Here is a 57671-nt window from a genome sequence, read left to right as displayed (position 1 = left end):
TTCAGCGCGGCGATCCGGCCCTCGGGCAGGGCGCGGGCCTCGTCGCGGACGATGTCCGCGTCGATGTCGTCGTCCAGGTTCTCGACGTTGATGGTCGGCGGGGCGAGCCGGTGGTGCAGGGCCAGCACGGTGGCGACGGTCTCGATGCCGCCGGCGCCGCCCAGCAGGTGGCCGGTCATCGACTTGGTGGCCGAGACGGCGATGTGGTCCAGGTCGTCGCCCAGCTCCTTGCGCAGCGCCTTCAGCTCGGCGGTGTCACCCTGCGGGGTCGAGGTGGCGTGCGCGTTGACGTGCACGATCTCGGCCTTGTCCAGGGTGTTGCGCTCGAACAGGTCGGCCAGCGCGCGGGCCACACCGGCGCCGGTCGGCTCCGGCTGGGCGATGTGGTGGGCGTCCGAGGACAGGCCCTGGCCCACGGCCTCGCAGTAGATCCGGGCGGCGCGGGCCTCGGCGTGCTCCAGCGACTCCAGCACGACCACGCCGGCGCCCTCGCCCAGCACGAAGCCGTCGCGGGCCTTGTCGTACGGGCGCGAGGCGCGCTCGGGCTCGTCGTTGTTCTTGGACATCGCCATCATGTTGGCGAACGCGGCGATCGGCAGCGGGTGGACCGCCGCCTCGGTGCCGCCGGCCACCACGACGTCGGCGCGGCCGCTGCGGATCATCTCGATCGCGTAGCCGATCGCCTCGGCGCCGGAGGCACAGGCGGAGACGGGCGTGTGCACGCCGGCGCGGGCGCCGACCTCCAGACCGACGTTGGCCGCCGGGGAGTTGGGCATCAGCATCGGGACGGTGTGCGGGGAGACCTTGCGGGCCCCCTTCTCGCGCAGCACGTCGTACTGGTCGAGCAGGGTGGTCACGCCGCCGATGCCGGAGGCGATGACGGCGCCCAGGCGCTCGGGGGCGAGCTTGGAGGACTCGTCGGTGGCCGGGGTCTCGAAACCGGCGTCGGCCCAGGCCTCGCGGGCGGCGATCAGCGCGAACTGGGCGGAGCGGTCCAGCTTGCGGGCCAGCGGGCGGGGCAGGATCTCGCCCGGCTCGACCGCGGTGCGCGCGGCGATCCGGACCGGCAGCTCCTGGGCCCACTCCTCGGTCAGGGCCGCCACTCCGGAGCGCCCGGCGACCAGGTTCTCCCAGGTGGTGGCGGCGTCGCCGCCCAGCGGCGTGAAGGCGCCGATACCCGTGACGACCACGGTACGGTTTTCAGCGGTCACTGGTTTCTCTTCTTTCACGTTGTGCGGGGTCGGCGGCGAGCCGGGGATGGGCCCGGCCGGGCGCCCGGTGGGGCGTCCCGGCCGGCGGGTCGGCCTGGCTCGGGGAGCCGGGCCGACGGGTCAGCCGTCCATGGCGTTCCTGACGCCGGACGGACTGTGCGACTCGAACGGGCCGGTCGCTCAGGCGTGGGCGAGGATGTAGTCCACCGCGTCGCCGACGGTCTTCAGGTTCTTGACCTCGTCGTCCGGGATCTTGACGTCGAAGCGCTCCTCGGCGGCCACGACGACCTCGACCATGGACAGCGAGTCGACGTCCAGGTCGTCGGTGAAGGACTTGTCGATCTGGACGTCCTCGGTCGGGATGCCGGCGATCTCGTTGACGATCTCGGCGAGACCTTCCAGGACCTCGTCCTTGGTAGCCATACTGGCTGCTCCTCTTCGGTGTTGAACGTGTCCGACCGGCGGCCGAACACACGCTTGTGGATGGTTGGGGCGAAACGCGCCTAAGGGAGCGTAACGACTGCCGCGGCGTACACGAGACCCGCCCCGAACCCGATGATCAGCGCCAGGTCGCCACTGTGGGCCTCGCCGCTCTCCAGCATGCGCTCCATCGCCAGCGGGATGGAGGCCGCGGAGGTGTTGCCGGTCTCGGCGATGTCCCGGGCGACGGGCACCGACTCCGGCAGCTTGAGGGCCTTGATCATGGCGTCGGTGATCCGCATGTTGGCCTGGTGCGGGATGAAGGCGCCGAGCTGGTCGGCGGTGACCCCGGCGGCGTCCAGCGCCTGCTGGGCCACCTTGGCCATCTCCCAGACCGCCCAGCGGAAGACCGGCTGGCCGTCCATCCGCAGGGCCGGCCACTTGGCCTCCTCGCCCGCGCCGTTGATCGCGTCGGGCTTGGCGAAGGCGGTGTCCCAGGCCTCGGTCTGGGTGATCAGGTCGGCCTGCGAGCCGTCCGAGCCCCAGACCAGCTTGCCGATGCCGGGGATGTCGGAGGGACCGACGATCGCGGCGCCGGCGCCGTCGCCGAAGATGAACGCGGTCGAACGGTCCGACCGGTCGGTCAGGTCGCTGAGCCGCTCGACGCCGATCACCAGCACGTACTCGGCGTTGCCGCCGCGGATCATGCCGTCGGCCAGGCCCAGGCCGTAGCCGAAGCCGGCGCAGGCGGCCGAGATGTCGAAGGCCGGGGCGGTTCCGCAGCCGAGCCGCTCGGCGATCTCGGTGGCGATCGCGGGGGTCTGCTTGAAGTGCGAGACCGTCGAGACGATCACGCCGCCGATCTGGTCGGGGGAGATCCCGGCCTGCGCGATGGCCTTGCCGGCGGCCTGCACCGACATCTCGGAGACGCTCTCCTCCGGGCCGGCCCAGCGGCGCTCGGTGATTCCGCTGCGGGTGCGGATCCACTCGTCCGAGGAGTCGATCCACTCCAGGACCTCGGAGTTGGGGATGACCCGGACCGGTCGGTAGCCGCCGACACCGTGGATGCGCGAGAACTGCGGGCCGGTGGAGGGACGGATCTGGGGCTTGGTCATGCCTGGTTCTCCTGCTCCTGACCGCCGTGCTCCGCGATCAGCTCGCGGGCCTTGTCCAGATCGGCGGGGGTCTTGAGGGCGAGCGTGGCCACACCCTTGAGGTTGCGCTTGAGCAGCCCGGTGAGGGTGCCCGCGGGGGACAGCTCGATCACGGCGGTCGCGCCCAGCTGCCCGAGGGTCTCCATGCAGAGGTCCCAGCGGACCGGGTTGGAGACCTGCGACACCAGGCGCGCGAGCACCTCGGCGCCCGAGTCCACGACCTCGCCGTCCTTGTTGGAGACGTAGCGGACCTGCGGATCGGCCACCGTCAGGGTCGGGGCCAGCCTGGCCAGCCGCTCGACGCCCGGGGCCATGTGTTCGGTGTGGAACGCGCCGGCCACCTTGAGGGCGATCAGCTTGGAGCCGGTCGGCGGGTCCGCCTTCAGCGCCTCCAGCTGGGCCAGCGTGCCGGCGGCGACGATCTGGCCGCCACCGTTGTTGTTGGCCGCGGTCAGGCCGTGCTCGGCCAGCTTCGCCGCGACGACCTCGGGGTCGCCGCCGAGCACGGCGGTCATGCCGGTCTCGGTGACGGCGGCGGCCTCGGCCATGGCCCGGCCGCGCTCGCGGACGAAGGCCAGCGCGTCGTGGGCGCTGAGCACCCCGGCGCCGGCGGCGGCGGTGATCTCGCCGACGCTGTGGCCCGCGACGGCGCCGACCAGCTTGCGGGCGACGTCCTCGTCCGGGAACAGTTCACGGGCGGTGACCAGGCCGGCCGCGACCAGCAGCGGCTGGGCGACGGCGGTGTCCTTGATCTCCTCGGCGGACGCCTCGGTGCCGGCGTGCACCAGGTCGAGCCCGGCGACCTCCGACCAGCCGCGCAGGCGGTCAGCGACACCGTCGAGCTCCAGCCAGGGGCTGAGGAAACCGGGGGACTGGGCACCCTGTCCAGGGGCGACGATTACGAGCACGGTTCAACCCTCTCTCGCCAGGCGCCCAGGGGCGGGTAGGCGACGGTAACGAAGAAAACCATCCGGGATTGTATGGTCCCTACATCCCGGCTCAGCCCGGCTCCCCGTCGGCGGTGAGTCGGCCGAGGGCCAGTGCGATCCGCAGAGTGAACGCCGAACGTACGTCGGAGGGGGCGTACCCCGTGACGTCGGTCACACGTCGTAGCCGGTAGCGCACCGTGTTGGGGTGGACGAAGAGCATCCGGGCCGCCCCCTCAAGTGAGGAGGCCTGTTCCAGATAGACACTCAGCGTCTCCAGCAGCGCGGAACCGGCCTCGTCCAGCGGTGTGTAGATCTCCTCCACCAGCTGGCGGCGCGCGGCCTGGTCCCCGGCGAGCGCGCGCTCGGGCAGCAGGTCATCGGCCAGCACCGGGCGGGGGGCGTCCGGCCAGGCGGCGCAGGCGCGCAGTCCGGCCGCGGCGGCGTGGGCGGAGCGGGTCGCCGACAGGAGATCCGGCACGGTCGGGCCGATCACCACCGGGCCCGGCGCGAACTGGCCGATCAGCGCCCGGGCGGCGTGCACCGGCTCCTTGTCGCCGCCGACCACGACCACCAGGCGCTTGCCCAGCACCCCGGTCAGCACGTTCAGCTTGGCGTACCGGGCGGCCCGGCGGATCGCCTCGACCACCAGCTCGCTGTCGCCGTCCGGCGCGCTGCCCATCACCACCCGCACCTGGCTGGGCTGCCCCCAGCCGAGCGCGGCGGCCCGGGAGAGCACGCCCTCGTCGGCGTCGCCGGAGAGCAGCGAGTTGACCACCAGCGCCTCCAGCCGGGCGTCCCAGGCGCCGCGCGCCTCCGCGGCCTGGGCGTACACCTGGGCGGTGGCGAAGGCGATCTCCCGGGCGTAGACCAGCACGGACTCGCGCATGTCCGCCTCGTCGCCGGGGGCGGCCACCTCCTCGATGGCCTCCTCCATCACCTCGATCGTGGTGCGGATCAGCTCCACGGTCTGGCGCAGGGTGATCGCCCGGGTCAGCTCGCGCGGGGCGGTGCCGAAGACGTCGGTGGAGATCGCCTGGGCGGCGTCGGGGTGGCGGTACCACTCGGTGAAGGCCGCGATGCCGGCCTGGGCGACCAGACCGATCCAGGAACGGTGCTCCGGAGGCATCCGCCGGTACCAGCCGAGCTGGTCGTCCATCCGCGCGATCGCGGCGCTGGCCAGCTTGCCCGAGGACTTCTCCAGCCGCTTGAGCGTCGCCGCCCGGCGCTCGGCCCGTTCGGCGACGTTTCTGCGCTCCTGCGCCGTCAGACGGGGCGCCGCCCGGCCGGGGCGGTCCCGGGCAGCGGGGCTCTTCCCGGTCGGTTCGGCTGCGGGACTGGGTTCGCTCTTGGAGTTCGCGGAAGCGGCTGGCACAAGGACAAGACTGCCTCACGCGAGTGACTGCTCGTGCACACCCCCCGGTGCAGCGGCGCGGTGGCAAGGGTCACACCCGCTACCGTGGGGGCGTGACCGACGCCTCCGACCGCCCCCGTGCCGACCTGCGCCGCACCGCCGAGCGCTACCGCTCCACCCCGGCCGAGGGCGTGGAGACCCGCCACGCGTTCTCCTTCTCCGGCCACTACGACCCGAAGAACACGCACTTCGGCGCGCTGCTCGCGTGCAACGAGGAACTCCTCGCCCCCGGGGCGGGGTTCGAGGAGCACAAGCACCGGGACACCGAGATCCTCACCTGGGTGCTGGAGGGCGCGCTGGCCCACCGGGACTCGCACGGCCACAGCGGGGTGGTCCGCCCGGGCATGGTCCAGCACCTCAGTGCGGGCTCCGGCGTCACCCACACCGAGCGCAACGTCGGCGGTGCCACCGGGCCGGTGCGCTTCGTCCAGATGTGGCTCCAGCCGGACGAGTTCGACGCGGCCCCCGCGTACGGCCTGCGCAAGGTGGAACACGCGCACGGCGGGTTGACGCTGCTGGCCTCCGGGCTGGAGCGCGACGCCGGGACGGACGCCCTGCGACTGCGCCGCGGCGACGCCGCGCTCTGGCTGGCCACCGCCGGCCCGTGGCAGCCGCTGCCGCAACTGCCCGAGGCCCCCTGGCGGTACGCCCACCTGACGGCCGGCGCGCTGGGCTACCGGACGGTCCCGGGGCCCAGGGGCGGCGGCCGCTCGATGGTCCCGGGCGACAGCGTGCGGATCACCGGCGAGGCCTTCGCCGACCCGACGGCGGGCGAGACCGGCGCCGAACTCCTGCTCTGGGAGATGCACTCGCCGGTCTCGTACGGCTAGTTCCCGGGCTCCGTCAGTTCCCGAGCTCCGCCAGGACGGCGTCGGAGAGCGGGGGCCAGGCCTCGACGGCCCAGGGGCCGAAGTCCCGGTCGGTGAGCGCGATGCAGGCCACGCCGGCCCGGGGGTCGACCCACAGGAAGGTGCCGGACTGGCCGAAGTGGCCGAAGGTCTCGGGGGAGTTGGCGGTGCCGGTCCAGTGCGGGCTCTTGCCGTCGCGGATCTCGAAGCCGAGGCCCCAGTCGTTCGGGCGTCGGTGGCCGTAGCCGGGCAGCACGCCGTTGGTGCCCGGGAAGGCGACCTCGCGGGTGGCCCGGCGGAGGGTGGAGGCGTCCAGCAGCTTCGGCGACTGGAGCTCGGCGGCGAAGCGGGTGAGGTCGGCGACGGTGGACAGGCCGCCGGCCCCGGCCGGGGACCTGTGCGCGGTGTTGAGCACGGTGTCGCTCATGCCCAGCGGCTCGAACACCGCCTCGGCGACGTACTGGTGGAACGCGATCCCGGCGGCCTCGGACAGCGCGCGGGCCAGCGCGTCGAAACCGGCGTTGGAGTAGAGCCGGCGGTTGCCGGGCTCGGCGAACACCCGGTCCTCGTCGTAGCCCAGGCCGGAGGTGTGGGCGAGCAGGTGGCGCACGGTCGAACCGGGCGGGCCGGCCGGGTCGTCCAGCTCGAACACGCCCTCCTCGATCGCGATCAGCGCCGCGTACGCGCTGAGCGGCTTGGTCACCGACGCCAGCGGGAAGAGGTGCTGCTGCGGTCCGTGCGCGCCCAGCACCGCACCGTCCGACCCCCGGACCACCGCCGCCGCGGCGTGGGGCACCGGCCAGTTCTCGATCATCCGCAAGCTCTCCATGCGTTCGACTCTAGCCGGGTTGCGGGAACGCCCGGACGGGAGGCTTGCTTGGAGTGCACTCCAACTCGATAGCGTCATCGACGTCGCACAGGACAGGGGGAAGCGATCATGGCCACACCCGCGCACGCGGCCGGTCCACGGAGCTGTTCCGAGGTCTACAACAACCCGGTCGGCGACTCGGACCCGACCGCGCGGCACACCATCAGCGAGGTCGCCGCGGCCAGCGGCCTGACCGCGCACACGCTGCGCTGGTACGAGCGGATCGGCCTGCTCGACCCGGTCGACCGCGCGGCCGGCGGCCAGCGCCGCTACTGCGACGCCGACCTGCACCGGCTGGCCTTCCTGGGGAAGCTGCGGCTGACCGGCATGTCGGTGGCCGACATGCTCAGGTACGTCGACATGGTCCGCCGCGGCGAACAGACCTACGAGGAACGGCGACAGCTGCTGGAGACGCAGCGCGAGGAGGTCCGGCAGCGGATCGCCGACCTCCGGGCCACCCTGGCCGTTCTCGACTACAAGATCGATCTCTACGCCGGGAGGACCGCCGACGACACCGGCGCCCCCGACCGACGCCGCAACCACCGAGTAGAGGAAGAGCACATCGCATGACTCACCCCGCCCTCCCCACCGCCCCCCTCGGCACCGACGGCCCGCTGGTGGGCGTCCAGGGCCTCGGCTGCATGGGCATGAGCGAGTTCTACGGCCCCACCGACTCCGGTGAGGCCCTCGCCACCCTGGACGCCGCGCTGGAGGCCGGCGTCACGCTGTTCGACACCGCCGACGCCTACGGCTTCGGCAGCAACGAGGAGTTCATCGGCCCCTTCGTCCGGGCCAACCGGGACCGGGTGGTGCTCGCCACCAAGTTCGCGCTGGTCCGCAGAGAGGACGACCCGGGCCGCCGGAGCATCAGCAACGACCCGGCGTACATCCGGTCCGCGGTCGACGCCTCGCTGCGCCGCCTCGGCGTGGACGAGATCGACCTCTACTACATGCACCGGCGCGACCCGGCCGTGCCGCTGGCCGAATCGGTGGGCACCATGGCCGAGTTGGTCAAGGCCGGCAAGGTGCGGCAGCTGGGCCTGTCCGAGGTGACCGGGGCGGAGCTGCGCGAGGCGCACGCGATCCACCCGATCGCCGCGCTCCAGTCCGAGTGGTCGGTGTTCTCCCGGGACGTCGAGCGGACGGCGGTGCCGGCCGCGGCCGAGCTGGGCGTCGCCTTCGTGCCGTACTCGCCGCTCGGGCGGGGCTTCCTGACCGGTGCGTTCCAGGCCGCCGAGCAGCTCGCGGCGGACGACTTCCGGCGCAGCCAGCCGCGGTTCACCGGGGAGAACGCGGCGGCCAACGGCGAACTGCTGGCGCCGCTGCGGGAGATCGCGGAGGCCCGCGGGGTGACCATGGCCCAGGTCGCGCTCGCCTGGGTGCACCGGCAGTCCGAGGTGCACGGGCTGACCGTGGTGCCGATCCCGGGCACCCGCAAGCGTGCCCGGCTCCTGGAGAACACCGCGGCGGCGACGCTGCGGCTCACCGAGGAGGAGCTGGCGCTGCTGGAGCCGGTCGCCGGCCGGGTGGTCGGCGACCGCTACGCCGACATGAGCTTCACCCAGAGCGGGCGGGAGTAGCGCTCTCCGGGGCCCGTGACTCCGCGGGCCCGGGACTCTGGGGCCCGTGACTCCGGGGGCCCGTGACGTCGGGCCCCCGGAGGTGAGCGGGCGGGCTCAGACCTTGCGGCCCAGCCAGGCCGCCAGCCGGGTGTGGATGTCGGCGTCCTCGGCGACCGGCTGCGGCTGGCCGAAGGGCAGGTGCCCGCCGCGGATCTCGGGCGGCAGCGCCAGCTCGGCGAAGGCCATCGCGGCGTGCGACAGGTCCTCGTTCAGCTCGAACTCGCCGTCGAGGGTCCGGGAGATGTCCCAGGCGTGGGCCGCCGCCTCCATCAGGTAGCCGCTGACCGCCGCCGCGCCGGGCACCTCGCCCCAGGGGGCGAAGGTCGGGCGGCCGAGCTTGGTGTCGTCCGCCCAGGCGGCGGCGGCCCGGGCGGACGCCCGGGACAGGGCGGCGGACCAGCCCTCGTCGGACGGGTCCTCGATGCCGACCACGATGTCCTCGGCGCGGCCGCCCTCGCCCATGTAGGCGCAGCGGTGCACGCCGCCGACCACGTGGTTCAGCAGTTCGCGCAGGGTGAACTCGGTACACGGGGTCTGCCGGTCGAGGTCTGCCGGGGTTGTCGCGGCGAACAGCCGCTCCAACTGGCCGAGGGCGAGCAGGTACTGCGGGCGGGGGTCCTGGACGGTGGCGTTCATGGGTGGTCAGCTCCCTTGTGCGGTACGGGACTTCGGTGGGATTTCGGTCTCTGAACGCAATCTCCCAGTAAAACCTGACAAGTGCCGTCAGGATTGTTGGGATTCTTGTGTCATGAAGGCCGAACGCCTGCTCTCGATCCTCCTGTTGCTCCAGACCCGCGGCCGGGTGCCCGCCACCGAGCTGGCCGAGCGGCTGGAGGTGTCCGTCCGCACCATCTACCGCGACGTGGAGTCGCTCTCGGCCGCCGGGGTGCCGGTGTTCACCGAGCGCGGCCGGCACGGCGGCATCAATCTGCTGCCCGGCTACCGCACCGACGTCACCGGGCTGACCGCGGACGAGGCCCGTGCGCTGTTCGTGCTCTCCGCCCAGGGCGCGCACAGCGACCTCGGGCTGGACGGCGCGCTCGGCTCGGCGCTGCGCAAGGTGATGGCCGCGCTGCCGGCCCCGCACCGGCCGACGGCCGAGCGGGTCAGCGAGCGGATCCTGGTCGACCCGACCCGCTGGATGAAGGGCGCGGCGCCCGCCGCCGAGAGCGGCCCGGACCTGGGCGAGTTGCAGTACGCCGTCTTCGCCGACCGGCGGCTGCGGCTGCGCTACCGGCACAGCGGGACGCCCGCGCCGACGGAGTACACCGTCGACCCGTACGGGCTGGTGAGCAAGGCCTCGGTCTGGTACCTGGTGGCCGATCTGCACGGTGAGCCGCGGCTGTTCCGGGCCGACCGGGTGCTGGCCGCCGAGACCACCGAGGAGGCGGTGCGGCGCCGGCCGGGGGTGGGGCTCGGCGAGGTGTGGGCGGTGCTGCGCGAGCAGGTGGAGCGGCTGCCCAAGGAGGTGCCGGTACGGGTGCGGGTGCGGCGCGGGCGGCTGGACATGTTCCTGCGCGTCCACGGCGGGCGGGTCACCGCGGCGCCGGCGGAGGCGGGCGCCGGGCCGACCGAGGAGTGGGTCGAGGTGGCGATGGCCTTCCCGGCCCCGGCGGCCGTCCGCTCGCTGCTGGCCTTCGGCGCGGACGCCGAGGTGCTGACCCCGTCGATCGCCCGGCGCGAGCTGGCCCGGGCGGCGGCGGAGGCGCTACGGCTCTACCAGGACTGAACGGTTCCCACCGGGATCAGGAGGTGGGAGAGGTGCGGATGACGCTCCGGTAGTCGCCGAGGGAGATCGCCGCGAAGTTGTGCAGGCTGTCGGTGCCCTCGGTGAAGTAGCCGTTGTGGCCGGCGGCGCGGGCCGAGGAGATCTGCTCGGCGCCGAAGCCGCTGCCGGTCGGGTCGGCGCCGTGGCCGAGCTTGCCGACCTCCAGGAACGGGACGTTGCTGATCCAGTCGCTGGGGTTGCGGGTGGCCCACACGTGCACGCCGGTGCCCAGTTCGCTGGTGGACTGCACGCCCATGCCGGGGCTGCCGAACACCATCATGTCGGTGATGCCCGAGGTGTCGGACGGCGAGGCGGCCGCACGCGGGATGTCCGGGGCGGCGGTGCCGCAGACCACCGAGCCGTACGAGTGGCAGAGCAGCGCCGGGGGCGCGTCCGGGCGGGTGGTCTCCCTGAGCCCGGCGAGCAGCCGCTCCAGCCGGGGGGCGGCGACGTCGGCGAGCCGGGAGGTGGCGGCGTCCGGGCCGAGGCCGGAGGGGGTGACGTAGCCGGTCCAGGCGATGACGGCGGTACGGGTGCCCGGCGCCTGGTGCCGCTCCTCGGTGTACAGGGCGCGGGCCATACCGGCCGGGGAGCGCAGCGGGTCGGCGCTCTGGTCGAAGTGGCCGAGGTCGGCGTCGGAGCCGGGGACGACGACGGAGATCCGCTCGGCGTCGGCGAGGTCGCCCCACACCTCGGAGACCAGGCCGCGGCCGCGCGGGTCGAAGGCCAGGATCTGGCGGCCGGGGGCGAGCAGGTGGTCGACGTCGTTGGCGCGGGAGACGGCCAGCGCACGGGTGTCGGCGTCCAGCTTGTGGTCGTTCGCGCGGGCCCGGGCGGCGTCGCGCTCGTTGGCCAGCGCGATGCGGTTGGCGCGGTAGCGCAGGTCCAGCGGGGCGCCGTCGTAGTTGCCGACGACCAGCGGGTAGTCCTTGATCAGCCGGTCCAACTCGGTGGGGGCGAGCGAGGCGAAGAACTCGGCGGCGGAGGCCGGGCTGGTGGTGGCGGGGTCGGGCAGGGAGCGGCCGAAGGAGTGGTCCTCGACCCAGGCGGCGCTGCCGGCCGGAGGCGTGGAGATCGCCAGCTGCTCGGAGGAGACCGCGGCCGCGGCCGCGGAGGCGCCGGCGTCGGCGAGCACGGCACAACCCGCGAACGCCCCGATCAGTACCCGCTTCCAGCGCCGACGGTTGCGCACCGCACCAACTCCCTTGGGCCCTTCACCGTTTCGCGGGCGGTGCCCGGAGGGTGCATAGAGGACTGCTGACTTCCCTGCGCAAGCCTAGGGGGTCCAGGAGGCGCGACGGGAACGCCTAAACTGTGGGATGGATCACATGAACCGCGGGTGTCGTTCCGGCGTCCTTGAGTGGCTGATCCGGAGGCCCTAGCCGGAGTTCCGGGTGTCGAATTCGCGCACCAGCCGCTTGGGCGCCGTGCGCCGCCAGGCCTCGGTGACCAGGTCGTCCAGCTCCTCCGGATCGACGAGGTCCAGCCGGACGCTCACCCAGCCGTGCCGCCCGACGTACGGGGCGAAGGAGAACACCTCGGGCTCGGCGGCCAGCAGCTCGGCCTGGTCCTCGCGGGAGGCCTTGACGGTGACGCTCCCGCCCTCGGGCGCGCCCATCGCGAAGACCCGGCCGCGGACCCGCAGCGTCTCGATGCCCCAGGTCGGTTCCTGGGCGGCCTCCGGCAGGGCCAGCGCCAGCGCGCGGAACTCGTCGAACGTCACCATGGCGGCAGGGTAGAGCAGGGCAGTGACAACGCGCCCCTGGTGCGGAACGCCCGGAGGGGGCGCGGGCCGATCGGCCCGCGCCCCCTCCGCGCAGCGTGAGCGACGGCGTGGATCACACCATGCCCAGCGCGTAGGCGGCGAAGAGCGCCGCCGCGGCCGCGGCCAGCGCCTTGCCGACCCGGGAGAAGGCCGTCCAGGGCCCGTCGAAGCGCCGGGTGAACCAGCCGATCGCCACCAGGGCGGCCCCGAACAGCGGGAGCAGCGCCAGCCGGGCGGCCACCCAGCCGAGCGAGTCCGGTGCGGTGGTCAGCCCCGGGACGGCGCCCAGGCCGGCCGCGCCGGGCACCGCCACCGCGAGCATCGCGCTCTGGTGCCAGCAGAAGATCGTCATCGCCGACAGGTTGACCGCCACCACCGGCAGCCACAGCAGCGGACGGCGGGTCAGCAGCCGCCCCAGCCGCTCCCGCAGCAGCACCGCGGCGCCGCACTGCACCGCCGCCAGGGCGAGCACCAGCAGGGACGGCGGGTGCGAGTTGGTGCGCTCGACCCCGGGCACGCCGACCATGCTGGCCGGGTAGTGGAACACCAGCAGCAGCACGGCGAACAGCGCGCCGCCGCCGAGCAGCAGCACCCGGGCGGCCGGTCGGCCGAGCCGTCCCCGCGCCCACAGCACGCCCAGCTGGTAGCCGAACAGCCAGCCCGGCAGGAGGTTCAGCAGCCCGATCCAGGAGGGCACCGCCCCGGCCCACGGCCCGTACCGCAGCAGGTCGACCACCGCGACCGCGGCCACCAGCAGGGCCGCCGACCAGCCGCCGAGCCGCCGGCCGAACGCCACGCAGAGCGGGGTGAGCGCGGTCAGCGCCAGGTAGACCGCGATGTACCAGAGCGGCTGCACGACCAGCGTCGCACCGGTGCGCAGGGTGTCCGCGGAGACGCCGAGCCGGGGCAGCAGAGGGATCAGCAGCGCCCAGACCGCCGTCACCCCGAGCACCGGGCGCAGCAGCCGGACGGTACGGGCGCGCAGCCAGCCGCCGTACGTCACGCCCTTCTCCCGGGCCCGTTCCAGCGAGCGGACCGAGGAGTGGCCGCCGACCAGGAAGAACACCCCGAGCAACTGGAGCGCCCAGCTGACCGGGGCGAAGAAGCCGAGCGAGGAGAGCGGGCTGGCGTTGTGCAGGGCACCGTCGGGGGAGAGGGTGAGGCCGCCGAGCATCCAGTGCCCGATCGGGACGGCGAGCAGGGCGAGGGCGCGCAGGCCGTCCAGGGCGCGGTCGCGGGTCTCGGGGGTCTTCGCGTCGACCTTCTCGGCGGCGCGGCGCAGGGCGCTGACGGGGTGGGCCATGGCTGGTGCTCCTTCCTGGGGCGGGCTCAGCGCCCGAGGGCGATGGCGGCGTAGGCGGCGAGCGAGGTGGTGCCGGGGGCGAAGTAGCCGGTGTGGCCGTGGGATCCGGTGGCGGGCACCGGGCGGGCGCCGAAGCCGGGGTCGGTTGGGTCGGCGCCGTGGCCGAGGCCGAGCAGCCGGACGTTCGGCACGTCGCCGATCCAGTCGGAGTCGTTGCGGGCGGTGGCCCAGAGCGGGACGCCCGGGTCGAGGTCGGCGGCCGAGTCGACGCCCAGGCCGGGTGAGCCGAGCACCACCACGCCGGAGGCCTGGGCCGGGTTCGGGTGGGCCAGGCCGCAGACCACCGATCCGTAGCTGTGGCAGAACACCGTGGCCGGGGCCTGCGGGGCGGTGCTGACGGAGAGTCCGTCGAGCAGACGGGTGAGGCGGGTGGCGCCGGCCCGGGCGAGGTCCTCGGTGGCGGCGTCCAGACCGAGGCCGACCGGGGTGGTGTAGCCGGCCCAGGCGATCACGGCGGTCCGCCCGTCGGTGGCCTGCCGCAGCGCGCGGGCCATGCCGGCCGGGGTGCCGTACGGGTCGGTGGCGCGGTCGAAGCTCTGCAGGTCGATGTCCGAGCCGGGGACGATCACGGCGGTGTGGCGGGCGGTGGCGAGATCGCCGAACACCTCGGCGACCTGGCCGCGGCCGCGCGGGTCGAAGGCGAGGATCCGGCGGTCGCCGTCCAGCAGGGTGCGGTAGCGCTCGGCGCGGGCGCGGGCGGCCTCGTGGTCCTGGGGGGTGAGCGCCGGGTCGGTGGCCCGGGCGAGTTCCCGGGTGCGCTCGGCGGCGAGGGCCAGGGCGTTGGCGTGGTAGCGGAGCCCGACCGGGGCGCCGTCCAGGTTGCCGACCACCAGCGGGTGCCGGGCGGCCAGGGCTTCCTGCGCGCCGGGCGTCAACCCGGCGAAGAAGGCGGCGACTTCGGCCGGACTCGCGGTGGCCGGGTCGGGCGGCCGCAGGCCGAGGGCGGTGTCGGCCGTCCAGGCGGTGCTGCCGGGCGGCGGTCCGGTGACGGCGGTCTGGGTGTCGGCGGTCCAGGCGCCCGCGCCGAGCACCGCCGCCAGCGCCACCGCGGTGGCGGCGATCGTTCTCCTGGTCCGGAATCTGCGCATGTCCCCGCTCTCCCTCGTCCGTTGGGCTTCCGACGGAGAGGAAGGTAGGAATGCGACGGCCCCGCGGGCGTCACACCGCGGGGCCAACTCCCGGGTGCTACCCGGGTATCAGCTACTGGCCGGGCGTCACCAGGCCGGACTCGTAGGCCAGTACCACCGCCTGAGCGCGGTCGCGCAGGTCGAGCTTGGCGAGGATGCGCCCGATGTGGGTCTTGACGGTCTGCTCGGCGAGCACCAGCTTCGTGGCGATCTCCTGGTTGGACAGGCCGCGGGCGATCAGCTCCAGCACCTCGGTCTCGCGCGGGGTCAGGCCGTTGAGCCGCACCTTGGGGTCGCGGCGCCGGGCCGGGCGGGTGCGGGCGAAGTCCTCGATCAGCCGCCGGGTCACCGAGGGGGCGAGCAGCGCCTCGCCGGCCGCGACCACCCGGACCGCGGCTATCAGGTCGGCCGGCGGGGCGTCCTTGAGCAGGAAGCCGCTGGCCCCGGCGCGCAGCGCCTCGTACACGTAGTCGTCCACGTCGAAGGTGGTCAGCATCAGCACCTTGGGCCGGTGGGCGCCGCCCCCTCCTCGTGGGCCGGTGGCTGGGTCGAGGAGGCGCCGGGCCGCCTCCAGGCCGTCCATGACGGGCATCCGGACGTCCATCAGTACCACGTCCGGGTGGGTGCGGCCGACGACCTCCAGGGCCTGGGCGCCGTCCGCCGCGTCCCCCACCACGTCGATGTCGCTCTGGGCGTTGAGCAGGGCGGCGAATCCGGCCCGCACCATGCCCTGGTCGTCGACGATGATCACGCGGATGGTCATGCGGGTGTCTCCCGGGGGGTGGGGTGGAGCGGCAGGACGGCGGCCACCTTGAAGCCGCCGTCCGGCAGCGGGCCGGTGTCCAGCCTGCCATCGACCAGCCGTACGCGTTCCCGCATTCCGACCAGGCCCTGCCCGGTGCCCTCGGCCGAGGCCTCCAGCGACTCGGTGCGCTCCGGCGGGGGCGCGTTGACCACGGTCAGCCGCAGCTCCGGGCCGTCCGCCGAGAGCGACACCCAGGTGCGCGCGCCGGGGGCGTGCCGGACGACGTTGGCCAGCGCCTCCTGCACGATCCGGTACACCGACAGGCCGATGGCCTGCGGCACCCGCTCGGCCAGCCCCTCGTCCACGGTCAGCTCGGCGGGCACCCCGGCCCGCCCCACCGTCTCGACCAGCTGGGCGAGTTGGCCCACCCCGGGCTGCGGGGCCTTCTCCCCGGCGGACTCCTCGCTGCGCAGCACCCCGAGCAGCCGCCGCATCTCGGCCAGCGACTCGCGCGCGGTGCCGGCGATCGCGGTGAACTCCTCGGCGGCGTCGGCCGGGACGTCGCCGATCCGGTACGGCGCGCTGGCGGCCTGCACGGCGATCACCGACATGTGGTGGGCGACCACGTCGTGCAACTCGCGGGCGATCCGGGCGCGTTCCTCCAGCAGGGTGCGCCGCTCGCGTTCGACCTCGCTGATGTGCTCCTGCTCGGTGAGCAGCCGGCGGGCCTCGGCGCGGTCCCGGACGGCCCAGCCGAGCAGCAGCACGGCGCCGCTGAGCGCGATCAGCAGCACGGTGGTGCCGTCGCCGGCGTGGGGCAGGCTGAGCGTGGTGGTGAGCATGGTGAGCAGGATGGTGGCGACCCAGACCGAGACGAGGGTGGCCCGGCTCTCCCGCAGCGCGAGGGCGAGCAGCAGGAACACGTACGAGATGATCATCGGCGCGGTCCACGGCCAGCTGCCCATCACCTGGTGGTGGCGGGCGGTGATGACCGCGGTGGTGACCAGGGTGGCGGCGCTGATCCACCAGGCGGCCAGCGGCCGGGTGATGGCGAGGAACAGCGGCGTGGTCTGGGCGATGGTGAGGGCGCCGGCCACCGGGAGCACCAGGCCGTAGAAGCCGACCAGGGTGGCGATCCCGGAAGGGATCAGCGAGGTCTGGAGGATCAGCGCGAGGGCGTACGGCAGCCGCCGCACCCAGGGGCGGCGGGAGTTCCCGAGCAGGGGGGTGTGGTCGTCGCTGGGGGTGGTCAGGTGGTGCCGCAGGGCGCGCAGGTGGCGGCCGGCGTACCCGCGGGCGTCGGCTGTGGTGGGTGTCTTCATCGCGGGCCAGCCTAGGAGGGCGGGCCCGGGTCGGTCGTCGGTCCGGAGCGCGAGATCGCGGGGGCTGCCGGGGTAGCGGGTGATACCCCGGTATGACGTCCGGTCCTACGCCTGGTCCTACGCCTGGTCCTGCGCCCCGTCCTGCGCGGGGTCGTGCCAGTGGCCGGCCAGGGCCGGGCCGAGGTGGTCGAAGTGGCGCTCGATCAGGGCGACCATGCCCTCCGGGCCGGCCGGCTCCTGCTCGGCGGTCCAGGACAGGTGGGCGGAGCGCAGCAGGCTGCCGAAGACGGCGGCGAGCACGGTCGGCCGCAGGTCCTGGACCGGGTCCACCCCCTCGCGCTCGGCGAGCACCTGGACGACCAGCCGTTCCTGCTCGGTGACCCGGCGCAGGTGGGCGGCGATGAGCGGGGGCGAGTCCTCGATCATCCGCAGGAGTTCGAGGGCGCTGTTGATCGAGCCGGGGCCGGAGGGCTGCGCGTTCCCGAGGTCGCGCCAGGACTTGACGATCGAGGCGCGCAGGGCCTGGAGCGGGAGCTCCTCGGCCGGGCGGTTGCGCAGGCACTCGATGAAGTAGTCCTCGGCGTCGGCCAGGACGGCGAGCGCGACCTCGTCCTTGTTGGCGAAGTAGCGGAAGAAGGTGCGCTGGGAGACGTCCACGGCGGAGGCGATCTCGTCGACGGTGGTCCGGGCGAAGCCCTGGCTGAGGAAGAGCCCGTGGGCGGCCTGGACCAGGGCGTCCCGGGTCTGCTGCTTCTTCCGCTCGCGCAGTCCGGGCGCCCGGCAGAGGTCTTCCGGGGGGCGGACGGGGCGGGGGGTGCGAGCGGCCATGGCAGGGGCCCTCCGGAGCGCTGGTGTGGCGGGTGTGAGGTCAACCATAGCGGCCTGACAAATGTCAGTGCAGGTCAGAAGTCATCGTTTGCCGAATGTCAGGGGCTGACATAATCTGCCGGAAGTGGCGCTCGTCGGCCGGGCACTCGTGGGGACGGGTGGGTCGTCGCAGCGCCACGGCCATGCCTAGATCGTCGTGACGCCCCCGGAGGGCACAGATGAGTCAGTCCGTCGTCAAGAACTCGGAGGCGGACGCGCCGCCGCCGCTGAATCCGCCGTCCGGGGGAGGGCTCAAGGGGCACCCCTGGCTGACCCTGCTGACCGTCGCCGTCGGCGTGATGATGGTCGCGCTGGACGGCACGATCGTCGCCATCGCCAACCCGGTGATCCAGGAGAAGCTGCACGCCGCGCCCTCGGAGATCCAGTGGGTCACCAGCGGTTACCTGCTGGCCCTCGCGGTCTTCCTGATCACGGCCGGCAAGATCGGCGACCGCTTCGGCCACAAGACCACCTTCCTGGTCGGCGCGGTCGGCTTCGCCGCCACCTCGGCCGCGATCGGCTTCGCCGGCAACATCCAGACCGTCATCGCCTTCCGCGTCCTCCAGGGCCTGTTCGGCGCACTGCTCCAGCCGGCCGCGCTCGGCCTGCTGCGCGGGGCCTTCCCGGCCGAGAAGCTCAACATGGCGATCGGCATCTGGGGCGGGGTGATCGGCGCCTCCACCGCGGCCGGCCCGATCGTCGGCGGCCTGCTGGTCGAGCACGTCAACTGGGAGTCGGTCTTCTTCATCAACATCCCGGTCGGCCTGATCGCGCTGGGCCTGGGCCTGTGGATCCTCAGGGACGTCCGGGCCGAGAACGCCGCCAGGTCCTTCGACCTGCCCGGCATCGCGCTGCTCTCGGTCGGCATGTTCGCGCTGGTCTTCGGCATCATCAAGGCCCCCGAGTGGGGCTGGGGCGACGCGAAGACGCTGCTGTTCCTGGGCGGCGCGGTGGTGCTGATGGTGCTCTTCGCGCTCTGGCAGGGCCGGGCGAAGGAGCCGCTGATCCCGCTCAGCCTGTTCCGCTCGGTGCCGCTGTCGGCGGGCGTGCTGCTGATGGTGCTGATGGCCTTCGCGTTCTTCGGCGCGATCTTCTTCGTGACCTTCTACCTCCAGAACGTGCACGGCATGAAGCCGGTCGACGCCGGCGTCCACCTGCTGCCGATGACCGGCATGATGATCATCGGATCGCCGCTGGCCGGTCTGGCGATCGGCAGGTTCGGCCCGCGCGTCCCGATCGTGGTGGGCATGCTGATCACCACCGCCGCGATGTTCGGCATGTCCACCCTGGACACCGGCTCCTCCACCGGCGTGATGTCGCTCTGGTTCGTCCTGATGGGCCTCGGCATCAGCCCGGTCATGGTCGGCGCTACCGAGGTCATCGTCGGCAACGCGCCGCTGGAGCTGTCCGGCGTGGCCGGCGGTCTCCAGCAGGCCGCGATGCAGGTCGGCGGCAGCCTCGGCACCGCCGTGCTGGGCGCCCTGATGGCCGCCAAGGTCGGCGACGTGCTGCCGGGCAACTGGGCCAAGGCCGGCCTGCCGCCGGTCGAGGGCCCGTCCGCCGAGGGCCTCAAGCAGGCCGCCCAGCTCGGCATCGCCCCGCCGGCCCCGCCCGGCACCCCGCAGCAGGCGGTGGACGCGATGGCCGGCGCCGTGCACCAGTCCTTCGTCAGCGGCATGTCGCTCGCCTTCGCGGTGGCCGCCGTGGTGGCCTTCGCCGCCGCCGTGCTCGGCCTGCTCACCCGCCGGGGCACCACCGACGCGGGCCCGTCCGTGCACATCTGATCGCCCCTACACCACGGCCCCGGACTCCTCGGAGTCCGGGGCCGTGGTGCTGTCCGGGCGGTGGTGCTGTCCGGGCCGTGGTGAACACGCCGCCCGAGGGTGGCGGCGCGCAACGCCGAAGGGCCGGACCCCCAGGTGGGGGCCCGGCCCTTCAGGCGTCAGCGGGTGATCAGGCGTCGCCGCCGGCGGCACCCGGGTCGGCCGCGGTCACGTCCAGCAGCTGGTACCGGTCGATCGCGTCCTTCAGCGCCGAGCGCTCGATCTTGCCCTGCTTGGCGAGCTCGGTGAGCACGCCCAGGACGACCGACTGGGCGTCGATGTGGAAGAAGCGACGGGCCGCGCCACGGGTGTCGGCGAAGCCGAAGCCGTCGGCGCCCAGCGACTGGTACTGGCCCGGAACCCAGCGGGCGATCTGGTCCGGCACCGCGCGCATCCAGTCGGACACGGCGACGACGGGGCCCTCGGCGCCCTGCAGCTTCTGGGTGACGTACGGCACGCGCTGCTGCTCCTCGGGGTGCAGCAGGTTGAACTCCTCGGCCTCCACCGCGTCGCGGCGCAGCTCGTTCCAGGAGGTCGCGGACCAGACGTCGGCCTTGACGTTCCACTCCTCGGCGAGGATGCGCTGGGCCTCCAGGGCCCACGGCACCGCCACGCCGGAGGCGAGGATCTGGGCCGGGATCTGGCCCGCCGTGCCGGCCTGGTACTTGTACAGGCCCTTGAGGATGCCCTCGACGTCCACGTTCTCGGGCTCGGCCGGCATCTTGATCGGCTCGTTGTAGACGGTGAGGTAGTAGAACACGTCCTCGCCGTGCGGGTGTTCGGCGCTGGAGCCGTACATCCGGCGCAGACCGTCCTGGACGATGTGCGCGATCTCGAAGCCGTACGCCGGGTCGTACGCGACGACGCCCGGGTTGGTCGAGGCCAGCAGGTGCGAGTGGCCGTCGGCGTGCTGCAGGCCCTCACCGGTCAGGGTGGTGCGGCCGGCGGTGGCGCCGATGACGAAGCCGCGGGCCAGCTGGTCGGCCATCTGCCAGAACTGGTCGCCGGTGCGCTGGAACCCGAACATCGAGTAGAAGACGTACACCGGGATCAGCGGCTCGCCGTGGGTGGCGTAGGACGACCCGGCGGCGATCAGCGAGGCGGTGCAGCCGGCCTCGGAGATGCCGTCGTGCAGCATCTGGCCGGTCGGCGACTCCTTGTAGGCCAGGAGCAGGTCGCGGTCGACCGACTCGTAGGTCTGGCCCAGCGGGTTGTAGATCTTCGCCGACGGGAACAGCGAGTCCATGCCGAAGGTGCGGTACTCGTCGGGCGCGATCGGCACGAAGCGGTTGCCGATGCCCTTGTCCCGCATGAGGTCCTTGAGCACCCGGACGAACGCCATGGTGGTGGCGATGGTCTGGTTGCCGGACCCCTTCTTGACCGCCTTGTACGCGTCGTCGCCGGGCAGCTCCAGCTTGCGCGGGCGCACCTTGCGGGTCGGCACGTAGCCGCCCAGCTCCTGGCGGCGGTCGTGCATGTACTGGATCTCTTCCGAGTCGCGGCCCGGGTGGTAGTAGGGCGGGTAGCCCTCGTCGAGCTGCTTGTCGGTGATCGGCAGGTGCAGCCGGTCGCGGAAGCGCTTCAGGTCCTCGACCGTCAGCTTCTTCATCTGGTGGGTGGCGTTGCGGCCCTCGAAGTTGGGGCCCAGCGTCCAGCCCTTGACCGTCTGGGCGAGGATGACGGTCGGCTGGCCCTTGTGCTCGCGGGCCGCCTTGAACGCGGCGTAGACCTTCTTGTGGTCGTGGCCGCCGCGGCCCAGGTGCTGGATCTGCTGGTCGGTCATGTTCTCGACCATCGCGCGCAGGCGCAGGTCGCTGCCGAAGAAGTGCTCGCGGATGTAGTCACCGGTCTCGGTGGCGTACGTCTGGAACTGGCCGTCCGGCGTGGTGTTCATCTTGTTCACCAGGACGCCGTCGCGGTCCTGCGCGAGCAGCGGGTCCCAGCTGCGGTCCCAGATGAGCTTGATCACGTTCCAGCCGGCACCCCGGAACTGGGACTCCAGCTCCTGGATGATCTTGCCGTTGCCGCGGACCGGGCCGTCCAGGCGCTGCAGGTTGCAGTTGACCACGAAGGTCAGGTTGTCCAGGCCCTCACGGGCGGCCAGGGACAGCTGGCCCAGCGACTCGGGCTCGTCCATCTCGCCGTCGCCGAGGAAGGCGTAGACCTGCGAGTCGGAGGTGTCCTTGATGCCGCGGTGCTCCAGGTAGCGGTTCATCCGGGCCTGGTAGATCGCGCCGAGCGGGCCGAGGCCCATCGAGACGGTCGGGAACTCCCAGAAGTCCGGCATCAGCCGCGGGTGCGGGTAGCTGGACAGGCCGTACGGCGCCTTCGACTTCTCCTGGCGGAAGGCGTCGAGCTGCTGCTCGCTGAGCCGGTCCAGGAGGAAGGCGCGGGCGTAGATGCCGGGGGAGGCGTGGCCCTGGAAGAAGACCTGGTCGCCGGACTCGCCCTCGGCGTCCTTGCCGCGGAAGAAGTAGTTGAAGCCGACGTCGTACAGCGACGCGGAGGAGGCGAAGGTGGCGATGTGGCCACCGACGCCGATGCCCGGGCGCTGCGCCCGGGAGACCATGACGGCCGCGTTCCAGCGGGTCGCGTTGAGGATCTTGCGCTCGATCTCCTCGTTGCCGGGGAAGAACGGCTCGTCCTTGGTCGCGATGGTGTTGACGTAGTCCGTGCTGCGCATCTCGGGCACGGCGACACGCTTCTCGCGGGCGCGCTCGATCAGCCGCAGCATCAGGTAACGGGCACGCTCACGCCCCCGCTCGTCGATGGCCGCATCGAGCGACTCCAGCCATTCCGCGGTCTCCTCGGGATCGAAGTCCGGGACCTGACTCGGAAGGCCGCCAATGATGATCGGGTTGCGATCGGATCCGGAAGCCACGCTGTTCCTTCACTGTCGGTCGAAACTGAGGTGTGTCGCGCCGCCTCCATCGTGCTACCGCGCTCGGAGATCCGTCATCTCTACCGATCGGTAACCGTTCCGCCTGGTGGGCGGGACGGTCTGGCGGTGTGCGGTTTGGGCGTCTTCGCCCGCCTCGCACACCCCCGGGTGTTACGAAAAGAGGTGGTCCGACCTGGTGTCCCGTCCGCCCGATGGCGGGCGGCCGGGGTGAGGGCCAACAGGAGACTCTACGCCCGCGCACGCGCGGACCCGAAAGCCGTTCGCATCTCGGGCATGCGTACGTCCTGTGGGCCGGGACCACCCGAAGCATCCTTGTCCCACGCAGAGAAGGGCAAATCGGTGTGATTCCCGACACGCCGACCGGCGTGTCCCGGTGCGACACGTCAACCTTTGGAGGGGATCGGCGGTCGGGTACTTGCGCGAACCGCCGCGCCCGTGTGGACTACGGCCACAGCCTCGGCATGGACGCCGAGCCGAATACTGGAGGTTATTCCCGTGAGCGCGACCGCGGACCCCGCGGACAAGTCCAACCCGGCGACCCGTCTCGGCTTCGAAGAGGGCCAGATCGTCCAGGAGCTGGGGTACGACGACGACACTGACCAGGATCTCCGCGAGGGCATCGAGGAGATCACCGGGACGGATCTCGTCGACGAGGACTACGACGACGTCGCCGACGCCGTCCTGCTGTGGCACCGCGACGACGACGGGGATCTCACCGACTCCCTCGTCGATGCCCTGGAGTACCTGGCCGAGGGCGGTCTCATCTGGCTGCTGACGCCCAAGACCGGCCGGGACGGCCACATCGAGGCCTCCGACATCGCGGACGCGGCCAAGACCGCCGGCCTCTCGCAGACCAGCTCGATCGCGATCGCCAAGGACTGGGCGGCCACCCGCCTCGCCACCAAGTCCACGGCCAAGGGCGGCGGCAAGCGCTGAACGGGTTGTAGCACCCGCGCCGGGCCCCGCCGGAGGATCTCCTCCGGCGGGGCCCGGCGCTTTGCGCGGGCCCGTCCGGCGCGGGCTCCGGGCCCGTTCGGCGCGGGCTCCGGGCCCGTCCGGCGCGGGCTCCGGGCCCGTTCGGCGCAGGATCCGGGGCCGTCCGACACCTGTTCGCCGAGGGCGAAAGGGGTGGGCCACCCGGCTGACCGGTTCATCCGTCCGGCCGAACGCCCGTAAACGGATGCGAGGATGTGGCCTGCCGTGCCCGCCGCGCGGCCCGCCCGCGTCAGAAAGGTCCCGCCCATGGCCATCGAGGTCGGCACCCCGGCTCCGGACTTCGAGCTCAACGACCAGCACGGGGAGGCCGTCAGGCTCTCCGACTTCCGCGGCGAGAAGCACGTCGTCCTGGTCTTCTACCCGTTCGCCTTCACCGGGGTGTGCACCGGCGAGCTGGGCGCGATCCAGCGGGAGCTGGCCGGGCTGCAGAACGACGGCGTCCAGGTGCTCGGCGTCTCCTGCGACTCGCAGTTCGGCCAGCGGGTCTTCGCCGACCGGGAGGGCCTGGAGTTCCCGCTGCTCGCCGACTTCTGGCCGCACGGCGAGGTGACCCGCGCCTACGGCGTGCTGGACGAGGAGAGGGGCTGCCCGCTGCGCGGCACCTTCGTGATCGACCGGGCCGGCACGGTGCGCTGGAGCGTCGTCAACGGCCTCCCGGACGCCCGGGACGAGCAGGAGTACCTGAAGGTCCTGGCGGCCCTCTGACACCCCGGCCCCGCCCCGTTCAGCGGTGTGTACGGGAACCGGGCACTACGCTCGGCCCGTTGGCGGAGTGGGGCGTACGTCCGATTTCGGCGGTCGGCGCCCCGAACCGCACCACCGCGGGGGCACCAGGCGTGCCTCCCGATTCTTGGAGGACAAGTGGGAGTCAGCCTCAGCAAGGGCGGCAACGTCTCGCTCACCAAGGAGGCCCCGGGGCTCCAGGCCGTCGTCGTCGGTCTGGGCTGGGACGTCCGGACCACCACCGGGACGGACTTCGACCTGGACGCCAGCGCCCTGCTCTGCAACGACCAGGGCAAGGTCGCCTCGGACGGCAACTTCGTGTTCTTCAACAACCTGAAGAGCCCGGACGGCTCGGTCGAGCACACCGGTGACAACCGCACGGGTGAGGGCGAGGGCGACGACGAGGCGATCAAGGTCAACCTGGCGGGCGTTCCCGGCGACGTGCAGAAGATCGTCTTCCCGGTGTCGATCTACGACGCCGAGAGCCGCGGCCAGAACTTCGGCCAGGTCCGCAACGCGTTCATCCGCGTGGTGAACCAGGCCGACAACGCGGAGCTGGCCCGCTACGACCTGTCCGAGGACGCCTCCACCGAGACCGCGATGGTCTTCGGCGAGCTGTACCGCAACGGCGGCGAGTGGAAGTTCCGCGCCATCGGCCAGGGCTACGCCTCCGGCCTGCGCGGCATCGCCCAGGACTTCGGCGTCAACGTCTGAGTCCGCGGTACCCAGGGCCTTCCGGCGGACGCCGGAGCCCGCACCGGCGCACGCCGGTCCCCCGGGGCGGCCCCGGACCTTCGTGGTCCGGGGCCGCCCCGGCTTCGTCGGGGTCCGGTGCGCTGCGAGGATGTGAGTTCAGGAAGTTCAGCCGGCCAAAGCGGGCCGGCCGGGGCCGCGGGGGACTACACCTTGAAGGCGCCCCGGGAGAAGCAAGGGAGGAAGAACACCATGGTGGTCACGCTCGCCAAGGGCGGGAACGTCTCGCTCACCAAGGCCGCGCCGAACCTGACGCAGGTCCAGATCGGCCTCGGCTGGTCCGCCCGTTCGACCACGGGCGCCCCGTTCGACCTCGATGCGAGTGCCCTGATCTGCGGTGGCGGGCGAGTGCTCGGCGACGAGTACTTCGTCTTCTACAACAACCTGAAGAGCCCCGAGGGTTCGGTGGAGCACCAGGGCGACAACCTCACCGGGGGCGACGAGGCGGGTGACGACGAGCTGGTCCTGGTCAACCTGGAGCTGGTCCCGGCCCAGGCGGACAAGGTGGTCTTCGCGGTCTCGATCTACGACGCGGAGCCCCGGCTGCAGAACTTCGGCCAGGTGCGCAACGCGTACATCCGGGTCGTCAACTCCGTCGACGGCGAGGAGATCGCGCGCTACGACCTGTCCGAGGACGCGTCCAGCGAGACCGCGATGATCTTCGGCGAGCTGTACCGGTACGCGGGCGAGTGGAAGTTCCGCGCGGTGGGCCAGGGCTACGCCTCCGGCCTGCGCGGCATCGCCCTCGACTTCGGCGTCAACGTACAGTAAGGGCGTAAATCGGACTTATCGCACCCGACCAACGATCATGAGAACAGAGGGCAGTGCGGGGGTGACCTGACCGGGCCGGGCCCGGTCGGGTGCCTCGGGACAAGGCCGACCCCGGCACGGCCAGAACCCGAAAGGTAGCCAACTCCCGTGTTCCTCCGCACATTCGGCTGGTCGTTCGCGATCACCGCCATCGGCCTGATCGCGGCCGGACTGCTCTGGGGGGCCCAAGGCTTCGGCATCGTGCTGATCCTCTCCATCCTGGAGATCTCCCTGTCCTTCGACAACGCGGTGGTCAACGCCACCGTGCTGAAGCGGATGAACCCGTACTGGCAGAGGATCTTTCTGACGGTCGGTGTGCTGATCGCCGTCTTCGGGATGCGGCTGGTCTTCCCGCTCCTGGTCGTCGGCCTGACCGCGAAGCTCAACCCGGCGACGGTCGTCGACCTCGCGCTGCACTCCGACAAGACCCACGACGGCCTCACCTACGGCCAGTACCTGGAGGCGGCCAACCCGGCCATCGCGGCCTTCGGCGGCGTCTTCCTGCTGATGATCTTCCTCGACTTCGTGTTCGACGAGAAGGAGCACAACTGGCTGGGCTGGCTGGAGCGCCCGCTGGAGAAGGTGGGCAGGCTGGACGCCCTCTCCAGCGTCGTCGCCCTCGTCGCGCTGGTGGTGGCCTCCCGCTTCTTCGCCGCCGAGCACGCGGAGACCGTGCTGCTCGCGGGCGTCCTCGGCCTGATCACCTACCTCGCCGTCGGCGGCCTCTCCTCGATCTTCGAGTCGGGCCTGGAGGAGGAGGCCGAGCGCGAGGAGGAGGCGGAGAAGTCCGGCAAGTCGATCGTCCAGGTCGCCGGCAAGGCCGCGTTCTTCCTCTTCCTCTACCTGGAGGTCCTGGACGCCTCGTTCTCCTTCGACGGCGTGGTCGGCGCCTTCGCCATCTCCAACGACATCTTCCAGATCACCCTGGGCCTCGGCATCGGCGCGATGTACATCCGCTCGCTGACCGTCTTCCTGGTCCGCAAGGGCACCCTGGACGACTACGTCTACCTGGAGCACGGCGCGCACTACGCGATCGGGGCGCTGGCGGTGATCCTGCTGGTCGGGATCAAGTACCACATCCCGGAGATCGTCACCGGTCTGATCGGCGTCGCCTTCATCGGGCTGGCGCTCGGCTCGTCCGTCCTGCGCAACCGGCGGGAGGCCGCGGCGGAGGAGCGGGAGCTGGTCGGCAGCAGGTAGCCGGGCACGTACGCGGAACGGCCGCCCCCGGGGTTCCGGGGGCGGCCGTTCGTCTGTTCGGGCTCTGCCCTTGTTGCCCTTGTTGCCCTTGTCCGGGCTCTGCCTCTGTTCGGGCGCCGTCCTTCGGTCCCTGCCCGGTCCCTGTCCGGGGCGGGGATCAGCCGAGCTGCTGCTCGATCGCGCGCAGCTTGCGCTCCAGCGAGTCCAGCTTCGGCATCGACAGGGTGTCGTCGTCGGCCGTCAGGTCGATGGTCGAGCTGCGGCGGGCCGAGGAGGAGCCGGTGGACGAGGAGGAGAAGGACGAACCGACGGCGGCACGCGGGCGGCGCGTGGCGTCCAGGGCGGACGGCTCCAGCGGCAGCGAGTCGGAGAAGAGGTCCGAGGCGGTGGAGGAGGTGCGGTCGCTCTCGGCGGCTAGGGCAGGCTCCGTAGCGGTCGGGCCGTCTCCGGCAGCCGTGAGCGCGGGCACCTGGCGCCCGCCGCGGGCCCGGGCGAGCATGCCGCTCTGACGGGAGATGGCCTTCATCTCGGCCCGCTCGCGGCGGTCGGCGCTGCGGGCGCGCACCTTGGCGTCCTGCTTCGCCTGACGCTCCTCGCGCACCTCCTCGACGGCCTCGTCCAGGCTGCGGACGTTCTCCAGCAGCATCAGCGACCAGGCCGCGTAGGTCTCGCGCGGGGCGCGCAGCCAGCGGACGATGCGGATCTGCGGCAGCGGGCGCGGGACGAGGCCCTGCTCGCGCAGGGCGGCCTTGCGGGTCTGCTTCAGCGCGCGGTCGAACAGGATCGCCGCCGAGATCGACATGCCGGAGAAGAACTGCGGGGCGCCGGCGTGGCCCAGGCCGCGCGGGGCGTGCACCCAGTTGAACCAGGCCGAGGCGATCGCGAACACCCAGACCAGGAGACGGGAGCCGAGCGCGGCGTCACCGTGGCTGGCCTCGCGGACGGCGAGCACCGAGCAGAACATCGCGGCGCCGTCCAGGCCGAACGGGACGAGGTACTCCCAGCCGTTGGACAGGCCCAGGTTCTCGATGCCGAAGCCCACCAGGCCGTGGAAGGACAGGGCGGCCGCGACGCCGGCGCAGCAGAACAGCAGCGTGTACGAGGAGATGCCGTAGATCATCTCCTTGCGGCGGCGGCGCTCCTCGCTGCGCTCCCAGGAGTCGCCGGACTCGTCCTTCTTCGAGCTCTTGAAACGTAGCGTCGCCATCAGGATGGCGACGAACAGCAGGGCTACGCCGCCGACGACGGTCCAGACCAGCTGTATGGAGGTCAGGTTCATTGCGGGTCGGGCCTCGGGTTTCCGCAGGGGACGGGTTCACGGTGCGACACAGGCGGTCAGGTCCCGCCGTGCGGGCACTGCCTGACGGTTCGTTCGTCGCCGCACGGCATGCCCGCAGCGCCCGCGCAGGGGCGGGCGGGACACCTGTGCGGCTAGACGATATCGCGTCCGAAGGGGCGGCATGTTACGGGAGGGCGGCTTCTCAGGGCCAATCGACCCTCCGGACCGTGTTCCGGTTCGCGTTGCGGCCCGCGTTGCGGTTCGCGCTCCGGTTCGCTTTCAGGGTGCGCGTGAGCGGCCCGTCGGGGGTAGGGAAGTGGGAGTTCGGGTATCCGTCGGCCGGGCCGATGCCCGATCATGGACCGGCGGATCGTCAGATCGCCCGACGGAGGCAGGGGGAGAGGACTCGATGGTCTCGATCTGGGAGTACCTGCGCGGGGAGAAGAGCTACACCTTCGACAACCCCGGCGCTCAGCACAAGGTCACGCTCACCAAGTCGGCGCCGCAGCACGCGATCACCGGCTCGGCGGCCACGACCGGCTACCTCTACGTCAACCTGCACTGGACCATGCGCTCGGGCGCCACCCGGCCCAGCACCCGGGACACCGTCCGGCGCTTCTTCAGCACGCGGATCCTGAGCCCGCAGGAGCCGGACTCGCCGCAGAACAGCGAGCCGATGAACGTCGACCTCGACCTGGCCTGCATGTACGAACTCTCCGACGGCAGCCGGGGGGTGGTGCAGCCGCTCGGAAACCTCTTCGGCGACCTGCGCGAGGCGCCGTACATCAAGCTCAGCGGCGACGACCAGTACGGGGCGCCGTCCGGCGAGACGATGTACGTGAACCTGGAGAAGAAGGACAAGTTCAAACGGCTGCTGATCTTCGTCTACATCTACGACGGCACCCCGGCCTTCGAACAGACCCACGCGGTGGTGACGATCGTGCCGCAGACCGGGCCGCGGATCGAGATCAAGCTGGACGAGCGGGCCCGGGCAGCGCGCTCCTGCGCGGTGGTGCTGATCGAGAACGCGGGGGACAACCAGCTGACGGTGCGCCGCGAGGTGCGGTACGTCAACGGGTTCCAGGCGGACATCGACCGGCTGTACGGGTTCGGGATGCAGTGGCAGCGGGGGTACAAGAACCAGCAGGGCGACTGACCCGGGGCGGCTCCGCAGGCCTCGCCGGCTTCGTTGGCCTCGCCGGACCCGCCGGACCCGCCGGACCCGCCGGACCCGCTGGCCTCGCCGGCCCCGCAGGCTTCCAGGGGCGGCGGGGCGCGCGGGCGGTCAGTGGGGCTGGAACTGCGGGCCCTGCGGGGGCAGGGCGAACTCCTCGGCGGCCGGCGCCGGGGGCTGCGGGGGGACGGGCGGCTGCTGGCCGGTGCCGGGCTGCGGGTAGCCGTAGCCGGTCGAGGGCTGCTGCTGGGGGTAGCCGTAACCGGTGCCCGGCTGGGGTTGGGGTTGGGGCTGGGGCTGCTGGTACGGCTGGTTGGGCTGCGGGTGGTCGTAGCCGGTCGAGGGCTGCTGCTGCGGGTAGCCGTAACCGCTGTCGGGCCGGGGCTGCTGCTGGGGGTAGCCGTAGCCGGTGCCCGGCTGCTGGGCCGGGGGCGCGGTCGGGGCCGGCGGGACGTTCGGGGGCATGGTGGGCGGGGCCACCGGCGGGGGCGGGGTCGGCGGTGCGGTGGGCGGCGGCGTCGAGGGGCCGCTCGCGGCGGCGGCCGGTGCCGGCGCCGGCGGCTGGGACAGCGGGGCGGTCGGGGGCTGGGCCGGTGCCGGTGGCTGGGTCGGCGGGACGGCCGGGGCCAGGGTGAAGGTGCCGGGCTCGGGCGCGACCGGGTGCGGGGTGGCGCGGGGGTCGACCGTGCCGGCGGGGGCGGCGGCGGACGCGGACGCCGGGTCAGACGGCTGCGCCTCGGGGGCGTCCGCCTCGTCGTCGACGGTGATGCCGAAGTCGGTGGCCAGGCCGATCAGCCCGGAGGTGTAACCCTGGCCGATCGCCCGGAACTTCCAGGCGCCGTCGCGCCGGTAGAGCTCGCCCGCGACCAGGGCGGTGACGTTCTCGGCGTCGGCGATCGCGAACTCGGCGACCGGGGGCACGCCTTCACCGGTCGTGGCGTCGAACAGCAGTAGCAGCAGCCCCGGGACGGCGCGGAACGGGCCGCCCTCGGAGGAGCCGGCCAGCACCACCCGGTCCACCTCGGCGGGCAGCTTGGCGAGTTCGACCTCGACGGTGTCGATGATCTCGGCGCCGCCGGAGGTCTGCTGCTTGGGCAGGTGGCGCACCAGGCCGGAGGGGTGGCGCGGCTGGTTGTAGAAGACGAAGTCGGCGTCCGAACGGACCTTGCCGTTGGCGCCGAGCAGCAGCGCGGACGCGTCCACGTCCGGCGCACCGGGCGTGGCGCTCCAGCGCAGCACGGCGCGGACCGCCGCGGCCGGCAGTGCGATGTTGGCGCCCTTGGCCATCACGTGCGTCATAGCCGACCATCCTGCCCGTTCGCCACCCCTTCGGACAACGTGACCGGGACGTTCGGGGCCGCGCCGGACTTTGCCAAGAATTGCGCCGGATCGGGGTTTGCCGTCGCGGCCACCGCGACCGGCCCGGCGGGGCGTGGTGGTGAGGCGGTGTTCCGGGGGGCGTTCCGGAGGTGTTCCGGGATGTTCCGGGAGTTCAGTGCCCCGGGGCCGGGAACGGCCGGAATCCGTCCGTACGATGGGCGTTCGAAAGGCCCCCGGGGGCTCGGCGGAGGGAGTCCGCCGATGGTGCGTCCAGGAGAAACCGCGGGCCGGAGGCCGTCCACCCCCGAGGAGAGCACCTTGCGCCATTTCGGCCACCTCCCCGACGACGTCCGCGCCCGGCTCTTCCTGGAGCAGCCGCGGACGTTCACCGCGCGGAGCGAGCCCGCGGTGCTCGCCACCGCGCTCGGCGGTACCCTCTACAGCCCCGCCACCAGGCCCGCACTGGCCGCCGACATCCGCAAACAGGCCGGTCGGGGCGTGGTCTCGATGGTGCTCTGCCTGGAGGACGCGATCGCCGACCACGAGGTGGACGCGGGCGAGCGGAACCTGGTCGAGCAGTTGGCTGACCTGGGCAACGATTTCACCGACTGTACACAGGATCACCCGCTTCTCTTCATCAGAGTCCGCAGCGCCTCCCAGATCCTTGACCTGGCCGAGCGGCTGGGCCCGGCCGGAGCGCTGCTCAGCGGCTTCGTCCTGCCCAAGTTCACCCCGGAGAGCGGCGGCGCCTACCTGGCCGCACTCACCGCCGCCGAGGCCGCGACCGGGCGGCGGCTGTTCGCCATGCCCGTCCTGGAATCGCCCGAACTCGCCCACCTGGAGACCAGACGTGAGCAGCTCTTCGGTATCGCCGAACTGCTCGACGGGCACCGCGAGCGGGTGCTCGCCGTCCGGCTCGGGGTCACCGACCTGTGCTCCGCGTACGGGCTGCGGCGCTCGCCCGACCTCACCGCGTACGACGTGGCGCTGGTCGCGGCGGTGATCGGGGACGTGGTCAACGTGCTCGGCCGGGCGGACGGCACCGGGTACACCGTCACCGGGCCGGTCTGGGAGTACTTCCCGGTGCAGGAGCGGATGTTCAAGCCGCAGCTGCGCCGCACCCCGTTCGCCGCGACCGCCGGGACGGCCCGGGCCTCCGGCGAGGAGGTCCGCCGCCGGATCATCGAACACGACCTGGACGGGCTGATCCGCGAGGTCGAACTCGACCGGGCCAACGGGCTGCTGGGCAAGACCTGCATCCACCCCAGCCACGTACCCGCCGTGCACGCCCTCTCGGTGGTCACGCACGAGGAGTACTGCGACGCCCGCGACATCCTCCGGCAGGAGCAGGACGGCGGCGGGGTACTGCGCTCGGCGTACACCAACAAGATGAACGAGGCCCGGCCGCACCGCGCCTGGGCGGAGCGGGTGCTGCTGCGGGCGGAGGTGTTCGGCGTGGCCCGGGAGGACGTGAGCTTCGCCGAGCTGCTGTCGGCCTGCCTGTGCGGCTGAGAACCGGGCTGTGCGGCCGAGCACGCCGAGAGCGCTGAGAGCCGAGCTGTGCGGCTGAGAACCGAGCACGTGATCCGACGAGCACCATCGAAGGCGGGACCAGTAGTGACGACAGCGACAGCCGCAGCCGCAGCACGACAGACGTGGACCGGGCGCTGGGTCGCCGACCGGGCCGGGATAGCACTGACCGGGTCGGAGCGCCTGCCCGAACTCGTCGGCCTGGCGCTGCGCTCCGGCAACCCCCGGCGTGCCCACCTGCTGGTCTCCAGCGTGCTCGGCAAGCACGTCCCGCAGCGGCCCGCCGTGGTGCACGGCGCCGGGCTCGAACTCGGCCGCCGGGTGAGGGAACTGCTCGGCGACGGGGCGGCCGCGCGGGCCGTCGTGCTCGGCTACGCGGAGACGGCCACCGGCCTCGGCCACAGCGTCGCCGACGGCCTCGACGCCCCGTACCTGCACTCCACCCGCCGGCCCGTCCCCGGGGTGACCCCGCTCGGCGGCTTCGAGGAGGAACACTCGCACGCCACCTCCCACCTGCTGCTCCCCGCAGACCCCGAACTCCTCGCCGGGGACGGGCCGTTGGTGCTGGTGGACGACGAACTCTCGACCGGCCGCACCGTCCTCAACACCATCCGCGACCTGCACGCCCGCCACCCGCGCGGCCACTACGTGGTCGTCGCCCTCGTCGACCTGCGGGCACCCGCCGACCGGCACCGGCTCGCCGAGGCCGCCGCCGGACTCGGCGTCCGGCTGGACGTGGTGGCCACCGCGAGCGGCGCCGTCGAACTGCCCGGGGACGTCGTCGAGCGGGCCGAGCGGCTGATCGCCTCGGCGCCACCGGCCGCGCTCCCCCCGGAGGGAGCGCCCGCGCCGCTGGTCCGGGTCGAGCTGGACTGGCCCGCCGGGCTGCCGGACGGCGGTCGGCACGGGTTCACCGCCCGCGACCGCGCCCGGCTCGACGTCGTACTGCCCTCCCTGGCCGGGCAGTTGGCCGAGGCGCTGTGCGGGACGGCGGCGCGGATTCCGGAGCGGGTGCCGGAGCGGGCGTCGGAGTCGCTGCCGGAACGGGTGCTGGTGCTCGGCTGCGAGGAACTGATGTACGCGCCGCTCCGCCTGGCCGGGGCGCTCGCCGAGCGGCTCGGCGACGGTCGGGTGCACTACTCCACCACCACCCGCTCGCCCGTCCTCGCCGTGGACGACCCCGGCTACGCCATCCGCACCCGGCTGGCCTTCCCCGCCCACGACGACCCGCGGGACGACGGCTCGCGCGAGCGCTACGCCTACAACGTCGCGCCCGGCGCCGACCCTGCCCGGCGCTTCGACGCCGTGGTGCTGGTGGTGGACGACGTCGCCGACACCCCGGCCCTGCACCGGGGCGAGCACGCGCTGCTGAACCAGCTGCGGCGGGTCACCGACCGGGTGGTGCTCGCGGTGCTGCCCTCCCACCGGCCGGTGCCGACCGCCCGTCGACCGGTGCCGCCCGTCCGTCGACCGGCGCTGCCCGCCCCGCTGTACGGCCCGGCGTTCTCCTCGTACCGGCCCGAGGAGGTGGCCTGGCTGCTCAAGGACCTCTCCGGGGTCCGGCTCGAAGCCCCCACCGAGGAGCGCGAGGAGGCCGTCCAGAACGGCGGCGCGCACTACGCCGAGTCGCTGCCGGTCGAGTACCAGCCCAGCCCCGATTACCAGGAGCTGTTCCACCAGGCACTGCGCGGCTCCGCCGACCGGATCGCGCTCGCCGTCGGCACCGTCGCCGAGACGCTGCTGCGCGAGCGCGGCCCCGGGCTGGTGCTCGCCTCGCTGGCCCGGGCCGGGACGCCGGTCGGCATCCTGGTCCGCCGCTGGCTGGCCTTCGCCCACGGCCTGGACGTCCCGCACTACGCGGTGTCGATCGTCCGCGGCCGGGGCATCGACCCGGTCGCCCTGCGCTACCTGGAGGCCCACCACCGGGCCGCCGACGTGGTGTTCGTGGACGGCTGGACCGGCAAGGGCGCGATCACCCGCGAACTCGCCGACGCCCTGGCCGGCACCGGCTTCGACCCGGACCTCGCGGTGCTCGCCGACCCGGGCCGCTGCGTGCGCACGTACGGCACCCGGGACGACTTCCTGATCCCGTCCGCCTGCCTCAACTCCACGGTGTCCGGGCTGGTTTCGCGCACCGTGCTGCGGGCCGGGCTGATCGGGCCCGGGGACTTCCACGGCGCCAAGTACTACGCGGAACTCGCCGGCGGCGACGTGTCGGCGGCCTTCCTGGACACCGTGGCCGAGCACTTCGCCCCGGTCCGCGCCCTCGCCGTTGAGGCCGCCGACCGGCTGGCCGCCGACCCGGACCGGGCGCCCGACTGGGCCGGTCGGGCCGCCGTCGAACGGATCAGCGCCGAGTACGGGATCGACAACGTCAACCTGGTGAAGCCCGGCGTCGGCGAGACCACCCGGGTGCTGCTGCGCCGCGTCCCCTGGCGGGTGCTGGCCCGACGCGGTGCCGGTGCCGACCTCGACCACGTCCGGCTGCTCGCGGCCCAGCGCGGCGTCCCGGTGGAGGAGGTGGACGGGCTGCCGTACACCTGCGTGGGCCTGATCCACCCCCGCTACAGCCGGGGCGCGACCGGGGCCAGCGGCCGGGCCGTGCCGGCGGGGGAGTCCTGATGGCGGGCGTGCCGGTGGCGGGGGCGTCGGTGGAGGGGGCGTCGGTGGCGGGGGAGCTCGGGCCGGATGTGCTGGTGGCCAGTGACCTCGACCGCACGCTCATCTACTCCGAGCGGGCACTGGCCCTGGACGGCCCCGACCCGCTCGCGCCGAGGCTGCTCTGCGTCGAGGTGCTGGACGGGCGGCCGCTGTCCTTCCTCACCGAGCGGGCCGCCGGCCTGCTCGCCGAACTCGCCCGCCGGGCCCGCTTCGTCCCCGCCACCACCCGGACCGTCGAGCAGTACCGGCGGGTCAACCTGCCCGGCCCGACACCCGGTCACGCGATCTGCGCGAACGGCGGGCAACTGCTGGTGGACGGCGTGCCGGACCACGACTGGCGCCGCGAGATCACCGCGCGGCTCGCGGCCGGCTCGGCGCCGCTGGCGGAGGTCGTCCGGCAGCTCGCGCTGTGCGCCGACCCGGAGTGGACGCGCAAGCGGCGCGTCGCCGACGAGTCGTTCGCCTACCTGGTGGTCGAGCGCGACCGGCTGCCGGGCGGCTGGCTGGCGGAGCTGACCGGCTGGTGCGCCGAGCGCGGCTGGCGGGTCTCGCTCCAGGGCCGCAAGGTGTACGCCGTGCCGGAGCCGCTCAGCAAGAGCGCCGCGCTCGCCGAAGTCGTCCGGCGCAGCGGTGCGACGACGGTACTGGCGGCGGGCGACTCGCTGCTGGACGCCGACCTGCTGCTCGCGGCGGACGCCGCCTGGCGGCCGGGGCACGGCGAACTGGCCGACAGCGGGTGGACGGCCCCCGGCGTCACCGCCCTGGCGGAGACGGGGGTGGCGGCGGGGGAGGAGATCGTCCGTCGGTTCCTGGCGGCTGCCGGCTAGCCGCAGCAGTCGCCGGTCAGCCGCAGCAGCCGCCGCCGCAGCAACCGCCGCCTCCGGCCTGCTGCGGGGCTCCGGATCCGGCTCCGGCGGTGCCGGTGACGGCGACGGTGGACAGCAGCTTCACGGTGTCCTGGTGGCCCTGCGGGCAGACAGCGGGATCGCTGGCCTGCGCCATCGGACGGCGGAGCTCGAAGGTGGCGCCGCAGGAGCGGCAGCGGAAGTCGTAACGTGGCATGGCGGCAGCGTACCGAGGAGTGCTACCGCTGGTGGCCGAGATCGCCGCGGATCATGCCGATCACCTGCGCCGCCGCCTCCCGCACCGCCGCCAGCTCGGTCAGGAAGTACCAGTAGTCGGGGTGCCGGCCGGCCGCCTGGAGGGTGGCCACCGCGCGGTCCAGCCGGGCCACCGCCTCGTCCAGCGGGGCGGCGTGCCGCGGGTCCGGCGCGCTGCGGCCCGCCATCGCCAGGCGCTGCGCGTCCCGTACGGCGAAGCGGGCGCGCTCGACCTCCCGGTTGGGGTCGTGCTGCACCTCGTTCAGCTGCCGCAGCCGCTCGTTCACCGCGAGCACCGAGCCGTCCGCGGTCTCCAGCAGGGCGCGGACCGTACCGATCGCGGCCGTGGCGTCCGCCCAGCGCTGCTCGTCCCGGGCCCGGGCGGCCTCGGCCAGCCTGCGCTCGGCGGCGCGGCCGGCCTCGGCGACCTGCTCGGGCACCCGCTGGAGGTCCTGCCAGCAGGCGGCGCTGAACCGGCGGCGCAGCTCGCTCAGCGCGGGCTCGACCGTCGCGGCCTTGGTCTCCAGCGCCTGGATGCGGGTCCGCAGGCTGGACACCCGCCGGTCCAGCTCCCGGGCCCGCTCGGGCAGCTGGGCGGCGTCCGCGGTGATCGCCTCGGCGCGCTGGCGCACCGAGTCGGCGCGCTGCAGGGTGGCGGCCACGCCGTGCCGGGCGGGGCCCTCGTTCAGCCGCCCCAGCTCGGGCGCCAACTCGGCCAGCCGGGCCGCCAGGTCGTCGGCCCGCAGACCGGCGCCGCGCACCTCGTCCAGCGTGGTGGTGGCCTGCAACAGCGCGCGCTTGGCCTGCTCGACGGCCGGGGTGACCCGCATCAACTGCTGCTCGGCGTGCTGCAGGGTGGGCTGCAGGCGGCGCAGGAAGTCGGTCAGCTCGGCGCGGGCGGAGCCCAGCTGGCCCCGCACGTCCTCCAGCAGGCGCTTGGCCTGCGCGGCCGCGCCCGCGTCCAGGGTCTCGCTGTCCAGGTTGTGGGCGTCCAGGGCGCCGAGGTAGTTCACGGTGACCTGCTCGACCCGGCCGGAGATCGCCGGCAGCTCGGCCAGCGCGCGCCGCGCCGTCGCGTCCTCCTCGGCCGCGCGGACGGTCTCCACCGCCAACTGCAGCTCGCGCTGGGTCTCCTCCAGCTCGTAGAACGCCTCCTGCGCCGCGGCCCGGGCCTCCTTCGCCTCCGCCCGCACGCCCTCGCCGCCGCGCCGGCCCCACCAACCGCCGCTCCCGGCGGACGCCAGCCCGACCGCCCCCAGCGCGCCCGCCAGCACCACCGGCAACACCAGCGCGTCGCCCAGCGCACTCCGCCCCCGACGCCCCCGCCGCCCGCTCCCGCCGGCCACCGCCACTGCGCGCTCCCTGCTCCGACCCGCTGATCCGCGCCCATTCTCCCCGATGCCCCCGCCACAAGGGCACCCACCCGTGCCACTCCCCGGCCACCCGCGTCACACCACCCCGCGCGACCAGGTACCCTAGGCACTCGTCGTGCGCCCGACAGGGCCACGACCGGGGCGCGTAGCTCAGTGGTAGAGCGCTGCTCTTACAAAGCAGATGTCGGCGGTTCGAAACCGTCCGCGCCCACCCCGTGAACAGGTGAAACGCGCACTGCGGCCCAGGTCAGGAGCATGATCCCGACCGGGGCCGCAGTCGCTACCGCAGTCTCAGACGGTCTCGGCACAGTCTCACTACACGGGTTCTCCTCCTAAAATCCCCCCAAACGATCATGGGGAACCTGCAGGTCAGGGCGACGCGAACGTGGAAGCGCCCCCACGCCGCTCACGCGGCGTGGGGGCGCTTTCGAGTCAGGGCGGAGGGGGTCATTCACCTGTCCCGACAATCGACCTGAGGCTGGACGGTTCCGTCCACCCGTCGACCGGAGGGTGCAATCGGCAACGGTGGGATGGATAAGATTCGAGGCATGCTCGGGCATCGTCTCGCCCTAGAGCCGAACCATCTCAGGGCTGTCGTGGCAGATTCAGACAACCCCGAGATGGGTTCCAAGGTATCGCTCAAACCCTGGTGCTGGCGAAGTCAATGTTCGTTAGAACGCTGATCTGGTCGCTGACGAGTCGTTCATACGCCCTTTCCCATACGTCGTATTTTAGGCCGTCGGCGCCGTCCAGCGAATCGAGGAACGCAAGGATCAGTTTCTGCTGCAGAGGATCATGGGATAGATGTATCTGCCCAACCACCTCATCGGGCTGAAATGCTCCGACCCTTACTCCACCGGCAAGGGCAGACAAACGGTCGCGCCAGTCATCCATATCAGCGCAGGGCGCAAATGATGAGATTGCCAAGCTGGCCAAAGCGCACCGCCGGGCGTCGCTGATAATTCCAGCCCTAACATCTTTCCATTCACGTCGAACCTTCCCCTGCGCAGTCCTGTTCAGCGAGGAGAGGTCCGCAGAACACAGAATCGCTCCAAGTCCGGTGAGTGAGAAATCTGACACCCAGGCGCGGAATGCTGCGGCTGGCGCTCTGAAAAGCCAAATCCGTCCGGCTGCTTTCTTGCCAACATGGTCGAGCCAGAGAACAGTCTCATCGTCGAGGGACTTCAGCCTGCTAAGCCAACCCAGTTCTGCAGAACCTTCATGGGCTAGGGAATATTCGGTTAGTGTTTTGAGGTATTGAATCTCCTCCTTCGGAACTTTATCATGCCTCCGTCCGTGAACCGCCACCGTCAAGATGAGGTGCGCAAGCCCGGCGCGGCTGACATTACTCCGGCACTCGGAAATGGCGTCGCAAGGAGTGGATATCCACTGCGAGCTGCTTTCATCGGACCAGTTCCCGACGAAGCGCCCGGAAGCAGCTGCGTAGGGTAGGAATGAATGGCTTCCCTGGATGCTATCCGCCAAGTCTCCGGTAAGCTCCTTGAAGCCAAGGATCCCAGTCCAGGATGCCTCAATACTGCGCCACGCCTGGAGATCTCCGACGATCGACGGTTTCGAAAGGTCCTCGTGCGTGACTGTGCCTGAGTCAAGGCTCTGAAGTGCTGCTGCGACTGGCCATGGGAAAAGCGGGGAGTCGAGTCGCAAATTGGCTCCAGCTTCATCTACGGCGCTTGCCGCAGCCGCCAATGATGCAGTCGATGGACTAGAAGAGAACTGATGGACTTTTGAAATCCAGTGATCTGCCGGAATCCCGGTCACGTCCATAGAATCCCAGATCTCGTTCTCGCCGATTCGAGAGACGTGGAGTCCAATACGCACAATCCCGAGGTCGGCCGACGGATGCGACTGTTCATCCACTACCCGGTGTGATTCGATAGCAGTCGTAATTCGGCAGAACCAGTCCGGGACGCCGGGAAGAGAGAGGCTATGCGTCAGCTCCCGCCTCCATCGTCCGGCCATTAGAAGGCGAATTTCGCTGATCGGAACTTCAAGAAGATGATTTGCAGAAATGCTAAGCATTTCGGTGGAGCCCATCTCGAATCCGAGTGCGAGGAACTTTTTACGAATCTCGGAGCCGCCCGAGGTATATAGAGCTTCTAGACGTTGCGAAGCCCATGAGTCTCCCAAGCCGGCAAGAGTTGCTAGGAACGCAAGGAGGGCTTCAGTCACTCTGCGCCCCTCATGCACCCATCTGTCGACGTACTCTCGCGCGATATTTCGCCCGGTCTCGCTAAGGGACGGAGCCAGCTCTTCGAGCTCCTTGACCGCAGGGTGCGACATTAGGCTAAGTGCTAGATCGACTAGGACGGACTCATGCTTAGGGGACTTGACCATTCCGTCTGTCAGGATATGAATGGAAAGTCGAGATCCCAGAAGGAGGCGACGAGTTGGGGCATCCTCATGTGCGATGTAGCTGTTGGCCTATGGCAAACAGAAAAACGTTGCGCCAATGGGCGCTTGCGCAGATAGCGCGCAGCCGAGCCCGGAGATCATCGTCGGTTCCGGACATCAAGGCATCTGCGGCCCAGAACTCCTGAAGCGACCGAATTTCAAAGCCTACTTCGCCGGCGCGGGACGGCACGAGAAACACAAGGCGGTCTGTGGCCGCGAGGCTGATCGAATTGGCAAGTGCTTCAAGTTGGGCCCCTGAATGCCCTTCGCCCTCCAGGCGGCGCCGAATTATAGTGCCAAATTCTCCCATCTCAATTCGAGATTCCGTATCTCCGGACCGCTCGCTACGCGTTTGAAGTAGCAGTCCCACGTCTGCATGAATTGTGTCGATGTCAGCGCGATGGTCTCGAAGGAGGTTGGTTGACGGCCCTTCTTTTTCAAGTTCGCGTTCATAGATTACTCGATAGTAATCCTTGAAGAGCGTATACCTGTCCTTCGGGGCCTTTCCCATTCGATCCAGAAGGACGGCCATAATTGTAACTTGGAGCGGCGACGACATAAGCCTCGCTGTTGAAGCTTCGTCGGCGGCTTGACTCAGGCGATTCATGAGGCGCTCTGTGCGGTCAGACTGGGCGCTGTGCCTGGCTTTAGCAAGTTTCCTGCCGTAATGCAGGGCTTGCTGTCTATTCAGAGGCTTCAACTCTAGATGTGAATAGTGGGCTGGAGAGAACTCATCGGTGTAGCCCTGGGGTCTGGTAGTAGCGACGGTCACGACGTCTGCCGCTAGCTCTTCAACATCCATCATGAACTCGGCCACGGCGGCCATGACCTGATCCCTATTGCTAGAGATCGGCACTTCGTCAAGTCCGTCAAGCAGCACCAGCCACGGAAATGAGCCAAGCCATTCGCGGAGATCTTGCGCATTTACGTTTACGTCGGACGCGTCAGCCACCCGGGATGCGATGAACTGCAGAATTGACTTGGAGCGCCCATGTGCCAGATCATCTGCCAAGTGTGTTAGAGGAATTTTCACCGGCCATCGATGAGCACGCGGCGCGAGCCCTTCTCGCCCCGCGTGTTCGGAGATGACGTCAATGGCTTTCTGTACCTCCGCAGTACGTCCTGCCGGCGTTTCTGCGGTGAGCTTTGCCCTGAACAGCTGGCAGAGAAACTGGCTAGCCGTGCTCTTTCCTTGCCCGGGACCTCCTACTAGCACAAAGCGGCTCTGCCGAGCCTTAGAGGGGCTACCAGCGGACTTTGACGCTTTCCTGTCGCATACAGAAACTAGAGTTCGGAGAACTCCTTGTGTATCGCGGGAGTAGTGATCGCCCGGCGGACCAATCGGAAGATCGATGAACACATCAGCTAGGGGAATTTGCAGGTCGTCAGCGGATCCTGCTTGGTCGAGGTTTACGTGGAGGTCTCGACGGAGCTCTTTGGCGAGATAGCGCTGCAGCGCTTTTCCTACCTCTTTCTTTCGGCCGGTGAGGTTTGAGTAAAGCTCCGATAGGATGTCTCCGGGCAGGACCCATGACGCATAGCTTGTGCGGATCGACGAGTGCTTATCAAGCAGTCGTCCGATTGTTTCCAGGTGCCAGACGTGCCAGCCCTTTATCCCCATTGCCGCGCACTGTGAGTCAAGCTCTTTTGCTACTCGATCAAGACCTCCTGTGTGCGGAACTCCAGAGAGGCCGACATTGGTGATAAAAAGAATATAGTCTGGTTTTCTTGTGCGTCGAACAGATAGCTTCCACGACTTCATTTCCTCGCGGATCTGATTGATTAGCCATGTGGCATCTTTCTTGGGCGTCGTCGGCGTCTCGCAGTACTTAGCCTGAAGTACTGAATAGCCCCTCCATGTCGGCCCGTTTGTGCCGAACGTTAACTCACCCTCGAAGGTTGCTTCTCGCCCTCCATCGGGCCCGGGGCCGAAGATCGCAAGCGTCGAACCGAACTCGGCGATGGCAAGCGCTTGAGAGAGGTTCTCAAACTCGCGCGGGCCCAGCCTGGAGAGATCGAATTTCATGTGCGCAGTATGGCGTAAGTGGGGATGCTGCGGGTGACGTTTCGACAAGTTGCTCTGGACGCGGTTATGGGTGGAGCAGATCGCTGGGGCATGCACCAGCGAAGCCGACTGTCGAGAAGCCTACTTGTCTGTACTCCAAGGTAAGCCTGAATGTGCATCGACAAGTTCTTTGGGTGGTGGGTGCTGGCTGCCTGTCGGATTTTCTCTGGATGGCAGACTCTCGTGTCCGCATACTCTGCCCGCAGATCTGGTGCCGCAGTGTCGGTCTCTTTGGGCTCTGGACGGCCGGGCCGCAGAGTTGGCCCGCTGGCCCGACATCAGCTTCCGACATCAACGGCCGCGGACACCGACAGCCCTGCCAGCGCACGGGTGGATCGCTGCCGGGCCGCGATCACGGGCGTGCGCAGCTACGGACACCACCCGATCGAACTTACAAAGCAGATGTCGGCGGTTCGGAACCGTCCGCGCCCACGACAGGGAGCCCGGTGTTCCCGACCGTGGTGGTCGGGAACACCGGGCTCCTTCGGCGTCGGGGCCGGGGTCAGACCTCGATCACCCGCAGGGCGGGGTGGTCGGTGGTGTTGAGGTAGAGCTTCTCCTTGGTGCCCTCCTGCTCCAGCTCGATGACGAGCCGGTAGCGGTACAGGCCGGGCTTGGCGGTGCTCAGGACGGTGCCGGCCCAGTAGTAGTAGACCGGGGTCAGGGGGGAGCGCATCCGGTCGGGCATGCCGTAGATCTTGAGCTCGGTGAAGAGCTTTCGCTCGGCCACGTCCTCCTCGTCACCGAGTTCGGTGTCGAGGACCACGATGTTGTTGATCTTGGGCATGGGCGGCCAGGTGCCGTCCAGCCGCCGCTCCATGTCGAGCGGGCGGATGATCCAGTTCAGTACCTGGCCCTGCTTGCAGACCGTCTCCAGCTGCCGGGTGCCCTGGCCCGAGCCGCCGACGCTGTTGTCGATCATGTACATCGCGTCGTTGAGCGAGCGGTTCGCCGTGGCCCGCTCCATGTTCACGAACGTGACGATGTTGAGCTGTACCGAGTTCAGCTGCCCGGCGTTCTGCTTCTCCGGCTCGGTGCTGCGAATGCTGGTTGTCAAGGTTCCTCCTCCGCTGCTCAGAGCTGTCCGGTCGCCCGGCCGACCAGGACGGGCGACAGGGTGGTGGTGATCGGCTCGACCTGCGTGCCCAGTCGGAACCTGATCCGGTACGGCACCGGGGACGCCTGGTCCTTCTTCACCGTTCCGGTCCAGTAGGCGACGTCGGTGCCGGGGTACACCTTCCGGACCGGCTCGCACACCTCGTGGTCGATCTCGATCCCGTCGATGGCCACGAAGGCCTCGCATTCGAGCGCCAGCACGTTCCAGAGCAGCTGGTCGCCGGCCTTGACGGTGGTCCTCAGTTCCTCGGTGCCGAACCCGGTGGACCCGCCGGTCTTGTTGGTGTCGTACAGGTACAGGTGGCCGTGGGTGTTCTGGGCCGCCAGCATGCCCACGCAGTCCACCACCGCGGTGATCGAGATCGGGCGCTTCGGCGTCGTCTTCTGCCGTGGCTTGGTGGTCATCTACTCCTCCTCGTCGTTACTGGATCAGGGGCTCAGGCGAAGTTGGCCGGGGCGATCGGCAGGTAGCCCATGCCCGCGCCCGTGAAGCCGTTCCGCTTGGGGTCCGCGGTGATCCGGAGCTTCGACTCGCAGGTGAGGTTGACCGGCTCCCAGGTCCACTCGCCCGACCGCTGGATCAGCTCGTGGAGCTGGATCCGCATCTTGTAGCTGTAGGTCCCGGGCCGGGAGGTGTCGACCGTCGCCGACCAGTACCAGCCGTCGGTCACCAGGTCCGGGGAGCCGTACTCGGCCGGGTAGATGACCTTCTCGTCCACCGCGTCGCCGAAGATGTCGGTGATCACCGGGGCCGGGTAGCTGTGCGTGTCCTGGCCGTGGTCGGAGACCATGTTGCCCGTGACGTCCAGGACCCGGTGCCCGGAGAGGGCGCGGGTGCGCGAGGTGGTCCTGACCTTGGTGCCGACGGTCTTGTGGATCCGGGCGAGCGCCGCCTCGGTGTCGCCGTTCGCCGCCACCCCGGGCTTGCCGGCCAGGTCCGCCAGCTCCGCCAGCGCGTCCTTCTCGGCCTGCCGCGTCCGGGCGGCGTGGTAGCCGCGGGGCACTGTCGGCGGGATCGAACCGAGGCTGTACGGCAGCCAGTTGAGGACCTGCTCGCCGGCCTGCGAACCGTCGCTCCAGTAGGCGCCGTTGACCGCGGTGACCAGCTCGCCGGTGCCCTGGTTCAGGGAGCCCTGGAGCTTCATGTTGTCGAACAGATAGGTGTTGCCGGTCAGCGTCCGGGACTCCAGCGCGTTGCCGACGTCCACGAGCACGATGATCGCCAGTTGTTGGGCCATGTGCCCACCCTCCTTGTCGGTGTTCCGCCTACAGGCACATCAGCGCGGGCGAGTCGACGTGCAGCACGCTGTGGTCGCCCTCGTACATCTGGAGCTCCAGCCGGTACCGGTACGGCACCCCGGGCGTCAGGTACGGCGGCACGACGCCGGACCAGACGTTGAGGTCCAGCTGTCCGCTCTCCAGCTGGTGGCCGGCCGGTGCCGCGCCGGCCAGGCCGCCGGCCGCGCCCTCCGCCGCGCCGCCCAGGCCGCCGTCCGTGCCGTCGCCGAGAGCGGGAGCGCCCGCCGGGCCGTGGTCGACGCCGTACTCGGGCGCGGCCGGGCCCCCGCCCGCCGGGAGGAAGCTGATGCTCCTGATCTCGACGGGGGTCTGCAGGTCGACCGCCAGGGCGGACCACTGGACCACCTGGCCGGGCACCACCACGGTGACCAGTTCCGGCGTCCCCTGGCCCCTGCTGTCGAACGACCCGTCGTCGATCAGGCAGAGGTTGCCGTTCTGCAGCGACTTGTCCGAGAGCGCGCCGATCACATCCACCACGACGGCGATGTTCACTTGCGGTTTCATACTCACTCCATTCCTCAAAACCACGTACTGGAGCGGCAGTTGTGCCGTCCTGCTGGTTCTGCTGGGCCGAATGGGCCCTAGCCCCGGTCGCGCACCAGGGGCACCTTGCCGACCGAGGTCCGCTCGATCTCCGCGGACGCCCTGGGCACGAACTTGATCAGGAACCGGTACCCGGTCTTCTCGATCGAGGCGGGGTTGGCCTCGCCCTGGTTGAACAGCGAGAGCGAGCGGGGCAGCGAGTTCACGAAGACGTGCTGGACCCCGTACGGGCCGAGCGCGGTGTCCAGCCGGTACGTCAGCCCCGCGGCGTCGTCGACCGAGGCCAGCAGCGTGATGGTCTTGCCCTCGCGGTGGTTCACGAACTGGATCTCGTGGGCCACCACGTCCAGGTCCACCGCCACGGCCTTGTCCAGGTCCTCCCGCAGGGCCTCGTAGGCGCGCGGGGCCGAGTACTGGCTGTCGTTCAGGTGCAGGATGTCCCCGGTGCGGCCGGCGAACTCGAACTGGCCGGCCTTGAGCCCCGGCCCGTCCAGCCTCGGGCGGCGGATCATCCGGTCGCCCAGCTTCAGCCGCAGCAGCGGCGCCTCGTGCGCGTGCAGCCGGGTGACGACCAGCTCGCCCTCCTCGCCCTCGGCGACCCAGCGGCCCTGGGAGTCGACGATCTCCACCAGGTGCAGCCCGGGAACGGCCGCCAGGTAGGGGGACTCCTCCGTCAGCTGCAGCCCGATGGTCTCCGCCTGGGTGGCGGCGAAGTAGCTGAGGATCGCCAGGTTCGGGTACATCGCCTTGAGCTCCGCCCGCTTGCGCTGCGGCAGCACCCCGCTCCCGTACAGCGCCACCCGGAAGCTCTCCTTGGCCTCCCGGCTCATGCCCGCGCCGAGCTCGCTGAGGATCGCGATGCCCGCGGTGATCCCCATCAGCGCCTTCGGGCCCGGGTACGAGAACATGTGCTCCAGCACCGGGGCGGTGACCGGGCCCGCGCCGATGTAGTTGACGCCCGGCACCTGGGCCAGCACGCCGCCCACCATGGTGCCGCTGCTCCACATCTGGTAGTCCGCGAGCGTGGTGTACAGCCACTTGGGGTCGCTGCTCCGCAGGTACCCGTCCAGTTGGTAGGCGCCCATGAACCGGCCGGCGACCTCGTAGGTGTCCCGCAGCTCCCGCAGCGAGTAGACCGTCTCCAGGGGCTTCCCGCCGCTGGTGCCGCCACTGGCCACGATCTCGAACCCGCCGCGCTCCAGCGGCACCACCATGCCCGGGCGCGAGTCCATGAAGAAGTCGCGCTGGGTGTCCTTGTCCGACAGCGGGATCCGCTGCCACTCCTCGTACGTCTGCGGCGCCTCGCTGATCCCGGCGCCCGACAGACGGCTGCGCCAGAGCGGGTTGAGCAGCACCGTGTTGACCATCTGCTGGAGGCGGCGCAGCACCAGGGCGTCCTGGATCTCGTGCGACACCTCGCTGTACGGCGACTGGCAGACCCGCTCGCACTCGTGGAGCTTGCTCGCGAAGGAGGGGAGCTTCTCCACCGCGTCGATCGAATCCGGCTTCAGCTCCCAGTCGGGGATCAGCCAGCTCGCCAGCTCGCCGACGCCGCCGGGCGCCGCCGGCCGGGCGGGTGCGGCGTTCACTGCACTCATCGTCAATTCCTCGTTTTCGTCTTGTTCATTCGCGCGGGTGCCCCGGTTGGTGCGGCGGCTCTCACCTGGCGGCGGCCAGCAATTCGATGCCGACCCGCCTGATCTCACTCAGCAGCATCCGGAAGTGCTCGGTGGTGATCTGGTGGTTCATCATGACCACGCGCAGCGCGGCGACGCCGTCGATGTTCACCTTGGAGATGAAGAAATTGCCCCGGAGTTTGATCCGGTTCCTGATCGCCACCTGGAGACGGTGCACGTCCTCGTCGGGGAGTTCGGCGGGGCGGTAGCGGAAGCACAGGATGTTGGCCTCCGGGCGGTGCACCGTCTCGAATTCCGGCTCGTCCTGGAGAATTCCGTGGATTTCCTCGGTCAGTTCGCAGAGGTATTCGATCTTCTCGGCGAAGAGGGCCCGGCCGTAGACGGACCAGAGGGTCCACAGCGGCATGATCATGGGCCGCTTGGTGCACTCGAAGTTCCTGGCGCCGCTGTCGAGCTCGGTGTAGCGGTCCGGCTCCTCGTCGAACACGTAGCTGGCGCGCTGCTGGAAGGCGCCGAGGCTGTCCTCCTTGTTCCGGTAGAACAGCAGCGTGCAGGGCGCCGGGACGAACATCATCTTGTGCGCGTCCCACGCCAGGGAGTCGACCTTCTCGACCCCCCGCAGCTTGTGGCGGAGCTTGTCGGAGACGAGCAGGCTGGCGCCGTGCGCGCCGTCGACGTGCAGCCAGATGCCCAGCTCCGCGGTGAGGTCGCCGAGCTCGTCGAGCGGGTCGAAGGCGCCGACCGAGGTGGTGCCGGCCGAGGCGACCAGGGCGAACACCTTCAGCCCCCGCCGCTCGGCGGCCTCCAGGGCGGGCCGGACCTGCTCCAGGCAGATCTGCTGCTTCCGGTTGATCGGCAGCCGGACGATCTGCGACTCGCCGATCCCCAGGATCCCGGCCGCCCGCGAGACGCTGTAGTGCACGTCCGCGCCGACCGCGATGGCCGGGCGGGGCCCGCCGTCCGCCACCGGACTGCCCCCCGACCAGAAGTCGGGGAACATCTTGTTCCTGGCTGCGAGCAGCGCGGTCAGGTTGGCCAGCGACCCGCCCGAGGTGGTCACCATGGCGTAGCTGTCGGGCTCCCAGCCGATGAACCGGTTCAGTTCCTCGGCCATGATCCGCTCCGCCACGCTGGGCAGCTGGCCGGCCTCGTAGAACGAGGACGGCTGGTTGACCACCGAGCTGACGAAGTCGACGACCCCGCCCAGCGGTACCACTCCCGAGAACTGCCGTCCCATGTAGCCCGGCGAGTGGACCGGGATGCCCGTCCTGACGTACAGGTCGGTGATCCCGTCCAGCCGCTTCTCGTCGAAGGCCGCGATCTTCTCGCGCTCGTCGGTCATCAGGGCCCGGGCGGCCTGGGTCAGCGTTTCCGGGTCGATCAGTTCGAGCCCTCTGATCGACGAGTCGGCCAGGTGCTCCTCTAGTCGGCCCAGTACCGTCTCGGAATTCTTCCGAAAAAGATCGGGATCGAAGGTGTCGGTCAGCATTTCGCCGCCGTGCGTTTTCCCGACCCTGAAAGGCGCGGAGAGCCTCGGTTTCTGAACACCGATGAGCGATCCGACTCCGCCCTGCTGCTCGACCATTTCGTGCGTCGATCGAGATTCCATCATAGGAGCCCCCCAATGGCCCTTGTTGAGGACACCGCGACTCTCCCTTTCCGGCGCGGTTCATGTCCAGCTGGGTAACTCGAACGAGTGAATCTATGTTTTCTATCGGCTTTCGATTGCACGCCGTCGCGGCCCGGCTTCGACACCCGGAATCCCGTGAAACGGCTGGCCGGAGCGGTGATGTGGTCCGTCACAATTCGAACGGTGGAATCGAACTGTGTGGCGATTAATCGAACACTGAATTCGGCATCTTCATGGCGTTATGTCGGTTTTCCGGCCGGGCCGCTCCGGCTTTCCGGCTGGTCGCGGGCGTGCCGCCGTCCGGCCGTCACGCCGGGTGGGCAGCGAGTGCGAACCGTTCCGCTTACGGGTGACGGGGGGCGGCGGGATGTTGCCGGCGGGGCGGCGGCGGGATGGTGCCGGCAGGGGTGGCGCGGGACGTTGCACGCGGGGTGGCGGGGCCGGAGGGCACGGGCGAGGATCGGGGGGACCGTACGGACCCCTGAGGGCGGTGGGCGCGGATGGCGGAGCAGATGGGGGAGACCCGGGCGGAGCTGTCGGCGCGGCTGAACTGGTTGCGGGCCGCCGTCCTGGGGGCCAATGACGGCGTGGTGTCGACGGCCGGGATCGTGACGGGTGTGGCGGGCGCGGCCGGCTCCCGTACGGCGCTGCTCGCGGCGGGGGTGGCCGGGCTGCTGGCCGGGGCGATGTCGATGGCGGTCGGCGAGTACGTGTCGGTCAGCACCCAACGGGACACCGAGCGGGCCGCGTTGGCGAAGGAGCAGCGGGAGCTGACGGACGACCCGGAGGGGGAGCTCGACGAGCTGACCGACTACTACCGGGACAGCGGACTGACCGACGGCCTGGCCCGCGAGGTGGCGTCCGCGCTCACCGAGCGGGACGCGCTGGCGGCCCACGCGCAGACCGAACTCGGCATCGACCCCGAGGTGTTGACCAACCCCTGGGAGGCGGCGCTGGCCAGCGCGGCAGCGTTCACACTGGGCGCCCTGGTGCCGCTGCTGGCGGTCATGCTGCCGCCGGAGACCTGGCGGCTGCCGGTGACGGCGGCCGCGGTGGTGGTCGCGCTGACCCTCTCGGGCTGGACCAGCGCCCGGCTGGGCGGGGCCGGTCCGGCGCGGGCGGTGGGGCGCAACGTCGCGGGCGGGCTGCTGGCGATGGCGGTGACGTACAGCGGCGGCGTGGTGCTGGGCCACCTCACCGGGTGAGTTCGTCCGGGACGGTTCGTCCGGGTGTGGTTCGCCCGGGGACGGCGTTCAGGGTGTGGTTCGCCCGGGAAGGCTCGTCCGGGTACGGCGTTCAGGGTGCGGCGTTCCGGGTGCTTCGCCCGGGAGGCGAGTGGGCGCGGTCTGTGTTTGTGTGGCTGCAAACCGCTTGGGAGAGGTGAACCGCCGTGACCATGCCCCCGTTCGGATCGAACGACCCGTTCTCCGACCTGCTCAGCCGGTTCTTCGGGATGAGCCCGCTGGCCTCCCCTCCCGCCGTTCAGCGGGTGCCGATCGGGCGGTTGCTCAGCGAGTCCTCGCAGGAGCTGCTGGCGCTCGCCGCGCAGCGCGCGGCCGAGGACGGCAGCAGTGACCTCGACACCGCGCACCTGGCCTGGGCGGCCACCCGGGTGGAGCCGTCGCGCCGGATGCTGGAGCGGGCGGGCATCGACCCGGACCGGCTCTCCGGGGACCTGGAGCACGCCCTGCCGTCCGGGAACGGGGAGTCGTTGGACGGGCAGCCGGCGCTCACCCCGTCGGCCAAGCGTGCGCTGCTCGCCGCGCACGCCCGTTCGCAGGCGGTCGGCGCCTCGTACATCGGCCCGGAGCACATCCTCGGCGCGCTGCTGGACCAGGAGCGTTCGGGCGCGGGCGTGGCGCTGCGCAACGCGGCGCCCTCGCAGGAGGCGCTGAAGTCGGTGCTGGAGGGGCGCGGCACCGGCGGCGAGCGCAGCAGCACGGGCGCGCACCCGAGCGAGACGCCGACGCTGGACGAGTACGGGCAGGACCTCACCGAGGCGGCGCGCTCGGGCCGGCTGGACCCGGTGGTCGGGCGGGCCGAGGAGATCGAGCAGACCGTCGAGATCCTCTCCCGGCGGACCAAGAACAACCCGGTGCTGATCGGCGAGCCGGGCGTCGGCAAGACCGCGATCGTCGAGGGCCTGGCCCAGCGGATCATCTCGGGGGACGTGCCGCAGAGCCTCAGGGAGAAGCGGGTGGTCACCCTCGACCTGACCGCGCTGGTGGCCGGCTCCAAGTACCGGGGCGAGTTCGAGGAGCGGCTGAAGAAGGTGATCGACGAGGTCACCGCGGCCGAGAAGAGCGTGATCCTGTTCCTGGACGAGCTGCACACCGTGGTCGGCGCGGGCAGCGGCGGCGAGGGCTCGATGGACGCCGGCAACATCCTCAAACCGGCGCTGGCGCGCGGCGAGTTGAGCGTGGTCGGCGCGACCACGCTGGACGAGTACCGCAAGCACGTGGAGAAGGACGCCGCGCTGGAGCGCCGCTTCCAGCCGGTGCTGGTGCCCGAGCCGAGCGTCGAGGAGACGATCGAGATCCTGCAGGGGCTGCGCGACGCGTACGAGGCGCACCACCAGGTGCGGTTCAGCGACGAGGCGCTGGACGCGGCCGCGACCCTCTCCGACCGGTACGTCAGCGACCGCTTCCTGCCCGACAAGGCGATCGACCTGCTGGACCAGGCCGGTGCGCGGGTGCGGCTGCGCAGCCTGAGCGGCTCCACCGAGGCGACCGGCGTGCAGGACCGGATCACCAAGCTGAAGCGGGAGCTGGACGAGGCCGTCGCGGACGAGGAGTTCGTGCGGGCCGCCAACCTGAAGACCGAGCTGCGGCAGACCGAGGACGAGCTGGCGGCGATCGCCGAGTCCCGCGAGGAGGTCGTCGACGTGACGGCCGACGACATCGCGCAGGTGCTGTCCTCCCGGACCGGCATCCCGGTCGCGGAGCTGAACGCGACCGAGAAGGAGCGGCTGCTCAAGCTGGAGGAGCACCTGCACGAGAAGGTGATCGGCCAGGACGAGGCGGTCACCGCCGTCGCCCAGGCGGTGCGCCGCGGCCGGGCCGGGATGGGCGACCCGGAGCGGCCGACCGGCTCCTTCCTCTTCCTCGGGCCGACCGGCGTCGGCAAGACCGAGCTGGCCAAGGCGCTGGCCGCGCTGCTGTTCGGCGACCCGGACCGGATGATCCGCTTCGACATGAGCGAGTTCCAGGAGAAGCACACCGTCTCCCGGCTGGTCGGATCCCCGCCCGGGTACGTCGGCTACGAGGAGGCCGGGCAGCTGACCGAGGCGGTGCGCCGCAAGCCGTACAGCGTGCTGCTCTTCGACGAGGTGGAGAAGGCGCACCCGGACGTCTTCAACCTGCTGCTCCAGGTGCTGGACGACGGGCGGCTGACCGACTCCCAGGGGCGTACGGTCAACTTCCGCAACACCGTGGTGATCATGACCAGCAACATCGGCTCGCAGCGGATCCTGGACCACGCCGGGAACGTGGACGAGATCAGGGACGACCTGATGCGGGACCTGCGCCGGCAGTTCCGGCCGGAGTTCCTCAACCGGATCGACGAGGTGATCGTCTTCCACGCGCTCACCCGCAAGGACCTGCTGTCGGTGGTCGACCTGCTGCTGGAGCGCAGTCGGCGCCGGCTGCGGGCGCAGGACGTGCGGCTGGAGGTCACCGAGACGGCCAAGGAGTACCTGGTCAACCGCGGTTACCAGCCGGAGTTCGGGGCCCGGCCGCTGCGCCGGACGATCCAGTCGGAGCTGGACAACCGGATCTCCAACCTGCTGCTGGACGGCACCGTGCGGGAGGGGGACACGCTGATCGCGGACGTGAGCGACGGCGAGCTGGCGGTCACCCTGGCGCGGCCGGAGCCTTCGGCGACGTTCGAGGAGGCGGAGGAGAAGGCGCGGGCGGCGGCCGACGCGGAGGGCTGACGCCTTCCCTGGTCCGGGCGCTTCCCCGGTTCGGCTGCGTTCCCGGTTCGGCTGCGTCCCCGGCTTGGAAGTTTCCCCGGATTGGAGGCTTCCCCGGTTCGGGTGTACTCCAGCGGGAGTACGCCCGAACGCCACTGGTGGAGGACGCGTGGGGGCGGGGCGCGGGTCTAGCCTTCCGGGCATGATGCCGCCCATGTCCCGACCGGAGCCGTCGGAGCCGTCGGGCCCGGGCCCGGCCGCGCAGCCGCCGGAACCGCCCGAGCCGTGGCGCCCGCCGTGGGTGCGCGCGGCCAAGGCGGGCCTGCCACTGGGGCTGTCGGCCGTGCTCGCGGTGGTCCAGGTGGTCGGTTCGACCTTCGCCGCCCACAACCAGCACGGGCGGGCCCCGCTGGACGCCCTCGGCTACTTCCTGCTGGTGCTCGGCCCGGCGCTGCTGGTGCTTCGCGACCGCCGCCCGGTCGCGACGGTGATCGGCACCTCGGTGGTCACCGCCGGCTACCTGGCCGCCGGGTACCCGTACGGGCCGGTGTTCGTGAGCTGGCTGATCGCCTGCTGCGCGGCGATCGGCGCCGGGCATCGCCGGGCGGCCTGGGCGGGCCTCGGCGGGGTCTACCTGGTGCACGTCCTGGTCACCTTCGTGCTGCCGGTCGGCTGGCGGCGCACCAGCCCGCCGTCCGACATCGCCTGGCTGGAGGAACTCGGCCTGCTGGCCTGGCTGTTGCTGGTGATGGCGATCGGCGAGATCGTCCGCTTCCGGCGCGAGCGGATCGCCGCCCACCGGGCCTACCGGCAGCAGCTGGAGCAGCGCCGGGCCAACGAGGAACGCCTCAAGATGGCACGGGAGTTGCACGACATCCTGGCGCACAGCCTGTCGCTGATCAACATCCAGGCCGGGGTCGCGCTGGCCCTGCTCGACCGGCGGCCGGAGGAGGCCCGCACCGCGCTGGTCACCATCAAGTCGACCAGCAAGGAGGCGCTCGGCGAGGTCCGCCAGGTGCTGGCCACACTGCGCGGGCCCGGGGCGGCGCCGCGCGGGCCGGCCCCGGGGCTGGAGCGGCTGGACGAACTCACCGAGCAGGCCGAGCGGGTGGGCCTGACGGCGGAGGTGCACGAGTTCGGCGAGCGGCGCCCGCTGTCCGCCACCGTGGACCTCACGGCCTTCCGGATCGTCCAGGAGGCGCTGACCAACGTCATCCGGCACTCGGTGGCCAGGGACGCGGTCGTGGTGCTGGACTGGCGGGATCGGGCCGTACTGGTGGTGCGGGTCGAGGACCCGGGGCCGACGGTGGTCGGCGACGCCGGCGGCTCAGGCAGCGGGCTGGTCGGGATGCGGGAACGCGCGGCCGCGTTCGGTGGCACCATCACGGCGGGGCCGCTGCCCGGCGGCGGCTTCCGGGTCCGGGCGGAGCTGCCGACACCGAAGGCGGAGAGCGATTGATTCGGGTACTGCTGGCGGATGACCAACTGCTGGTCCGGGCGGGCTTCCGGGCCCTGCTGGACCTCCAGGACGACCTCACCGTGGTCGGCGAGGCGGACGACGGCGAGGAGGCGCTGCGGCTCGCCCGCGAACTCGTGCCGGACGTCGTGCTGATGGACGTCCGGATGCCGCGGATGGACGGGCTGGAGGCGACCAGGAGGATCGCCGAGGACGCCGCGCTGTCCTCCGTACGGGTGGTCGTGCTGACCACCTTCGAGCTGGACGAGTACGTCTTCGAGGCGCTGCGCTCGGGGGCGGCGGGCTTCCTGGTCAAGGACACCGAGCCGGCCGACCTGCTGCGGGCGATCCGGGTCGCGGTGGCCGGGGACGCGCTGTTGTCGCCGGGGGTGACCAGGCGGTTGATCGGGGAGTTCGCCGCCCGGTCGAAGGCGCCCGAGGCGGTGCCGGAGGGGCTCTCGGACGTCTCGATGCTGACCGAGCGGGAGCGCGAGGTGCTGGCGCTGGTCGGGATGGGGCTGTCCAACGAGGAGATCGCCCGCCGACTGGTGGTCAGCCCGCTGACGGCGAAGACGCACGTCAGCCGGGCGATGGTGAAGCTCGGGGCGCGGGACCGGGCGCAACTGGTGGTGCTGGCCTACGAGTCGGGGCTGGTGCGGCCGGGCTGGCTGGGCTGAGCCGGACCGACGCAGCCCGATCCTGGCCCTGCACGCCTACTCCTGGCGCGGCGCGTCGCGGGGCGTCCGTACTCTCCCGGGAGTATCCCAACTGCCGCTGCTGGTAGGACGCGTGATGAGAACCCTCGGCGGGACGCTCTAGGCACCTCGGGAACGGCCCGAGGTCTGGAGGCCCACCACCGAGGAGTTGAAGCGCGATGTACACGCAGTTGGCGGACTGGCACGGGCCCGGTCCCTGGATCCTGCTGGTCCCCTTGGTCTGGATCGCCGTGGTGGTTCTGGTGATCACCCTGCTGCGCCGCACCCTCTGGCGGCGGCACGGCTGCGCGTTCGGGGCCGGGACGGGGGTCTGGGCCGGATCCCGGCTCGGATCCGGGGCGGAGCACCCGCTCGCCGTCCTGGGCCGCCGCTACGCCGAGGGGGACATCGACGCCGAGGAGTACCGCGCCAGGCGGGCCGTGCTCACGGAGCCGACGAGCGACGTCCCCCGGGGAGGTGGCGCCGCATGACCACCCTCGACGTCGTACGCGGTACCGCCGCCCGGGTCGCCGACGCCGTGAAGATCTACGGCGTCGGCGGCACCGAGGTCCGGGCACTGGACCACGTGACGGTGGAGTTCCCGGCCGGGCGGTTCACTGCGATCATGGGGCCCTCCGGTTCGGGCAAGTCCACCCTGATGCACTGTGCCGCCGGGCTGGACACCCTCACCGCCGGCAGCGCCTGGATCGGCGAGACCGAGCTCGGCCCGCTCAACGACCGGCGGCTCACCCTGCTGCGCCGGGAGCGGATCGGCTTCGTCTTCCAGGCCTTCAACCTGGTGCCCACGCTCACCGTCCGGGAGAACATCACCCTGCCGTTGGATCTCGCGGGGGTCGCCCCCGATCAGGCCTGGCTGGAGGCGCTGATCAGCATCATCGGACTGGGCGACCGGCTGCGGCACCGCCCGAGCGAGCTCTCCGGCGGCCAGCAGCAGCGCGTCGCGGTGGCCCGGGCGCTGGCCGGGCGGCCGCAGGTGGTCTTCGCCGACGAGCCGACCGGCAACCTCGACTCCCGCACCGGCGGCGAGGTGCTCGGCCTGCTGCGCCGCGCGGTGGACGAGATGGGCCAGGCGGTGGTCATGGTCACCCACGACCCGACGGCGGCCGGCCACGCCGACGAGGTGCTGTTCCTCGCCGACGGGCGGCTGGTGGACCGGATGGAGCGGCCGAGCGCCGGGCTGGTGCTGGACCGGATGAAGGCCTTCGAACGGGGGCGGTCATGACGTCGGCACCGGTCACCGCCAGGCTCAGCCTGCGCTCGCTGCGCGCCCACCGGCGCCGGCTGGCCGGCACCCTGCTCTCCATCCTGCTCGGGGTCAGCTTCCTGACCGGCACGATGGTGCTCGGCGACACCCTGCGGGCCAACTTCGACACCCTCTTCGCCGACGCCAACGCGGGCACCGACGTGGTGGTCCGCAGCGCCGACGTGCTGGACTCCGCGGGCACGGTCGGCGGGGTGCGGGCCCCGGTGGCGGCGGCGCTCGCCGACCGGCTGCGCACGATCCCCGGGGTGGCGGCCGCCGAGCCGTCCGTCCAGGGCGCGGGCCAACTCGTCGGCAGCGACGGCAAACCGATCGGCGGCCAGGGCCCACCCACCCTGGCGGGCAACTGGCTCACCGACAGTCGGCTCAACCCGTACCGGTTGGCCGAGGGCCGGGCGCCGGGCGCCCCGGGCGAGGTCGTGGTGAACCGCGGCGCGGCGAGGACGGGCGGGCTGCACCTCGGCTCGACCACCGTGCTGCGCACGCCCGACCCGGTGCCGGTCACCGTCGTCGGCATCGCCACCTTCGGGGCGAGCGCGGACGGCATGGGGCCGAGCACCTTCACCGCGATGACCTTCGACGACGCCGAGCGTCACCTCACGCCGCGGGGCGCGGGGCAGGCCGGCTCGATCCAGGTCCGCGCGGCGGGCGGGGTCTCCCAGCGGGAGCTGGTCGCCCGGATCAGCCCCCAACTGCCCTCCGGTGTCCAGGCGATCACCGGTGCGGAGGCCACCCGGGAGAGCACCCAGCTGCTGTCCGGGCGGTTCCTGAGCATGTTCACCACGCTGCTGCTGGTCTTCGCCGGGATCGCGCTGCTGGTGGCGACGTTCACCATCCACAACACCTTCGCCATCGTGGTCGCCCAGCGCACCCGGGAGAACGCGCTGCTGCGGGCGCTCGGCGCGGGGCGCGGCCAGGTGCTCGGGGCGACGCTCGCGGAGGCGCTGGCGGTCGGCCTGCTGGCCTCGCTCGGCGGGCTGCTCGGCGGGATCGGGGTGGCGACGGGGCTCAAGGCGCTGTTCTCGGCGCTCGGCTTCGCCCTGCCGACCGGAGGCATGGTGATCAGTGCGGCCGCCGTACTGATGCCGTTGTTGGTCGGGACGCTGGTCGCGGTGGGCTCGGCGCTGCTGCCGGCCGTCCGGGCGGGGCGGACGGCGCCGCTGGCGGCCCTGCGGGACACCGGCGTCGACCGGGCGGCCGAGGGGCGGTCCGGCACGGTCCGGACGGTGCTCGGCGGCCTGCTGGTGGCCGGGGGAGTGCCGGTCGCCGTCCTCGGTGCCACCGACGGCCCGTCGGTCGTGCTGACGGCGGGCGGGGCACTGGCGGTGCTGGCCGGCACGGTGGTGCTGGGCCCGGTCGCGGCGGCCTTCGCGGTCCGGACGCTGGGCGCGCCTCTGCCCAGGCTGCGCGGGGTCTCCGGGGTGCTGGCCCGGCGCAACGCGGCCCGCAATCCGCGCCGTACCGCGGCGACGGCCAGCGCGCTGATGATCGGCGTCGCGGTGGTCACCCTGTTCACCGTCTTCGGCGCCTCGATCAAGGCCACCCTGGACGACACGGTGAGCAAGTCCTTCGCGGGTGATCTGGCCGTCACCACCTCCTCGTTCGGGGCGGGCGGCAGCGGGATCAGCCCCAAGGTCGCGGACACCCTGGCCGCCCTGCCCGAGGTCCGGCAGACGGTCGGGCTCGGCCGGGGCGTGGCCCGGATCGACGGGCACGGCCGGACGCTGGACGTCACCGACCCGGCCCGGCTGTCCGGGATCGTCGACCTCGGCCGGGTGGACGGCTCGCTCGACGCGCTCGGTACGGACGGCCTGGCGGTTTCGCGCAGCGAGGCGCAGCAGCGCGGCTGGCGGCTCGGACAGTCCGTCACCGTGGGCTTCACCGACGGTGCGAGCGGACCGTTCACCATTCGCGCGCTGTACGAGGGCGGCGGGCTGGCCGGGGACTACCTGATAACCCGGCAGGCGTGGGCCCCGCACCGGGGGCAGGACGCCGACACCATGGTCGCGGTCGGGCTGCGCGAGGGCGTTCCGCTGAGCGCCGGCAAGGCGGCGGTGGCCAAGGCGCTGGCCCCCTTCAGCAACCCGCAGGTGCAGGACCGGGCGGAGTACGCGAAGAGCGCGGCCTCCGGGGTCGACATGATGCTCTCGGTGGTCTACGCGCTGCTGGCGCTGGCCGTGCTGATCGCACTGCTGGGCATCGCCAACACCCTGACGCTGGCGGTGCACGAGCGGACCAGGGAGCTGGGGCTGCTGCGGGCGGTCGGCCAGACCAGGGCGCAGCTGCGCGGGATGGTCCGCTGGGAGTCGGTGCTGGTGGCAGCCTTCGGGACGGTCGGCGGGCTGGGGCTCGGGGCCTTCCTGGGGTGGGCGCTGGTGCGGGCCTCGGACAGCGCGGGGACGGGATCGTTCGCGATCCCGCCGGGGCAGCTGGCCGTGGTGCTGGCGGCCGGGCTGCTGGCGGGCGCGGTGGCCGGACTCCGCCCGGCGGGCCGGGCGGCGCGGCTGGACGTGCTGCGGGCGATCGCGGCGGAGTAGGGACGGCGGCGTGGAGAGGAGG

48 protein-coding genes and 1 tRNA gene (1 of these 49 running past the window's edge) are annotated in these 57671 nt (G+C 71.5%); 22 read left to right on the top strand and 27 right to left on the bottom strand.

What is annotated here, in order from left to right:
* The 5 genes from fabF to RZ50_RS13470 all read right to left on the bottom strand — a co-directional run.
* Positions 1-1211: the 5' portion of a beta-ketoacyl-ACP synthase II gene (fabF, locus tag RZ50_RS13490; protein WP_196951049.1), read on the bottom strand. The gene continues 55 nt to the left of window position 1, outside the view; the window shows 1211 of its 1266 coding nt (coding positions 1-1211); the start codon lies at positions 1209-1211; its stop codon lies off the left edge, out of view.
* A gap of 180 nt (positions 1212-1391) precedes the next feature.
* Positions 1392-1634: an acyl carrier protein gene (locus tag RZ50_RS13485; RefSeq protein ID WP_196951050.1), complete on the bottom strand. Its 243-nt coding sequence runs from the start codon at positions 1632-1634 to the stop codon at positions 1392-1394.
* Positions 1635-1714: 80 nt separating this feature from the next.
* Positions 1715-2746: a beta-ketoacyl-ACP synthase III gene (locus RZ50_RS13480; protein WP_196951051.1), complete on the bottom strand. Its 1032-nt coding sequence runs from the start codon at positions 2744-2746 to the stop codon at positions 1715-1717.
* Entirely contained in the window at positions 2743-3693 is a 951-nt protein-coding gene (locus RZ50_RS13475; RefSeq protein ID WP_196951052.1) for an ACP S-malonyltransferase, read from the bottom strand. Before RZ50_RS13475 ends, RZ50_RS13480 begins: the two co-directional genes overlap by 4 nt.
* 91 nt (positions 3694-3784) lie before the next feature.
* Positions 3785-4981, bottom strand: a complete 1197-nt coding sequence (locus RZ50_RS13470; RefSeq protein WP_196951077.1) for a CdaR family transcriptional regulator — start codon at positions 4979-4981, stop codon at positions 3785-3787.
* A 197-nt stretch (positions 4982-5178) separates the two neighbouring features.
* Between RZ50_RS13470 and RZ50_RS13465 the strand changes: the two genes are divergently transcribed.
* Positions 5179-5955 carry a pirin family protein gene (locus RZ50_RS13465; RefSeq protein ID WP_196951053.1) on the top strand — a complete coding sequence of 259 codons (777 nt, stop codon included), beginning with the start codon at positions 5179-5181 and terminating at the stop codon, positions 5953-5955.
* 13 nt (positions 5956-5968) lie between these two features.
* On the opposite strand, the gene RZ50_RS13460 is transcribed toward RZ50_RS13465, so the two are convergent.
* Positions 5969-6802, bottom strand: a complete 834-nt coding sequence (locus RZ50_RS13460; protein ID WP_196951054.1) for a serine hydrolase — start codon at positions 6800-6802, stop codon at positions 5969-5971.
* A gap of 108 nt (positions 6803-6910) precedes the next feature.
* On the opposite strand from RZ50_RS13460, the gene RZ50_RS13455 reads away from it, so the two are divergent.
* Entirely contained in the window at positions 6911-7411 is a 501-nt protein-coding gene (locus tag RZ50_RS13455; RefSeq protein ID WP_196951055.1) for a MerR family transcriptional regulator, read from the top strand.
* Positions 7408-8421 carry an aldo/keto reductase gene (locus RZ50_RS13450; RefSeq protein WP_196951056.1) on the top strand — a complete coding sequence of 338 codons (1014 nt, stop codon included), beginning with the start codon at positions 7408-7410 and terminating at the stop codon, positions 8419-8421. Before RZ50_RS13455 ends, RZ50_RS13450 begins: the two co-directional genes overlap by 4 nt.
* Before the next feature lie 96 nt (positions 8422-8517).
* Here RZ50_RS13450 and RZ50_RS13445 read toward each other — a convergent pair whose 3' ends face one another.
* Positions 8518-9099 (bottom strand): TIGR03086 family metal-binding protein, encoded by a 582-nt coding sequence (locus RZ50_RS13445; protein WP_196951057.1) that lies wholly within the window; start codon positions 9097-9099, stop codon positions 8518-8520.
* A 112-nt stretch (positions 9100-9211) separates the two neighbouring features.
* Here RZ50_RS13445 and RZ50_RS13440 point away from each other — a divergent pair, with 112 nt between their 5' ends.
* Positions 9212-10192, top strand: coding sequence for a YafY family protein (locus tag RZ50_RS13440; protein WP_196951058.1), 981 nt, complete (start codon positions 9212-9214; stop codon positions 10190-10192).
* A 16-nt stretch (positions 10193-10208) separates the two neighbouring features.
* Here the strand turns inward: RZ50_RS13440 and RZ50_RS13435 are convergent, their stop codons facing one another.
* The 7 genes from RZ50_RS13435 to RZ50_RS13405 all read right to left on the bottom strand — a co-directional run bounded on the left by RZ50_RS13435 (position 10209) and on the right by RZ50_RS13405 (position 17381).
* Positions 10209-11423, bottom strand: a complete 1215-nt coding sequence (locus RZ50_RS13435; protein WP_196951059.1) for an alpha/beta hydrolase — start codon at positions 11421-11423, stop codon at positions 10209-10211.
* 186 nt (positions 11424-11609) lie between these two features.
* The gene (locus tag RZ50_RS13430) at positions 11610-11957 is read right to left on the bottom strand and encodes an MmcQ/YjbR family DNA-binding protein (RefSeq protein ID WP_196951060.1); all 348 of its coding nucleotides are present in this window, start codon (positions 11955-11957) and stop codon (positions 11610-11612) included.
* Positions 11958-12069: 112 nt separating this feature from the next.
* Positions 12070-13299, bottom strand: coding sequence for an acyltransferase (locus RZ50_RS13425; RefSeq protein WP_196951061.1), 1230 nt, complete (start codon positions 13297-13299; stop codon positions 12070-12072).
* Positions 13300-13325: 26 nt separating this feature from the next.
* The gene (locus tag RZ50_RS13420; protein ID WP_196951062.1) at positions 13326-14447 is read right to left on the bottom strand and encodes an alpha/beta hydrolase; all 1122 of its coding nucleotides are present in this window, start codon (positions 14445-14447) and stop codon (positions 13326-13328) included.
* A 112-nt stretch (positions 14448-14559) separates the two neighbouring features.
* Positions 14560-15249 (bottom strand): response regulator transcription factor, encoded by a 690-nt coding sequence (locus tag RZ50_RS13415; RefSeq protein ID WP_196951063.1) that lies wholly within the window; start codon positions 15247-15249, stop codon positions 14560-14562.
* Positions 15246-16553, bottom strand: a complete 1308-nt coding sequence (locus tag RZ50_RS13410; protein ID WP_196951064.1) for a sensor histidine kinase — start codon at positions 16551-16553, stop codon at positions 15246-15248. Before RZ50_RS13410 ends, RZ50_RS13415 begins: the two co-directional genes overlap by 4 nt.
* 117 nt (positions 16554-16670) lie before the next feature.
* Complete coding sequence (locus RZ50_RS13405) at positions 16671-17381, bottom strand: TetR/AcrR family transcriptional regulator (protein ID WP_196951065.1); 711 nt, start codon at positions 17379-17381, stop codon at positions 16671-16673.
* Positions 17382-17599: 218 nt separating this feature from the next.
* On the opposite strand from RZ50_RS13405, the gene RZ50_RS13400 reads away from it, so the two are divergent.
* Positions 17600-19204: an MFS transporter gene (locus RZ50_RS13400; RefSeq protein WP_196951066.1), complete on the top strand. Its 1605-nt coding sequence runs from the start codon at positions 17600-17602 to the stop codon at positions 19202-19204.
* A 169-nt stretch (positions 19205-19373) separates the two neighbouring features.
* On the opposite strand, the gene aceE is transcribed toward RZ50_RS13400, so the two are convergent.
* The gene (aceE, locus tag RZ50_RS13395; RefSeq protein ID WP_196951067.1) at positions 19374-22124 is read right to left on the bottom strand and encodes a pyruvate dehydrogenase (acetyl-transferring), homodimeric type; all 2751 of its coding nucleotides are present in this window, start codon (positions 22122-22124) and stop codon (positions 19374-19376) included.
* Positions 22125-22640: 516 nt separating this feature from the next.
* On the opposite strand from aceE, the gene RZ50_RS13390 reads away from it, so the two are divergent.
* The 5 genes from RZ50_RS13390 to RZ50_RS13370 all read left to right on the top strand — a co-directional run bounded on the left by RZ50_RS13390 (position 22641) and on the right by RZ50_RS13370 (position 26627).
* The gene (locus tag RZ50_RS13390; RefSeq protein ID WP_196951068.1) at positions 22641-23081 is read left to right on the top strand and encodes a DUF3052 domain-containing protein; all 441 of its coding nucleotides are present in this window, start codon (positions 22641-22643) and stop codon (positions 23079-23081) included.
* Between the two features lie 306 nt (positions 23082-23387).
* Positions 23388-23846, top strand: coding sequence for a peroxiredoxin (locus RZ50_RS13385; RefSeq protein WP_196951069.1), 459 nt, complete (start codon positions 23388-23390; stop codon positions 23844-23846).
* A 156-nt stretch (positions 23847-24002) separates the two neighbouring features.
* Positions 24003-24578: a TerD family protein gene (locus tag RZ50_RS13380; RefSeq protein WP_196951070.1), complete on the top strand. Its 576-nt coding sequence runs from the start codon at positions 24003-24005 to the stop codon at positions 24576-24578.
* Positions 24579-24809: 231 nt separating this feature from the next.
* Positions 24810-25388, top strand: a complete 579-nt coding sequence (locus RZ50_RS13375) for a TerD family protein (RefSeq protein ID WP_196951071.1) — start codon at positions 24810-24812, stop codon at positions 25386-25388.
* 147 nt (positions 25389-25535) lie between these two features.
* Positions 25536-26627, top strand: a complete 1092-nt coding sequence (locus RZ50_RS13370; RefSeq protein WP_196951072.1) for a DUF475 domain-containing protein — start codon at positions 25536-25538, stop codon at positions 26625-26627.
* 157 nt (positions 26628-26784) lie between these two features.
* Here RZ50_RS13370 and RZ50_RS13365 read toward each other — a convergent pair whose 3' ends face one another.
* Complete coding sequence (locus RZ50_RS13365) at positions 26785-27906, bottom strand: DUF2637 domain-containing protein (RefSeq protein ID WP_196951073.1); 1122 nt, start codon at positions 27904-27906, stop codon at positions 26785-26787.
* Between the two features lie 409 nt (positions 27907-28315).
* Here RZ50_RS13365 and RZ50_RS13360 point away from each other — a divergent pair, with 409 nt between their 5' ends.
* Positions 28316-29062 (top strand): Tellurium resistance, encoded by a 747-nt coding sequence (locus tag RZ50_RS13360; RefSeq protein ID WP_196951074.1) that lies wholly within the window; start codon positions 28316-28318, stop codon positions 29060-29062.
* Positions 29063-29191: 129 nt separating this feature from the next.
* On the opposite strand, the gene RZ50_RS13355 is transcribed toward RZ50_RS13360, so the two are convergent.
* On the bottom strand, positions 29192-30379 hold the full coding sequence (locus RZ50_RS13355; RefSeq protein WP_217680528.1) for a TerD family protein: 1188 nt from the start codon (positions 30377-30379) through the stop codon (positions 29192-29194).
* A 339-nt stretch (positions 30380-30718) separates the two neighbouring features.
* Between RZ50_RS13355 and RZ50_RS13350 the strand changes: the two genes are divergently transcribed.
* The 3 genes from RZ50_RS13350 (at position 30719) to RZ50_RS13340 (ending at position 35418) form a co-directional block, all read left to right on the top strand.
* Positions 30719-31912 carry an HpcH/HpaI aldolase/citrate lyase family protein gene (locus RZ50_RS13350; RefSeq protein WP_196952603.1) on the top strand — a complete coding sequence of 398 codons (1194 nt, stop codon included), beginning with the start codon at positions 30719-30721 and terminating at the stop codon, positions 31910-31912.
* A 105-nt stretch (positions 31913-32017) separates the two neighbouring features.
* Positions 32018-34552: a phosphoribosyltransferase gene (locus RZ50_RS13345; RefSeq protein WP_196952602.1), complete on the top strand. Its 2535-nt coding sequence runs from the start codon at positions 32018-32020 to the stop codon at positions 34550-34552.
* A complete protein-coding gene (locus RZ50_RS13340) occupies positions 34552-35418 on the top strand; it encodes an HAD family hydrolase (protein ID WP_254802474.1) in 867 nt (288 codons plus the stop codon). Before RZ50_RS13345 ends, RZ50_RS13340 begins: the two co-directional genes overlap by 1 nt.
* Positions 35419-35434: 16 nt before the next feature.
* Here the strand turns inward: RZ50_RS13340 and RZ50_RS13335 are convergent, their stop codons facing one another.
* Both RZ50_RS13335 and RZ50_RS13330 read right to left on the bottom strand, forming a co-directional pair.
* Entirely contained in the window at positions 35435-35653 is a 219-nt protein-coding gene (locus RZ50_RS13335; RefSeq protein WP_196952601.1) for a zinc ribbon domain-containing protein, read from the bottom strand.
* A 22-nt stretch (positions 35654-35675) separates the two neighbouring features.
* Positions 35676-37043, bottom strand: a complete 1368-nt coding sequence (locus RZ50_RS13330; RefSeq protein WP_308271622.1) for a hypothetical protein — start codon at positions 37041-37043, stop codon at positions 35676-35678.
* Between the two features lie 160 nt (positions 37044-37203).
* Here RZ50_RS13330 and RZ50_RS13325 point away from each other — a divergent pair.
* Positions 37204-37275 (top strand) — tRNA-Val (locus RZ50_RS13325).
* A gap of 428 nt (positions 37276-37703) precedes the next feature.
* Here the strand turns inward: RZ50_RS13325 and RZ50_RS13320 are convergent.
* The 8 genes from RZ50_RS13320 to RZ50_RS13285 form a co-directional block, all read right to left on the bottom strand.
* Positions 37704-39254: a hypothetical protein gene (locus RZ50_RS13320; protein ID WP_196952600.1), complete on the bottom strand. Its 1551-nt coding sequence runs from the start codon at positions 39252-39254 to the stop codon at positions 37704-37706.
* 229 nt (positions 39255-39483) lie between these two features.
* Positions 39484-41502, bottom strand: a complete 2019-nt coding sequence (locus tag RZ50_RS13315) for an NACHT domain-containing NTPase (protein WP_196952599.1) — start codon at positions 41500-41502, stop codon at positions 39484-39486.
* Between the two features lie 541 nt (positions 41503-42043).
* Positions 42044-42598, bottom strand: a complete 555-nt coding sequence (locus RZ50_RS13310; protein WP_196952598.1) for a hypothetical protein — start codon at positions 42596-42598, stop codon at positions 42044-42046.
* Positions 42599-42615: 17 nt separating this feature from the next.
* Positions 42616-43062 (bottom strand): hypothetical protein, encoded by a 447-nt coding sequence (locus RZ50_RS13305; RefSeq protein WP_196952597.1) that lies wholly within the window; start codon positions 43060-43062, stop codon positions 42616-42618.
* 32 nt (positions 43063-43094) lie between these two features.
* Positions 43095-43895, bottom strand: coding sequence for a hypothetical protein (locus RZ50_RS13300; RefSeq protein ID WP_196952596.1), 801 nt, complete (start codon positions 43893-43895; stop codon positions 43095-43097).
* Between the two features lie 28 nt (positions 43896-43923).
* Positions 43924-44460 (bottom strand): hypothetical protein, encoded by a 537-nt coding sequence (locus tag RZ50_RS13295; protein WP_196952595.1) that lies wholly within the window; start codon positions 44458-44460, stop codon positions 43924-43926.
* 77 nt (positions 44461-44537) lie between these two features.
* A complete protein-coding gene (locus RZ50_RS13290; RefSeq protein ID WP_196952594.1) occupies positions 44538-46097 on the bottom strand; it encodes a hypothetical protein in 1560 nt (519 codons plus the stop codon).
* A gap of 61 nt (positions 46098-46158) precedes the next feature.
* Positions 46159-47625, bottom strand: a complete 1467-nt coding sequence (locus tag RZ50_RS13285; RefSeq protein WP_196952593.1) for a pyridoxal-dependent decarboxylase — start codon at positions 47623-47625, stop codon at positions 46159-46161.
* 641 nt (positions 47626-48266) lie between these two features.
* Between RZ50_RS13285 and RZ50_RS13280 the strand changes: the two genes are divergently transcribed.
* The 7 genes from RZ50_RS13280 to RZ50_RS13250 all read left to right on the top strand — a co-directional run bounded on the left by RZ50_RS13280 (position 48267) and on the right by RZ50_RS13250 (position 57649).
* The gene (locus RZ50_RS13280) at positions 48267-48971 is read left to right on the top strand and encodes a VIT family protein (protein ID WP_196952592.1); all 705 of its coding nucleotides are present in this window, start codon (positions 48267-48269) and stop codon (positions 48969-48971) included.
* Positions 48972-49156: 185 nt separating this feature from the next.
* Positions 49157-51700 carry an ATP-dependent Clp protease ATP-binding subunit gene (locus tag RZ50_RS13275; protein ID WP_196952591.1) on the top strand — a complete coding sequence of 848 codons (2544 nt, stop codon included), beginning with the start codon at positions 49157-49159 and terminating at the stop codon, positions 51698-51700.
* A gap of 193 nt (positions 51701-51893) precedes the next feature.
* Entirely contained in the window at positions 51894-53138 is a 1245-nt protein-coding gene (locus RZ50_RS13270; RefSeq protein WP_196952590.1) for a sensor histidine kinase, read from the top strand.
* Positions 53135-53812, top strand: coding sequence for a response regulator transcription factor (locus RZ50_RS13265; protein ID WP_196952589.1), 678 nt, complete (start codon positions 53135-53137; stop codon positions 53810-53812). The genes RZ50_RS13270 and RZ50_RS13265 overlap by 4 nt, the downstream gene beginning before the upstream one ends.
* 197 nt (positions 53813-54009) lie before the next feature.
* Complete coding sequence (locus tag RZ50_RS13260) at positions 54010-54321, top strand: SHOCT domain-containing protein (RefSeq protein WP_196952588.1); 312 nt, start codon at positions 54010-54012, stop codon at positions 54319-54321.
* A complete protein-coding gene (locus RZ50_RS13255) occupies positions 54318-55073 on the top strand; it encodes an ABC transporter ATP-binding protein (protein WP_196952587.1) in 756 nt (251 codons plus the stop codon). Before RZ50_RS13260 ends, RZ50_RS13255 begins: the two co-directional genes overlap by 4 nt.
* Positions 55070-57649: an ABC transporter permease gene (locus tag RZ50_RS13250; RefSeq protein WP_196952586.1), complete on the top strand. Its 2580-nt coding sequence runs from the start codon at positions 55070-55072 to the stop codon at positions 57647-57649. Before RZ50_RS13255 ends, RZ50_RS13250 begins: the two co-directional genes overlap by 4 nt.
* Positions 57650-57671: the final 22 nt, after the last annotated feature.

It is taken from the genome of Kitasatospora sp. SUK 42, assembly GCF_015776785.2.
Taxonomy (GTDB): Bacteria; Actinomycetota; Actinomycetes; order Streptomycetales; family Streptomycetaceae; genus Kitasatospora.
The sequence above is the reverse complement of the archived record's forward strand: the minus strand, read 5'-3'. Positions and strand labels throughout refer to the sequence as shown.

Bases quoted from the DNA above. Each gene is read 5' to 3' on its own strand.
- RZ50_RS13415 (WP_196951063.1), bottom strand. From the start codon at position 15,249: ATGACCATCCGCGTGATCATCGTCGACGACCAGGGCATGGTGCGGGCC.
- RZ50_RS13480 (WP_196951051.1), bottom strand. From the start codon at position 2,746: ATGACCAAGCCCCAGATCCGTCCCTCCACCGGCCCGCAGTTCTCGCGC.
- RZ50_RS13375 (WP_196951071.1), top strand. From the start codon at position 24,810: ATGGTGGTCACGCTCGCCAAGGGCGGGAACGTCTCGCTCACCAAGGCC.
- RZ50_RS13250 (WP_196952586.1), top strand. From the start codon at position 55,070: ATGACGTCGGCACCGGTCACCGCCAGGCTCAGCCTGCGCTCGCTGCGC.
- RZ50_RS13300 (WP_196952596.1), bottom strand. From the start codon at position 43,895: ATGGCCCAACAACTGGCGATCATCGTGCTCGTGGACGTCGGCAACGCG.
- RZ50_RS13440 (WP_196951058.1), top strand. From the start codon at position 9,212: ATGAAGGCCGAACGCCTGCTCTCGATCCTCCTGTTGCTCCAGACCCGC.
- RZ50_RS13315 (WP_196952599.1), bottom strand. From the start codon at position 41,502: ATGAAATTCGATCTCTCCAGGCTGGGCCCGCGCGAGTTTGAGAACCTC.
- RZ50_RS13260 (WP_196952588.1), top strand. From the start codon at position 54,010: ATGTACACGCAGTTGGCGGACTGGCACGGGCCCGGTCCCTGGATCCTG.
- RZ50_RS13295 (WP_196952595.1), bottom strand. From the start codon at position 44,460: ATGAAACCGCAAGTGAACATCGCCGTCGTGGTGGATGTGATCGGCGCG.
- RZ50_RS13335 (WP_196952601.1), bottom strand. From the start codon at position 35,653: ATGCCACGTTACGACTTCCGCTGCCGCTCCTGCGGCGCCACCTTCGAG.
- RZ50_RS13420 (WP_196951062.1), bottom strand. From the start codon at position 14,447: ATGCGCAGATTCCGGACCAGGAGAACGATCGCCGCCACCGCGGTGGCG.
- RZ50_RS13425 (WP_196951061.1), bottom strand. From the start codon at position 13,299: ATGGCCCACCCCGTCAGCGCCCTGCGCCGCGCCGCCGAGAAGGTCGAC.
- RZ50_RS13280 (WP_196952592.1), top strand. From the start codon at position 48,267: ATGGCGGAGCAGATGGGGGAGACCCGGGCGGAGCTGTCGGCGCGGCTG.
- RZ50_RS13360 (WP_196951074.1), top strand. From the start codon at position 28,316: ATGGTCTCGATCTGGGAGTACCTGCGCGGGGAGAAGAGCTACACCTTC.
- RZ50_RS13365 (WP_196951073.1), bottom strand. From the start codon at position 27,906: ATGAACCTGACCTCCATACAGCTGGTCTGGACCGTCGTCGGCGGCGTA.
- RZ50_RS13450 (WP_196951056.1), top strand. From the start codon at position 7,408: ATGACTCACCCCGCCCTCCCCACCGCCCCCCTCGGCACCGACGGCCCG.
- RZ50_RS13445 (WP_196951057.1), bottom strand. From the start codon at position 9,099: ATGAACGCCACCGTCCAGGACCCCCGCCCGCAGTACCTGCTCGCCCTC.
- RZ50_RS13290 (WP_196952594.1), bottom strand. From the start codon at position 46,097: ATGAGTGCAGTGAACGCCGCACCCGCCCGGCCGGCGGCGCCCGGCGGC.
- RZ50_RS13400 (WP_196951066.1), top strand. From the start codon at position 17,600: ATGAGTCAGTCCGTCGTCAAGAACTCGGAGGCGGACGCGCCGCCGCCG.
- RZ50_RS13270 (WP_196952590.1), top strand. From the start codon at position 51,894: ATGTCCCGACCGGAGCCGTCGGAGCCGTCGGGCCCGGGCCCGGCCGCG.
- RZ50_RS13340 (WP_254802474.1), top strand. From the start codon at position 34,552: ATGGCGGGCGTGCCGGTGGCGGGGGCGTCGGTGGAGGGGGCGTCGGTG.
- RZ50_RS13285 (WP_196952593.1), bottom strand. From the start codon at position 47,625: ATGCTGACCGACACCTTCGATCCCGATCTTTTTCGGAAGAATTCCGAG.
- RZ50_RS13430 (WP_196951060.1), bottom strand. From the start codon at position 11,957: ATGGTGACGTTCGACGAGTTCCGCGCGCTGGCGCTGGCCCTGCCGGAG.
- RZ50_RS13255 (WP_196952587.1), top strand. From the start codon at position 54,318: ATGACCACCCTCGACGTCGTACGCGGTACCGCCGCCCGGGTCGCCGAC.
- RZ50_RS13405 (WP_196951065.1), bottom strand. From the start codon at position 17,381: ATGGCCGCTCGCACCCCCCGCCCCGTCCGCCCCCCGGAAGACCTCTGC.
- RZ50_RS13355 (WP_217680528.1), bottom strand. From the start codon at position 30,379: ATGACGCACGTGATGGCCAAGGGCGCCAACATCGCACTGCCGGCCGCG.
- RZ50_RS13305 (WP_196952597.1), bottom strand. From the start codon at position 43,062: ATGACCACCAAGCCACGGCAGAAGACGACGCCGAAGCGCCCGATCTCG.
- RZ50_RS13460 (WP_196951054.1), bottom strand. From the start codon at position 6,802: ATGGAGAGCTTGCGGATGATCGAGAACTGGCCGGTGCCCCACGCCGCG.
- RZ50_RS13455 (WP_196951055.1), top strand. From the start codon at position 6,911: ATGGCCACACCCGCGCACGCGGCCGGTCCACGGAGCTGTTCCGAGGTC.
- RZ50_RS13385 (WP_196951069.1), top strand. From the start codon at position 23,388: ATGGCCATCGAGGTCGGCACCCCGGCTCCGGACTTCGAGCTCAACGAC.
- RZ50_RS13410 (WP_196951064.1), bottom strand. From the start codon at position 16,553: ATGAAGACACCCACCACAGCCGACGCCCGCGGGTACGCCGGCCGCCAC.
- RZ50_RS13485 (WP_196951050.1), bottom strand. From the start codon at position 1,634: ATGGCTACCAAGGACGAGGTCCTGGAAGGTCTCGCCGAGATCGTCAAC.